The organism is Paenibacillus faecalis (assembly GCF_900289175.1).
Classification (GTDB): domain Bacteria; phylum Bacillota; class Bacilli; order Paenibacillales; family Paenibacillaceae; genus Paenibacillus_AQ; species Paenibacillus_AQ faecalis.
This window is the reverse complement of sequence record NZ_LT985747.1, coordinates 2,478,497-2,536,167: the sequence shown is the minus strand read 5'-3', so window position 1 is coordinate 2,536,167 and position 57,671 is coordinate 2,478,497. Positions and strand designations below refer to the sequence as shown.

Here is a 57,671-nt window from a genome sequence, read left to right as displayed (position 1 = left end):
GAATTAGCGGGCAGGGGGATAAGAGCAAAAGACCCATTTTATAAGGATATACCAGCAGCAGTGGAAGACATATTAGAAAATATAATGCCTTACATCAGAAATGAGAAATATGTGTTACTCGGACATAGCATGGGGAGCATACTTGCGTGTGAATTAGTGTACAAGCTGATGGATTTAAACAGTCCTTTGCCTGTCATGATGATTGTCTCAGGAAGAAATCCGCTCGGAAGTATTGATCATTCCAAAAAAATTCATGATGCACCTATCCATGAATTTACGGAGGAAATTTTGAAAATTGGCGGCACCAACCAAGATGTTTTTAAGATTGAAGAACTTAGCTCCTATTTTGTTCCTATTATGCGTGCTGATTATCGGATTGTTGAAAACTATAATTATACAGAAAAGGGGAAAAAATTACCGTGCAAAATGGCCGTGTTTTATGGTGATGATGATGAAAATACGGACGAAAATGAACTGGAACAATGGGCAGAGTATACTGAGAAATCATGCACATGGAGACGGTTTCCAGGCGGGCATTTTTTTATAAATGAGTCGGCTGAAGAGGTTGTTAAAGCAATAAAAGAGATGTTAGAAGAATAGGCGATCAATAACAAAATATCTCCTACTTGAGAAAGGATAGGTTAAAATGAGCCAAACTTCCACTATCCAAAAAAGTAATGTAACGGACATTATCGGATTAAATGAGCTTCAGAAAAGCATGCTTTATTACTACATTCAAGATTCCTCCAGTGATGCGTATTTAGAGCAAATTGTATTTCTTCTGCCGGAAAGTATAGATGAAGAGAGATGTGTACAAGCTTGGAAGGCTGTTGTCAATTCACATGTAGCTTTACGTTCCGTATTTCGGTGGGAGGGCTTAAAAGAGCCGGTACAAATTCTTCTAAAGGAAATGCCGGAACCTATATTTTTTGAGGATTTGTCCTATAAAACAATACCGGAGAATATAGAAAATTATATTTTTCAAAACGATAGGGAAAAGAAAATAGATATTACAAAAAATCCTTACCGCATTACTTTTTATAAAATCAATGAAAAAAATCAGTATGCCGTGTCATTAATTAGTAATCATATTCTTTTTGATGGTTGGAGCACCTCCATTCTGGTAAATCAATTTATTCAAAATTACAAAAAGCTTGCAAATGGAATTCCATTAGCTCCCGCGAATGAAGATGACAGCGCTTTTTTATGTAAAAGAAGAAGCTATGAGTCAGAAGCTTTGCGAGAATTTTGGAAACCTCATTTGGAAAATGGTGTACAACAGCCTTATATAGAAGAAGCGAGCATGGAGTGTACAAACAATGAAATGGCAAATGCTTACTATGATTTTCCTATACCGGATGATATTTGCCTGGAAAATGGAAATGAAGCAGCAGCTTATTATTTGGCATGGGGCATTTTCCTAAATAAATATCTGAATATACGTAATGTTATGTTCGGTACAACGGTATCAGGCCGTGTAGATGCTGAGCCAGGCGTAGAAAACGCTGTAGGTGTATTTATCAAAACGATACCGCTTGTAATTCCATTTGATCATGAAAAAACGGTGGACGAGCTTTTGGCAGAAGTACGAAAGTTTCTAACCCATCGTTCAGATTACGAAGAGATAACCTATTCGGACATTCGTGAATATGCTCAGGTCTATGATCGAGACAGTATCTATAATTCAATTGTAGTTATTGAGAATTATCCTATTGAGCAAGGCCTGCTTCAATATGATAGAGATATTTATATACAGAAATATTTTTTCAGAGAGATGTTACAATCCGAGCTCGTGCTGCAGGTTAATTTATTCGATAAGTCTATTCGGATAAATTATAATAAAAATAGATATTCAGACATATTTATACAAATGATGTCCGAAAATGTTTTACAAATATTATCTGAAATTACATATCGTCCAACATCACAATATTCTGATTTACAAATCGTTACTCAAAAACAAAAAGAGTCTTTATTAGGAAAAAACCAAGATGAGATATTTACGAAATCCCGCTCCATTCACGATTTATTGTTGCAAGCAGTAAATAAATATCCACAAAAGACAGCTCTTTATGATTCAAGGGAGTCGTTAACCTATACCGAATTTTATGAACGTATTCAACTTATGTCGGGTAATTTACAAAGAGTGATTGGTAAAAAACAAGCAACAGTAGCACTAATTATGAACCGAAGCGTTGATATGGTAATCAGTACATATGCTGTTCTATTTGCAGGCTATACTTATGTTCCTATTGAACCGGGATGCTCTGATAATCTAGTACATTATATTTTAAATGACTGTCAAGCGGACTGTGTCATTGTACAGGATAAAAACGATCATAGAATATCCAATGCAGCCGTTTATTCGATGCATGAGTTAGTTGAACCTGTATCAGCCTGTGTTGAAAGTAACATCATCAGTACACAGAATCAGGTTGCTTGCGTTATATATACGTCAAGTTCAAGAGAGGGACTTATTGGGGTTACTCTTTCACATCAGAGTATTATTAATTTACTGTATGAATTACAGCAAAACTGTACTGTACATGAAGATGATACTTATATGCTAAGAACTTCATACTCATGTGGTCTTTCGATTACAGAATTGTTTGGATGGGTTGTTGGTTGTGGGAAATTGTATGTCTCTTCCCTTGGTGAAGAGGCTGATTTCCGTGCCCTTAAAGAGATCATCCAGGAGAATCATATTACCCATATCAACTTTGTTTCTGATATGCTTTTGAATTTTTTACAAGAGGCGGATCGTCATTCAAGCGTCCTGAATAAAGTTAGATATGTAATGGTTTCGGGCGGAGTGGTCACTCCTCAATTGGCAGATCTGTATTATTCATATGTTGAACCATCTAATTTGGTAAGTTTCTATGGTTTTACAGAATCGACCATTTATGCAACATGTTATCCGGTACCCAAAACCGGCAGTGAAGCTGTCGTTATTGGAAAACCAATAAGGAATGTACAGGCTTATGTGTTGGATTCCAGTAAAAACTTGCTCCCGCCTGGGGCGAAGGGATATTTATATTTGGCTGGTGCTTGCCTGTCGCCAGAATATGTTACTAAATCAGAGCTTACAGTGGATAAATTCAGCAAGAGCAAATTTTCTGAGGAAATTTTATACGAGACAGGTGTGGTTTGCCGTTTGCTTAAAGATGGCAGTTTGGAACTTATAGATAATAAACAAGACGACTTGGAGTATTGGAAAGACAAATTATGCGATCATTCTTTTTATATTGATTTTCCTACTGATTTTCCAGCGCCTGCGAATTTTCGCTTCAACGAAAGTTCTGTAGATTTCGAAATAACTGGAAAACTGGCACAGGATATTCAGTTATTATGCTCCAACACAAGATATCGTATATCTCCAGCTACCATTCTTTTGACTGCATATTTTGTGATGCTCGATCATGTATGCAATCAAAATCATATCGTATTGTTTGCATCATCGTGTGAGGATGAGTTGTCAAGCTCAGGTCGTTCATTTACGTTAGGAAATTCTTTTCTTCCCGTTGGCGTAACTATTGACCATGCACAGTCGGTGATGAACTTGCTGACTCATGTACAGGAAACCTACTTAGAAGCGTGCCGGCATAATTCTATTTCTCTGGAGCAGATCGTCAACACACTTTATTCAGATTTGAACTTCGGTGATATGTCATATTCACAGGCCGTTTATACTTTTCACAAGTCATCGTCTACGGAGCCGACGACAGCGGAGCAGATTAAGTATCTCTTGAAATTAGATATTCGTGAACAAGGCAATATTTTTAATGGGAAATTCACTTTTTCTAAGGATGCATTTGAACAATTCACGATTCAACATCTTGTTCATTTTTATAAGAAAATATTAGGAATCATTTCAACGGAGACTGCTGTTTTTATTAAAGATATGGGTGCATTGCTACAGGAAGACAACAAGCTGAACGGGGAACAGGAGATTGTACGTTATCCATTTGACGAAATAAGCTTGACGGGTCTGTTAACGGAAGTTGTGCGGCAATATTCGGAACAAGCTGCAGTGATAGATGGACAGAGGGTGTTGACCTACAAGGAATTGGAACAAAAGTCGGATCAATTGGCGTTTGCGCTACAACAGCGCAACCCAGCAGAAAATGAAATTATCGGTATTTACTTGGAACGTTCATTAGAAAGCATGATTTCGTTCTGGGGAATTATCAAGGCTGGGAAAATCTATATGCCGCTGGACAAAAAAAGTCCGAAGGCTCGACTGCAGACGATGATAAATGATTCAGGCGCGAATGCTGTAATCATGTTAGAAGAGGATAAAGCTGATTTTAATGACATATCTGCAGATCTCATTTTCTTTGATACGGCTGTTTCTGATCATACACAGAACGAAATGAAGTTATCCGTGCAACGAAGCTTAGATGACTATGTTTACGTACTGTATACATCCGGGACAACAGGTATACCAAAAGGAGTTTTGTCTACCCAACGCGCTGTATTGAACCGGTTGCTCTGGATGTGGGATCAATATCCTTTCGAGCCCGGGGAGGTTTGCAGCCATAAAACAACACTTAATTTTGTAGATTCAATATGGGAGATTTTGGGCGGGTTACTAAAGGGGATTCCTACCGTCATTTTTTCCGATGATGAAGTGGAGAATCTTGAGGTCATGATTAGCAAAATGGAGCAGTATGCTGTAACTCGAATCACATTGATTCCTTCACTAATGAGTGTAATGCTTGAACACTGCAATCATTTGGAAGCTCGTCTGTCATCCTTAAAGTATTGTATGGCAAGCGGAGAACCGCTGCATGCTAACATAGCTAACGGTTTCCTGGAAAAGTTACCGCATGTGACTTTGCTCAATTTATACGGATCTTCAGAAGTTTCCGCAGATGTGTGCTGCTTTCCGGTAGTAGAGAAACAACATCGAGATATAGTACCTATCGGTAAACCAATATATAATACGGAAATTCACATTCTAAATAAAGATCTAAACCCTGTACCCCATGGTAGTTACGGAGAAATATTTATTGGTGGCTACAATTTAGCGTCAGGTTATGTAAATAATCCGGGATTAACGGCTGAAAAATTTATTCATTTTGAGAACGGGAAAATTTTATATTCATCAGGCGATATCGGGAGATATCTTCCTGCCGGTGATATCGAATACAAAGGAAGAAAGGACAGGCAGTTTAAAATTCGCGGCATTAGAATCGAACCGGGTGACATTGAAGCAGCCATTAGGCAGCATCCAAGTGTAAGACAAGCTGTAGTCTTGCTGCAAGATTCACAAATGAACGCCTATATAGCGGCGAATCCAAATGAAGAAGTCGACTACAATGCTTTTTTGCTAGAACGAATTCCGAGGTACATGTTACCGGATACCTATACAGTGATGGACAATTTCCCCACGCTTTCAAATGGGAAGATAGATATAACGAATCTAAAATTAAATGCATGTGAAGTAACCAAAATAGAAAGCAAGCCTGAAAACGACAAAGAAAAAAGGGTTTTGGAACTATGGAAAAAAGCTCTTAAAGTAAATTCGATCGGGGTTGAAGATGATTTCTTCTCTATCGGGGGAAATTCATTAAAGGCCGTCGTATTGCTGTTAATGATTAATAAAGAATTTAAAACGAATCTTAAAGTCGAAAGCTTGTTCCGAAACAGGACAGTAAGAGAACTGTGTTCGCTTATTGAAGAAAATAATCACTTCAACAATCATTTTATGATTAGTCCGGACAGGCCTTACTATGAGGTTTCTCCATCTCAACAAAGAATTTATGTATTAAGTCAGATTGAAAAAAATGGGCTGCTGTATAATTTGCTCTTAGCAATGGAATTGAAGGGCAAGCTGGATATTGCCAAGTTACAGTACTGTTTTGATGTATTAATAGAGCGGCATGAATCGCTGAGGACTACATTTTCATTCGTAGATTCCGAACTGGTCCAAAAGATTCATCCTTCCATTGATTTCAAAATCCAGTTTGAGGAAAGTAACGAAGAAAACTTGTCTGATCTTGTTCAGCAGTTTAATATGCCATTTGATTTTACATCTGCGCCTTTGATGAGAGCGAAAATCGTAAAATTGCAAGAAGAGAAGCATGTATTGATTTTGAACATCCATCATTTGATATGTGATGGAGTATCCTTACAATTATTGGCCTCCGAAATCACCACTTTGTACAATAATTGTGATTTGCCACCCAAGACTTATCATTATAAAGATTACGTTGCTTGGTTACATTCGTATTTAAAAAGCGAAGATTTACGAAGACAAAAAGAGTTTTGGATGGACCTTTACAAAAGTGGACTTCCTACTTTAGACCTGCCCACAGATTATCCACGCACAGCTAAACAAAGCTTTGAAGGAAGCGGATATTACGTTACGTTGCCTCAAAGTTCAAGTGACATTGAAGCCTTCACTAAAAAACACCACATGACGATGTTTATGTATCTTTTGTCGAGCTGTTATTTGCTTCTTCATAAGTTGACTTCTCAAACGGAAATTGTTATCGGTTTCCCGGTAGCGGGACGATTGCATCATGATACTCAGCAGATGATGGGAGTTTTTATTAACACGCTTGCCATGCCAAGCTACCCGTCCGGTGATAAGACGATCATAGAATTTATGAGAGAAGTCAAAGAGACATTTATACGTGTACTGGATAACCAGGCCTATCAGTTTGAGCAGCTTATCGTAGATTTAAATGTACCTAGAAATCTTAACAGAAATCCGCTTTTTGATGTTTTGATTAATATTCATAATCATGACGGAGAACAAGCGACTTTTAACGGACTGGAGACTAAAAATTTAAGCTATCCTACGCCAATTTCGCAATTCGATTTTTCCATTGATATTTATTATGGAAAAGAAAAGATCGACTTGGAGTTTAAATACTGCAACAAGCTTTTCAAAGAAGAAACAATTCAAAGATACGCCAAATATTTTATGCGGATTGTCGAATTTGCCTACAAGCATCCGGATCTTAAAATTTCCGAGGTCAAGTTGATGGATGAAAAAGAAGAGAAGCAGCTTCTGTTAGATAACAACAATACTCACAGGTTGATTAGGGAAGATGAGACATTTTTGCATATGTTTAGAAAGAAAGTAAAGGCAAATCCCGAAGCGGTTGCTGTCATTTTTGAAGATAACGAATACTCTTATCGATATTTGGATGAGGAATCTGACAAAATTGCTGGAAAATTGATTGCATCCGGGATTAAGAAAAAAGATTCCGTAGCCTTTATGATGCGACGCTCGCAAAAAATATTTACAACGATATTAGGCGTATTGAAGACAGGAGCATCCTATATTCCGCTTGATCCTGAGTATCCGTCCAATAGGATAAATTATATTCTTGAACATAGTGGGGTTAAGGTGTTGATCGGTCAAAGGGAGCTTATTGCTGGCTTATCATATGAGCATACGATTCTTGACATTGACAACGATTTTAATGAAAGGTATGAACCCATCCATGTTCAGCATCAGCCGGATGATTTAGCTTACATCATCTATACGTCGGGAAGTACAGGCAACCCTAAAGGGGTCATGATCGAAAATCTCGCACTTGATAATTTTATAGCAGGAATCACCGATCAAATTCTCTTTGATAAAACGAAAAACATGTTATGCCTGACTACGGTGTCTTTTGATATTTTTGCTCTTGAATGCTATATCCCTCTGGCCAAAGGAAGTGTCATCGTATTGGCTGGTGAAAAGGAACAAAGGGATATGGGACAGTTAAAGGCATTAATCCAACGGCATAAAGTGAATATGCTGCAAGCTACTCCTTCCAGGGTTCAATTGATGATCGAGGACGAGAACAGCCGCTCCATGCTTGATTCTATTTCTACAATGATGGTCGGCGGGGAAGCTCTTCCCATCAAGTTATTCAGTTTGCTCAAGGAGTATTATGATGGATCGCTTTACAATATGTATGGTCCAACAGAGACAACCGTGTGGTCTACGTTAAAAAGGCTGGATGATTCTCCATCTGTCACCATTGGCAAACCTATTGCGAATACTAGCATTTACGTGCTTACAAAAGATCTAAAACCAACTCCTGTTGGGATATCTGGAGATTTATATATTGGGGGCCTTGGACTGGCAAGAGGATATTTGAACAATAAAGAACTTACAGATAAAAGCTTCATCACAAATCCTTTTGATCCACAAAGCCGTATCTATAAAACAGGTGATGTTGTCAGTTGGAATGAACAAGGAGAGCTTGTATATATCCAGAGATCTGATTTTCAAATGAAGATGAACGGGTATCGAATCGAATTAGGCGACATTGAATTCAACATGATGAAGTACAAAGGGGTTAAAGCAGCCGTTGTAGATAAAAAAAGGAATGAAAAAGGGGACTATTTGTGCGGTTACTATGTCTCAGATGATGAAATAGATCCGCAAAATTTGCGCCTATATCTAAAAGAAAATTTACCATCTTACATGGTTCCCCAATATATCGTTCGCTTGGAGGAAATTCCTTTAACACCGAATAAAAAAGTCAACAGGCTCGCACTCCCTGAGCCACAGCATGAACTGGACCATAAAATGATTGACGTGAATTCCCTAAACGAGACAGAACAGATCGTTGCGAATATTTGGAATGAAATATTGGCGGCACCTGTTGGGCTAAACGATAATTTCTTTGATCATGGAGGGAATTCTCTGCTCTTAATGCGATTACACATGGAATTGAATCATAAGTTTCCGGATGTTATTGATATTACCGATTTGTTTGGATATTCGACCATCTCAACGATTTCTAATCTGATAGATGTCCGGATGAGCGCAAAGAATAAGCAATTCAAAGTGCGGAAAATAACTTTGCCTGGCGAGTTCTATAGTGACAACGCGAGTGTTAAGAAAAATTCAAAACTTTCAATTGAGCTGGAGAAAGATATTTTCCACAGGCTAGAAAACTATGCACAAAAAAATGGAGTAAACGAAAAAGCACTTGTTGCTTCCATTTACCTATACTCTCTTGCCGCCGCGGCAGATCTAGACGAAGTATTTGTCTACTCAGCAGATCAGGAAAGGGGTCATATTCAGGAGATTCATATTGACTTTCAGAGTAGTTCCATTGCTGGTATGGATGAGTTGGTAGAGACAGTTCATCAACAACTAGGTGAAAATCAAACTTCCTTCCCGATCTCCAACACACCACAATTGACGAACTACAGGTTTGAAGAAGGCAATAAAATTTCGATTTTATTGTGTCGCTCGGATGAGTACAACTCCATATTCTCTCATTTTGATCTGGTATGCATTTATTCGAGTAACGGCCATAAGCCGGAAGTTTCGATGGAATTTGATACAGCCTGCTTGAAAAAAGAAAAAGTAAGCAAACTACTGACCAATTTCGCTGAATATCTGGATTCCATATAAAAGGGAGGTTTGAACTGATGCGAAGATTGGCTTATGTATTCCCAGGTCAGGGCTCGCAATATGTCGGTATGGGTAAAAATTTAAGTCAACACTCCAAACGATTATTTGAAGAAGCCTCAGACATCTTGCATTTTGATCTGAAAAAGTTGTGTTTCGAAGGAGAAATGGAAACTTTAACTCGAACCGATCTATTGCAGCCTGCTATTTTTACGGTAAGTGTTGGCATGTTCCGCGACTGCATGGACCGTTTTGAATGTGAGCCCATCGTTCTTGCAGGCCACAGTCTCGGTGAATTTTCGGCTCTGTGCTGCGGGGGTGTTTTACAGTTTGGCGACGCTTTAAGTTTAGTAAAAATCAGAGGCGAGCTGATGCAAAGGTGTGCCGAGAGTGCAGATGGCGCAATGGCAGCCATCAGTGGGCTGGATAAAGCGGAAGTAGAGGAGGTGTGCGCAGACATTACAGGGTCGGAAGTCGTTGGTGTATCAGGTTATAATTCGAAAGCTCAGTACACTATATCAGGCCATCGAAAGGCGGTCCTGAAGGCCATGGAAATGTTAGATAAAAAGGGCGGTAGATCTGTTTTACTCAACGTGAATGCTGCTTTTCACAGTTCTTTAATGTCACCAATGACAGAAGATTTCAGATCCAGGCTGGAGTTGTGCCAGTTTCAAGAATCACGTTGGAAAGTTCTGAGCAATGTGACGGCTCAGCCGCATGATCATGTAAAAGAAAATATAATCAACCGGCTTGTAAGGCAAGTAGTCTCACCAGTTGATTGGGCTTCAACCATTGAATATATGATACGAAATGAGATATTTATGGCAGTCGAGGTTGGGCCTAAAAATGTATTAACCAAACTTTTTAAAGGTTACCCCCAAATGAAAGCATTCAGCTATGAAAATGAAGAGGAGATGACGAGACTGGGACAAGAGCTGGCAGTACCGGAGAACAGATTACTGTTCATAAGCCGTTGTTTGGCCGTAGCCATTTGTGTGAAAAATTCCAATTGGGACGAAACGGAATACAGGGAGAAAGTTGTTGAGCCTTACCAAAACGTTCAAAGAATGTATAACGAATTGTGTGAGAGCAAAGAGGAGCCGACCGTCGAGCAAATGAAGCAGGCTCTCGATATGTTAAAGACGGTGATCACAGCAAAACAGTATTCAGATGATTTAGGTAATGCACGCATTCAGGAAATTATTAAACAAACGGGTACGGAAGTACACTTTATTTCATAAATAGGGGAGTTAAAATATGTTGAGAATAATGCACAAATCAAAAATTCATAGAGCAAAGGTTACAGATGCCAATTTAAATTATAAGGGGTCCATTACCATCGATGAACAGTTGATGGAAGCGGCGAATATTCTTGAAAATGAAAGGGTCTCGATCGTGAATATTAATAACGGAGCCCGATTCGATACGTACGTAATAACAGGAGAAAGAGGAAAAGGTGATATTTGCTTAAACGGAGCAGCTGCCCGACTGGTTCAGCCTGATGATTTGATAATTATTATATCCTACGGTATGTATGATGACTCTGAGCTCGATGGATTTGAGGCGACAGTCGTACACGTTGATAGTAACAATAAAATTGTGTAGATCAACCGAATTGAAAAAAAGATTCCGTTTAGGAGGGGGATTTGTTGTTTGAATTTAAAAAGAAAGTTCAAATCAGTTCGGATAACGTGAAAGAAATACAATCAAATGGCATCGCGGTGATTGGAATCGCCGCGCAGATGCCAAATGCCAAGGATTACAGAGAATTCTGGGAAATATTAGATAACTCTGCCGGTTGTATTCGTCCATTTCCGGAGAATAGAAAAAAGGACATTGATGATATTCTTTCATATTTGGAACATGCTTGGATGGAAAAAGAATATACTCCAGGCGGTTATCTTGAGCAAATTGACCAATTTGATCATGAATTCTTCAAGCTGTCTGCCAAGGAAGCATCGCTTATGGACCCTAACCAGCGCCTGTTCCTGGAAACAGCTTGGAGCTCGCTTGAAGATGCTGGTTACTGCAATTCTAAAATTATGAATAGTAATACGGGGATTTATCTAGGGTACTCTGGTATTTCAGAGTACCAGAGGATCCTTGCTCAAATTCATCCGGACTTGTTAGTCATGTCGGAAGCAGGAAATATCAATTCGATTATCGCCAGCCGCATCGCTTATCTTCTTGATCTGAAAGGTCCAAGCATGCTTGTTGATACCGCATGTTCCTCTTCATTGGTCGCTGTGTCAATGGCAATGCAGGCTTTAAGAAATCAAAAATGCGATATGGCGATTGCCGGAAGTGTTAAAGTGTTGCTTGCTCCGGTGGAAAGGGACGAGAAGCTGGGCATAGAATCTTCTTCAGGTAAAACAAAGACCTTTGATGATTCATCTGATGGCACGGTCTTGGGAGAGGGAGCCATTTCTTTGGTACTGAAAACGGTAGACAAGGCTATCCAGGATGGCGACCATATTTATGCCGTCTTAAAAGGCTATGCCATCAACCAAGATGGAAGTTCTGTAGGTATAACGGCGCCTAATGTGCTTGCACAAGAGCAGTTATTAATAGATGCATGGTCTGATGCAATGATTTCCCCAGACACCATTACGTATATTGAAGCTCATGGCACCGGCACTAAACTTGGCGATCCGATAGAGGTAAAGGCAATCGCAAATGCATTTGGAAAATTCACGAACAACAAAGCTTTTTGTGCGGTAAGTTCTGCAAAATCGGTCGTGGGCCACTTGGATCATGCAGCAGGTATGGCTGGATTGTTAAGAGCTATCTATTCATTAAAATATGAGAAAATACCTGCATCGCTGCATTTCTTGCATCCAAATCAAAAAATAGATTTTGTACAATCAGCCGTGTATATCAATGATCAAGTGACTCGATGGGAACCGCATTGTGGAATCAGAAGATGCGGAGTCAGTTCCTTTGGCTTGAGTGGAACGAACTGTCATATTGTTCTAGAGCAAGCGCCGGAACTCACAGTAAAAAAAGACTCGCCTGATCAGAAACATATCTTCGCCGTGTCTGCCAAATCAGAGCGTGCATTATTGGACATGCTCAAACAAATGGAATCTTTTCTATTACACAATGAAAACAGTACATTAAGCGACATTTGTTATTCATTGAGCGTGAAACGAAACCACTACAACTATCGTCTCGCCATTATTGTGGATGATTTAACAAGTTTAATAGAAAAACTGAGCCTCATTATTAGAAATAAAGAGATGCTAAAAACATCTCGTGAACATTCCATGTTCTATGGTTCTTATCATATTGTCTCTGAGAACGAAGAAAGAAAAAAGGAAACCGATATCTCTGAATCCCAGCTTCAGGTTTATAACCGCAAGGCTAGCGATTACTTTGCGGAAGGACGGGAAGGAAAAGAAATATTGCCGGACCTTTGCAGCCTTTATTGTCAAGGAGCCAATATTCCGTGGGATAGGTTGTATCATAAGATGGATGTTCGTCATGTTCCACTGCCTGCATATCCATTCCAGAAGAAGCGCTGCTGGATGAAAGTGCCTGAAAGAAAAGCGAAAGAACCGATTTTCAAGCAGGATGGACAGGCAGCGCCATTACATCCATTTGTACATCGGATGCTGGCCGATTCTTTGGAGCAAGATATTTACAGCACGGTATTCCGTGTAGAAGATTATTGGGTACTTCGTGAGCATATGGTGTTGAATGATTATTTAATGCCAGGCACAGCGTATATAGAGATGGTAAATTACTGTTGCAACCAGTATTTTAATGGGGCCGGTCTGGAATTTAGAAATATTATTTTTATGAAGCCCTTTGTATTAAAAGAGAATGAAGAAAGAGAGATTCAGACCGTATTAAGAAAAAAAGATGGGTTTATTGAATTTGTTATCACCAGCAAAATACCTGTAGTTGAACAGTGGGAAATTCATTGTCAAGGAAGTGTGTATATCAACGAAGAAAATGCACTTCCATTTGATCGATTATCTATTCAGAACAGATGCGAAAAAATGAGTCAAGATCACCTTGACCGTTTCTCTTCAGAAGATATGAACGACAAGCTTCATTTTGGAGAAAGGTGGAGTTCGTTAATTACTTCGGTGGCAACAGGGAATAACGAAGTATTAGCAGAGTTATACTTACCGGATAAATTTGCAAATGATCTTAACGAATTTGCCTTACATCCTTCATTAATGGATATTGCGGTAAACGTAGTTACACAATCAACCGGATATGGATTATATCTGCCTATGTCTTATGGCTCATTGAAGGTGTATGGTCCTTTGCCACAAAAGCTTTACAGCCACATCCGGAGGAAATCCAATGACAATGAAGCAGAAGCTATTGTTTTTGATCTCACGATAGCTGACAGCCATAATAATGTTCTGCTGGAAGCGAGCAATTATACCATTAAACATGTGAATAAAGCTGCCTTAAGCCAAGAGCAAAATGATATGTACTACGCAATAACTTGGGATAAATACGATTCATTACAGGCACCATCTCAATCTCAAAAATTACAGGACCCTGTGATTGTGTTTTCCAAAGACATGCACGTTACTACCCCAGACTATCTTAAAGTCATTCATGTATCCCCCAACAATTTAGGAACTGATAGGCCTGAAGTGAGCTATAGCAATATCAGAACGCAGTCTGACTATGACACCTTATTTAACAATCTTAAGGACGATCAACCGGCTACGATTGTTCATATGCTTTCGATGAGTGACGATTTTACTAAAGATGTGGATCAAGAATTTAATCATGGAATGATCAGTGCTCGCAGAATGATAAAGGCCATTGTGAATAATGGGTACACTGCTCCCATATCTATCTATTTTGTAACCAAGAATGCATTTTGTGTATCAGGTAATGAGAAGAGCATTAATCCATATTCAGCAGCTTTGTGCGGTTATGGAAAGTCTATTGAAAAGGAGTATCCAAACCTCAAAGTGCGCTGTATTGATGTAGATGACGGATTTGATGTAGATGAGATTTGGGATACGATCCAGAGCTTTGAATGGCCTTATCAAATCGCAATAAGAGACTCGCAAAAGTATATCGAAAAGATAGACGTGTTGGAGATCGATCAGGCGGATACACAACAATTTCAGTGGAAAAAGGACGGGGCCTATATCATTACCGGTGGGACCGGTGGTATCGGCATGGCTATGACCCAATCTTTGCTGGATTTAGGCATTCACATCGCGCTGATCAGCCGGAGTGGGGAGACAGAGAGAAATACGGAGGCTCTTTCTCTGCTGAAAAAACAGGCTGAATCTAGCGGTGGCTCTCTTCAAGTATACATGGCCGATCTTACAGATAAAGCACAAATTACGGATGCGCTTCATGAAATTAGGGAGAGATTCAACCGGATACATGGGGTCATTCATTTAGCAGGAACAGCTGACAATGCCTATATTATGAACAAAGAAGATGAAGAAGCCAATAAGGTTCTAAAACCGAAGATGTTGGGGACATGGTTAATGGATCAATTAACACGACAAGATGATCTTCAATTTTTTATCTTGTCCTCTTCCATTTCAAGTATGTTAGGCGAGGCAGGGCAGGCAGATTATACGGCAGCAAATGTTTTTCAGGATTCATATTGTGATTATAGAAATGGTCAAGGACGAAACACGATATGCTTCAATTGGCCGGCCTGGAAGAATATCGGAATTGCATCCCGGTTCAATATCCAAGATGGAGTGTTTTACAGCCTTACAGATACGCAGGCAATGCAAGCTTTTTATCAAGTCATTGGAAGTGCTTATAAACGTGTAATTGTTGGGAAAATGAACATGCAGATCGTAAGCGCGAATTACGATTCCATTCCGTTGCGGCTGTCTGACAGGCTAATGAAAGGTATGCAACCCGCCGTAAAAAAAGATCATTTGAAGAGTAATCATAAAAAAGTGCTTGCGACCAATGAGAGTCAGATGACGACTCTTCAAAGGGTCAAGCATATATGGATGAATTTGTTTGAATTAGAAGAGATAGATATCAACATGAGCTTCAGTGATATGGGAGGAGATTCGATTATGGCGACGTACCTCCTAAAAGAAATCGATAAGGAATTTCCTGGACAGGTAGACATCGCAAGCATCTTCAATTACCCGACGGTTTCCAAATTGTCCGACTTTATCGAATCAAAACAAGTTAAGAAAGCACCGATCAGTAAGCCTGAGGAAAGCAAAGAAACAAGTGCTCCATCAGATGATGAATTAGACCTTCTTATACAAGGGCTTGCAGACGGATCAATATCAGTGAAAGAAGCCATTTATCGTAAAGTTTGAGCTTTAGGGAGGATGATCAGGCAATGGATTTACTGAAGCAATATCTTTTTTCTCAAATATCCGAAAAGAAGCTTTCGCCGGACCTGGCGAAGCAGCTGCTCATCGAATTAAATCATTACAGTAAAGTAAATTCAAAAAATGCAGATGTTGCAATCATTGGAATGGCAGGACGTTTTCCTCAAGCGAGAGATCTGGAAGAGTTTTGGAATAATTTGCTTGAACAAAAAAACTGTATTGATTTGCCTTCGCAGCAACGACGCAGTCCCTACATTGAACTTTACAAAAAAATCCTGGGAACAAATCAACTTAATGACACTCATTTTGAAGTCGGAGGATACCTGAACGATATTGATCTTTTTGATGCTAACTTTTTTGGGATACATGATTCAGAAGCGACATATATGGACCCTTGGCAAAGACAACTTTTAGAGGTGGCTTATCTAGCATTAGAGGATGCCGGGTATGGGGGGGAAGCCATATCAAAAACCAATACGAGTGTGATTATCGGAAGAGATATGGCTTGTGAATCCAGCTATTCCCGGACTGCGGCAGAACCTTCCCCTTTATTGCTAACAGGAACGTATGAATCTATCTTGGCCAGTCGTATTGCACATACATTGGACTTGACTGGTCCTAGTATGGTTATAGATACGGCTTGCTCTTCAAGCTTGGTTGCATTAAATCAAGCGTGTCTATTGATTCAGAGCGGGAAAAGTTCCATGGCTATTGTCGGTGGAATCAACTTGAAAGATAACATTGTTAAAATGAAGCATAATCCGATGAATAATATTTTGACACAGGACCAGGTAGTTCGTACCTTTGATAAGCAGGCAAGCGGAACATTATTGAGCGAGGGCATTGGTGTTCTTATTCTTAAATCATATGAAGAGGCAGTTAAAGATAAGGATATGATCTGGGGGGTTATCAAGGGAACAGAGGTAAACAATGATGGCAAAGTCAACCGCATATCCTCTCCTAATTCACAAGCACAAGAGAAAGTGATTATTCAGACCTATGAAAATGCTGGCATTTCGATGGAGGATATCGGTTATGTGGAAGCACACGGAACCGGAACCTTGTTGGGAGATCCCATTGAAGTGAGTGCAATTGATGCAGCCTTCAACTATTTTACACCAAGAAAACAGTTCTGTGCCCTGGGGACCGTAAAGACCAATATTGGGCATACGGTTGGCGCTTCCGGCATGGCTTCGATCATGAAGGCGGTACTCTCGTTACATCATAAAAAAATCCCGGCTAATATTAATTTTAATGAGGTAAATCCATATATCAGTTTTGAGCGGACTGCTCTCTATGTCAATGACAGAACAACGGATTGGGAGATAGAGGATGGAAAGTCCAGAATATGTGGAATAAATTCCTTTGGCTTTAGCGGCACCAATTGTCATGTTATTTTGCAAGAACCACCGGTTCATAGAAAAGCAAAAGACAGCCCAGCCAGAGCTCCTAAACCTCCCTATATTTTTACCGCTTCTGCTAAATCAATTACATCTTTGGAACAATTATTAATGGCTTATCAAGATGTACTTGGCAACCAACATGCAGATATCGCAGACTTATGCTATTCATCCTGTTCGACTCGGGGCCATTACAATTATCGAATTGCCATATTGGCTACGGAAGCATCCCAATTAGAGCAATGCGTTCGAAAAATATTGGAAAATAATATGTTAAGCGCTGATAAACAGATTATGGATGATGGCATATATATGAATGTGGAATCTCAACCTTCCGTGCTCTCATCTGATTATATTACCTCTGACAAATATATTGAGAACATGAATATGAATGAGCTCCAAGACATTGCCAAGCATTATATCCAGGGCGCAAATGTGGACTGGAATACGATATATGATTCTGAAAAACATCAAAAGATGAGATTGCCTCTCTATCCGTTAAATCGCCGTTCTTATTGGATGGATTACTCAGAAGTATCCGCGGAGAATTTTATAGGCACTGAGAAGTTGGAAGTTGAGAACACGGAAGATGAGAATAGTCTCGATGATTTGGCGATGTATCGCAATATGGATACAGAGTCTTTATTGACGGCAATTTGGTCCCGCGTGTTAAAGTGCCCTAAGATTCATAAGAAAGATAATTTTTATTTGATTGGAGGGGATTCCCTCCGTGCTATGAAAATCATTGATATGTTAAAGCAGACCATCGATTGCAGAGTTGATGTTACCGACTTATTGCAAAATCCTACGCTTGAAGAGTTTTTAACGGTTGTCAACGCTAAGATTAATCATAGCAGCAAAGAAAGAACTCGTATCCAAAAAGTTCCTGTGGATTCGCACGGCAACTATCTTGCATCATCCGTACAAAAAAGAATGTTTATCTTAAGTAAATATAATAAAGACAATACCAGCTATAATTTATCGAGCGCTATACGGATCAACGGGAAATTTGATATAAAAAAATGCAATCATGTCCTGAATCAATTAATCAATCGGCATGAAGCTCTCCGCACTTCCTTTTTCACCCGGGATGAGATTCTTTACTATCATGTAGACGAGCATTTAGATTTTCAGGTTCAGGAGAGAGTGTGCGGCGATGATCTACAAGCATTATTAGATGATTTTATTATGCCGTTTGACTTAGGCAAAGCTCCCTTAATGAGAGCCGCAGTGGCTAGTCGGAAAGACAATGAATTTATGCTTCTGCTTGATTTTCATCATATCATTGCTGACGCTACTTCTCTTGAAATTTTCACCAATGAATTTATACAGCTGTATCATGATCGACCTGTTGCGGATTTACCGTTGCAGTATAAAGATTTCAATGCATGGCAGTTGAATTACTTTCAAACCGAGGAGATTAAAGAGCAGCAAGCTTTTTGGCTTGAGCAATTGAAAGGTGAACTCCCTGTTTTGGATTTGCCTACGGAGAAAGCACGTCCTCCGATTCAGGATTTTACCGGAACTGCTTTAACTGTCCATGCAAGTGAAGCATTAACGCAGAAGATTCAGGAATTGGCCGGGAACCTCAAAATGTCTGTGTTTATGGTCCTTATCTCGGCGTACAATATTTTATTGCATCGATATACCGATCAGGAGGACATCATTATTGGCTCTCCGGTTCAGGGGAGAAAAAGAGCGGAATTCAAAAATATGATGGGGATGTTCGTGAATACGATTCTTCTTAGAAATTACCCTGCAGCAAGCAAAAACATAGAGGAGTTCTTACAGGAAGTAAAAGAAAATTGTTTGCTTGCATACAAAAATCAGGACTACCCCTTCGAAGAATTAATGAATAATTTGGACATTGTCCGTGATTACAGCAGAAATCCGATCTTTGATACCATGTTCAATTTCCTGGATTATAGCCAGCGTAAAATTGATTTGCAGGATATGGAGATTAGTTTTGTTGAATTTGATTCGAAAGTATCCAAATTTGATATTACGTTGGAAGTTGTTAAGCGAGAAAAAATTCTCTCGTTTCAGTTCGAGTATAGTACCCATTTGTTCAGCGATGAATTTATGAGGAATATGGCTAATAATTATTTGCATATTTTGGATGAAATTGTGAGCGACTCAAACCGCAGCATAGGTGAATTAGAGATCATCTCTCCGGATGAAAAGAAAAGGATACTTCATGATTTCAATGCATCTTCTCAATACACCCATCCTGGTGAACGATTGATTGACTGGTTTGAAAAAAATGTTTCGCAAATTCCTGAGAAAAAAGCGGTATTTGATAATAACGATTCGTATACGTTCAGTCAGCTTGGGGACATGGTTAACAAGCTATGCAAGATACTTGAAGAGAATGATATTCAAGACGGCCATGTTGTTGGAGTGTATATGGAACGCTCGGTATACTCTGTAGCTGCCATGTTAGCAATTTTAAAACACAATGCGGTATATCTTCCTTTAGACTCCAATTTGCCTTCGGAACGCATAAAACTGATCGTGGAAGATAGTAAAATGGCGTTTATATTAACCCATTCCCATTATTGGGATAAGGCTATTGCTCTCCAGTTACCTTGCTACAGTGCTGATGGCGATCATCTGCATCGAATATCAGGCGGATATACAGAGCCGGAACGGCTTTCAGGGATTCGTTATGTTATTTACACTTCAGGAAGTGAACAAAAGCCTAAAGGCGTAGCTGGACTAGAGAAAGGATTGGCAAACAGGCTGAATTGGATGTGGGACAAATATCCTTTTGCACAAGATGAAGTATGCTGTCATAAGACTCCCATCAATTTTGTTGATTCGATATGTGAGATATTAAGTCCGGTTTTGTACGGAGTGCCTTTGGTTATTATACCTGATCGTGTTTTGAACAGTCCTAATGAATTCATTAAGTTTTTATCCAAGTATGAAGTGACACGTATTACATTAATCCCTTCCCTGTTGAGTCTTATCCTTCAATCCAATTTGGAGTTGAATGTACTGCTTACCAAACTAAAGCTTTGGGTATCAAGCGGTGAAGCGCTCTCTATTGAACTAATTGACAAATTCCGAAGCCGGATTAAGGGGCATCAGTTGATTAACTTGTATGGTTCTTCCGAAGTTTCTGCAGATGTTACTTGTTTTGACACAGCAGATCTGGATAACAATGCTTCTAGAGTTCCTATTGGTAAGCCTATAGACAATACTCGGATATATGTATTTAATGACAAACAACAATTCGTTCCTATTGGCGTATGGGGGACCCTATATGTTGCAGGGGACGGGCTTGCCCAGGGCTACTTATATAATGAAGAACTGACAAATAAGAAGTTTATATCCTTAGATATTCCAGGCAGAGGAGCCGAGACTCTATTCAATACGGGTGATAGAGTACGATTTAACAAGGATGGCTATCTTGAATATTTGGGTAGAAATGATCACCAGGTGAAAATCAATGGCTGTAGGGTAGAGCTTGATGAAGTTGAATCTTCCATCCGAGATATTGTTGGAGACACGGAAGTATGCGTATGCAGTTATACCCATTCATCCAGCCATCAGCAGTTGCTTGCATTTATCAAAGGCGATGCGAATGACTACTCTATTTCACGCATTCGCAATCGATTGATGCAGAAGCTTCCACGGTATATGATTCCGACTGAATTTGTATTTTGCAAACAGTTCCTCTACTTGCTGAACGGTAAAATGGATAAGAGGAAAATGGTTGAACACTTTTTACGTCCCCAGCAAAGTACATCTGCAAATGAAACGGATCTAACAGAGATAGAAGAAATCGTGATTACGATTTGGCGTGAAGTGCTGAATAAAAATATTGAAATTACTTCGGACAATAGCATATTTGATCTTGGAGGAAATTCATTGCAAGCGATGCAGTTTAATATGGCTATCAATCAAAAGTTTTCTCTAGATATCGCTCTCAAAGATTTATTTACGGGTATGAGTATTCGGGAGATGGCGAGCTACATTGAAGATGAAATACTCAAGAAAAATGATGACGATGAGCTTGAGAGTCTGCTGAGAGAAATGGATGAGCTTGATGAGGAAAGTATTGAGAAGCTGCTTAATAGTTAATCCCAAGCAGAAAAAGCAAAACTAGATGGATAACTCCACAGCGAGTTACCGGGAGCGGTTCGAGCTGTGGGGTTGTTCAGACAAAATAATGTGGGGGAGAAACAAAATGAGCGATGAGACACTAAAAGTAAGGTTGGAACAACTATCTCCTGTGAAAAGAAAAATCTTATTGAGACAATTATTAGAAAAGAAAAGAACAACGGAATTAAACAATTCAGAGGACAGAATTGCAAAAAAGGAGAAGAGTTTAAAAAATGAAATCTCATTCGCGCAAGAAAGTATTTGGCTGCTTCAAGAAATCTTAAGTGAAGCGAATGTCACCACAATTTGTAACTCCTTTATTTGTTATGAATTATTGGAAGAGAATCTAGTTCGCAAGACCTTAGAAATCATGATCGATCGACATACTATGTTACGTACTGTCTTTGAATGGGGCGATGGGTACGTTAACAACCTTATAAAAGAGAACATCGGCTACCATTTTGACTACACGGATATTCGGGGTCTGTCATCGGAAGATAAATATAGTAAGGCTAAAGAAATCATAGACAGTGAGTTCAAAATACCTTTTGATTTGGCAAATGGGCCTTTATGGAAAATAAAAATAATTCAAATAGAAGACTTTGAGTTTGTGCTCAGCTTGTTCATGCACCATCTTATTTCAGACGGATGGTCTTATGAGATCTTTTTAAGAGAATTTATTCAAGTATACAATGCTCTCAAGACGGGCAACGATATGTCACTGCCAGCATTGGAGTTGGATTATGAAGATTATGCATACTGGGACCGAAATCAGAACTGGATACAAAACCAGGAAAAATTAACAAAATACTGGAATAGCTATTTAGAAAATAGCCCGTATGTCCTTCAACTTCAAACGGATAAGCCTTACCCTGCAAAACGGCGCTTTCATGGTGATTTTGCGCCAATCAAGATGGATGAGCTGTTGTCTGAAAAAGTAAGAACAAGAGCGGCAGAAATGAATGTGACCGTGTATTCTTTTCTGTTGGCTGTCTGGGCGATACTCCTTTATAAATATACAAACCAAAAAGATATATTGATTGCTACGCCTGTCTCAAACAGAGTGCAATGGGAACTTGATCATGTGATTGGTTGTTTTGTAGATATCCTGCCTATCCGCACCACGCTGTCAGATGATATGACTTTTGCCGAGCTGGTAGAACAGATATCAACGGATGTATATAATGTCATCGCTCATAAAATTCCTTTCAGCGAGTTGATTGATTCCCTGAACATTCCTTCGGATACACCAAGATCGCCACTGTGTCAGGTCATGTTTGTGTTCCATAAGGAATTAACATCAGTTCAGATGATGCAGCAACTACTTTATCCGTTTCATCACCATAATAAGGTATCAGAATTTGATTTAGCGTTAGAGCTTTACGATGATGAGATCATCGGAGGAGGCATTGAATTTAATAGTGATATTTTCTATAAAGATTCAGTGGTAAGAATGTCAATACATTTTTGCAATTTGGTAGCCAGCATTGTCGATAATCCAAAACAATTTTGCAGAGAAATTTATTATACCTAATCCAGTAGGGTTGCAGAGGTAGAGTCCCACTGGATGAAAAACAGGGAGAGATTTATGAGACATGCTATAGCTTTGATTTTAGTTTTTATCGTGACTTTTGGTAATACACCTCCCCTTTACGCAGATAACGGCAGTGTTATGAGCGAATCTGTATTGGAATTTGCTAAGGAAAGTCTGCAAAAAAACAATATCCCTGGAGCTTATGTTGCGGTTATTAGCGAAGATCAGGATGTACTTGGAGAAGGCTATGGCTATGCCGACCTTTCAAAAGAAGCCAAAGTTGACGAAAACACATTATTTGAAATAGGTTCAAATTCTAAAGCATTTACAGCGCTAGCTATTCTCGCACTGGAACAAGAAGGAAAGTTAAAGCTTGATGCTAAAGTGTCTCAGTACATTCCTTGGTTCTATGCTATGTATGAAGGAAAAAAAGAATCGTTAACCATCAAACAGTTGTTGCATCATACGACCGGGATACCTTTTCATACGATTGATCAAATACCAGTGGACAACAGTCCGGATGCGTTGGAACGAACAGTGCGTCATTTTGTAGGGGTTGAATTGGATCACCAGCCAGGGGAGCAGTTCCAATATAGTACAATCAATTATGATATTCTCGGACTTATTATTGAGGAAGTATCGGGAACCTCGTATGAAGCATACATGAAGGACCATATTTTTCAACCGCTTGGATTACATAACACGCAATTCTACAGCCACCTACAGAACGATAGTCAGGTTGCGAAGAGCTATAAAAGAGGATTCTTTCAGCCTATAGAATATACATCTCCGCAATATAGAGGCAATGCTCCGGCAGGATATATTATTTCGAACGGCCGTGATATGGGTAGATGGCTTAAGATTCAGCTTGGACTGGCGGAAGATATACCAGAAACATTCAAGGAATTGATTCAAAAATCCCATGAGGCTGATCGCACTGTCGGGCCAGCTTTAAACGGTTCTTCGTATGCTTTTGGTTGGAATGTTTACCAAGCAGAACTAGGGGAGTTAGCTCACTCAGGAGAGAATCCAACCTTTTCTTCCTATGTAGGATTATTACCGGGCGATCAATCCGGTGTTGTCATATTAGCTAACATAAATTCGGCTGCTATAAGCAATACAGGGGAAAATATGCTTAACTTAATAAGGGGGAAGGAGATAACAAGCAACGCTTCTGATCTTTATACAAGAGTTGATTTCGTTGCATCTTTAAGCATTTTCATCTTAGGATTATTATGCTTATATTTGACGTATCAAGTGTTATCTCTCATTTTCGAATTGATTCGCCACCAACGAAGCTATAAGCGCGTCACCACATCAACATTCGTTGGAATTGTATCCCTTATTTCATTTTCCATTGTTTTATCGATTGGCTTGTATCTGTTGCCGAATGTTCTTTTTAACGGAATGTCGTGGCCATTTGTTTTGGTTTGGGGACCGGTTACGATACTCATTGCTGTTTTCATTGCTTTAGCATCCATTTGGATATATACGTTGATGTTCATTTTGTCTTTATTATTTCCCAAAAAGGGCGATAATGCAATATTTTCCATGATCCTCATCAGTTTATTAAGCGGGTTTGGAAATGCTTTCATTATTTTTGTCGTAAACATATCCCTTTCCAGAGATTATTTCTCGCTTGGTCTCGTCGTTTATTTTGCTATCGGATTAATACTGTATGTGGTTGGACAGAAGTTTCTGCGAACGAGATTAATTCGGTTCACAAATGATACTTTATTTGTTAAAAAGAAAGAAATCACACATACGATTCTGAATTCGACTTACCAGAAAATTGAGAACTTTGGAAAAGAAAAAATCTACCCGGTTTTGAATAATGATACAGAAACGATTAGCGGTTCTATTAATATTGTAATCGGAGGATTAACGAGTTTCGTTACATTGATTTGTTGCTTTATATATCTGGGGTTCATCAATTTTTATGGCTTGCTGATCTCATTGGCGGTTATTATCATGACCGCGGGTTTATATTACTTTTTTGCTCGTCATGCACATCGGGTCTGGGAGCAGACCCGGGATATCCAGAACAAATTTTTCAAAATAATTGATCAACTTCTGGAAGGTTTTAAGGAGCTAAGTCTTCATCATAAAAAACGGGGCGATTTTCAAAAAGGGGCCGTAGATATTTACGATTCCTATCGAGTGAAACGATCGCAAGGAGATATTGCCTTCGCTAACGTCTTTGTCATCGGTGAATTGTTGTTCACTTTAGTTATAGGATGTGCAATCTTTATATTTCCGGTGCTGTTTCCTGATCTCAATAATGGGAGCATTAGTAATTATGTTTTCGTTTTTCTATACATGACCGGCCCGGTAAACGGATTATTGAATGCAGTTCCGGAATTTACCCGGATCCGGATCAGTCTGAATAGAATTAATGAATTGTTGCAAGGTTTGAGAAATTTAAAAGTCGATGTACCGTGTGGTGAGCAAATAAAGCGGGAAGTGAAAGAAATACAATTATCAAACATTTCTTACCAATATAATTATGAAGACGGTTTTCAATTTGGGGTTGGACCCTTAAGTTATACTTTCCGTGCCGGAGAAACAACATTTATTACTGGTGGAAATGGCAGCGGTAAGTCAACCTTGGGTAAGCTGCTTACCGGACTTTACGAACCTCATGAAGGTCAAATCCTGATTAATGGCGAAGCCGTAAACTCTAATGTTCTAGGAGAATATTACTCGGCCATATTTACGGATTTTTACCTTTTCGATCATTTGTATGGAATCGATACATATGGCAGGGAAGCTGAGATTCGGAAGTATTTGGAGATGATGCAGCTGCAAGATAAAGTAGAAATTACAGAGGATGGCCGCGTGAGCAATACGAATTTATCCACAGGACAAAGGAAGAGGTTAGCCTTATTGAATGTTTATTTGGATAACCGCCCGATTTGTTTTTTTGACGAATGGGCTGCCGATCAAGATCCTGAATTCCGGCACTTCTTCTACAATCGCCTATTGCCTGATATGAAAGCTAATGGAAAGTGTATCATCGCGATTACTCATGATGATGCTTATTTCGGCACAGCAGATAACATTATCAAATTAGAGCTGGGTAAGATTGTACAGGAAAACCCTGCTCTTGAATACGGGTTTGCCAAAATGTAATGGATGTAAAGAAGGGGTTGTCCAGAAAGTCAGTGAAAGCTGACTTCTGAACGCCCCGTTTTTGTTGAGTGTTAAAAATGTGCAAAAAAAACCGTATTTTCCTGTAAAATGAAAGTTACCACGGTTTCTTTTCCAGATGAACAACCATTTATCGACAGTAAAGGATTTACCCAAGTGCCTGTCCGAATGATTGCGGAGAAGTTTTGAAATCTGGATCTAATATCGCTATGGTTGGTTCGAAACAAGTGGTGATGGATACCAGCATGCGCATTGTGAACGGTCGCGCTTTCGTTCCTGTTCGATTTGTATCTGCCGCACAGTTCCCAATCGATGCACAACAATTCCGGAAAGCCGGTTTCAAAGAGCAACGTACTTGAAAATGAACTAAAAAATTGCTCTATATGATACTGGGGTGTCTTTGAGGTTTGCGACCTAAAGACACCCCATTTGTTTGTTATAGCATGTTCGAAGTCACTCTAAATTCAGTTTATTATCAACAATGTGATACTTCACATCTGCTGTATGGTTAATGAAAGCCTGGTCGTGGGATACAAAAATGATCGTTCCTTCATAAGCAACGATAAACCGCTCTAATGCCTCAATAGCTTGGATATCGAGAAAATTGGTCGGTTCGTCCAGTAGTAAAATGTTATACTGTCCCAAAAACAGTTGACAAAGCTGTAGGCGAATCACTTCTCCGCCACTTAACGACTTCACGTTTTTCATGAGATCAGTACCTTCAAACAGCATCGAATGCAGTACGCTTCGCAAGAAGCCGTCGTCATATTCCGATCGGCTTTTCAAAAACTGAAATACCGTTTCATCGCTTGGAAATTGATAGCTCATTTGTTGGAAATAGCCCATCTTTGCTTTCGGTGAAATAATCAAACCTGAACCACCATTCATGATATGGTGTAGTAGTGTGCTTTTACCGCTGCCATTGGGGCCTGTGATTGCAATGTTTTTACCTAACGGTATCTGGAAGCTTACTTCATCCAGCAATATCTTGTTTTCAACTTGAAGAGTCATCCGGTCAGCCATGATCGGAAATTTATTATGCAGTTCCAATGCTTTCGACTGGCGGAACACGATGTTCTTTTCTTTGGGCACGGCTTCAACTTCCTGAAGTTTTTCCATTCGCTGTTCGATCGCTTTTGCTGCACGATGTATTGCTTTTTGGCTTGTTGCTTTAGACTTGGTCTCAAACATTCGATTCGCTTTTGCCTTCGATTCTTCCGCTTGAGCGATTTTCTCAGCTTTCTTCATTTTTTGCTGAGCTGCTTTTTCAAGTCGGCTCTTTTCTTTTTTAAATTGCTCATGCGCCATATCCTGCTGTTCACGCTCTAGCTGTTTCTGTGCCATGTATTCGCTGTAATTGCCTGAATAAACACTTATCTTGCCTTCATGTATTTCCCATATCGTTGTAACAAGCTCATCCAGTACGGCGCGGTCATGACTGATTAATATAAGCGCACCGTAATAATACCGTAGTTCATCAAGTAGAAACGATATCCCTTCTTGATCAAGATGGGTTGTCGGCTCATCGATTAAAAGCGCTTCGTGATAATGGGTGAACATTTGTGCAAGCTTCAGCCTTGTCTGCTCTCCGCCGCTGAACTGCTCCGAATGCTGTGGGACAGCCAATTTACTGAGTAAAATCGCATCGGCGTCTGCTGCTGCAGGTGCCTCTATTTGTTCAAAATAACCGTGCTCGACGTAATGTTTTACCAATCCACTTGTCGGTTGAATTTTACCAGCAAGCAATTTAAGCAGTGTGCTTTTTCCTGAGCCATTTTTTCCGACGATTCCGATACGATCCCATTGATTTACCGCCAAACGTTCAACTTTTAAAATCTCTTTATCTAGATATGTCACTTCGACATTTTCCAACTCAAAACATATTTGTTCCATTTCGCTACCTCCCGAAATTTTTGAATCATTTCGTACCGATAGCTAGTGATATCGATACGAGCTTTTATTTCAAGCCCGTATCAATAGAAAAGCAGCATCATCATGATTAAATACCTCTCGATCATCGTTAAAAATAAAAAATCACAGACAGGTCTGTCCGTGATTCAGAGTAAGGGGAAAGCTACACACAAAAAAAAGAAAGGTCAACCGCTCTGCCTTTCTTCCGGGTACATTATTGTATTCCAATTGAAGAATATTAAAAAAGGACAGACTGATCCCGTTACTCTGCATACTAAACAGAGTCTTTGAACGTATTAAATTATCGGTTCAAAGTGACGGAAACGAAGTCTCATCGCATGTGTCATAGTTAACAATCATCCTTTTATCTAATATTACAAATATATTATAATGTTTCTTTTACTTGAGGTCAAAAACAAATAATCTTGATTCACGGAGCTTTTCATGTTGGGGTGCCTTGAAGGTTGATTCAACGTCTCGCATCAGATAATAATTGGATATATTCATGATATGAATGTGATCAAGTAGAAAAAGGGGAGAGTATAGTTGCCTTGGTCAATGGTTCATACTGCGATTGCCATAAGATTTTCCGGTTATAACCCTTCTAGTCATTTGTTGTTAGGCAGCATTTCGCCGGATGCGATACATATGAGAGGCTCAGTCACCAGGGAAGAGAAGGGTGTTACTCATTTTGTAAGGGAAGGCAAGCTTCCGACGATTGAGGTTATGGAAAACAAGTGTTTAAAGTATTTGAGATTGAATGAGGATAGAGAATGGAAGGATTTTATCCTAGGTTATTTCGCACATATTTATGCGGATTTAAGGTGGACGGATACAGTTTATGCAGAGTTTGAAAGGAACTACACAGGGGAGCCAAAAATGGGATCTTTCAGATGTGAAATATTCCAAATTCGCAAATTACATTATGTAAAAAAAGAAGGTGAAGGTACATATGGCGAACATTACCGAAATTGCGAAACGCTCAGGATTGTCTGTATCGACTGTATCCAGAGTGATAAACAATCATCCGTATGTATCTGAAGAGAAACGGGCTTAAGAGATGCCAGGGTTGATTTTGGATTGGCATTATGGGGCTGTAAAAATCATGAAAATATACCTACAAAATATAAATTTGAAAAGCCGCAAGATATTCTGGTGCTGCGTTCACAACATATTGAGGCGGCTTCCCTGGAATAGTTTAAATCAAAGCAAGATAAAGTCCCACCCTTTAGGCAGCCATTCCATTAGCCGGGGCGGGACTTTTCTATGTGCCTTTTAGTGCTAGGTTGTATTTTAATGCGTTTTTAGAGTCCCTTTGTACAGAAGCCGATCATTTAAAGGCTGAACCGGCCGGCTATTGTTAGGGAATATATCTTTAAATGCATCAATCTGTGTACGTGTAAGCTTTACGGGCTTATCGAATACATACCATGTAACTCCTTCTGTACAAGGCGGCGTTGTTAAAGATCCGTCATATGTGATAAATTTGCTTTTCTTATGGAAAAGCGAGTTAAGGGTGATTTTCTCGTCAGTTGTAACAGGCTCTTCTTGAGAAGCGGGCAAATTGTTAAAAATAAGGTCCAGGCTCTTGTTGGCCGAGCCTTCTTTTATAAACATACCGATGACTGCTAGATTTCCTTGTTCGTTTTGATGCACAAGATGAATCTCCATCTCCAAAAGTTTCCCATTATATGTATGCTCGCTTGGCGTATGGAAATGGAACTGCAACAGATTGTACTTCTCTCCATCGATGAGCGCATAGTTGCCTTCCGGTACATCGACCTGGATCGTATGCCCGTTGTTTACGATTGTCGGAACAAATGCTTCGTAATGAAATGTCATTTTCGAGTCTGTCTTCTTGCCTTGATTCATGAGCGGAACAGGTGATTGATTGAGACCAGTGGAGCACTTCGCATATTCAGGTGACAGATCGCCCCAATGCTCAGGTCCAGTTGCACCTTCATAACTCCATTCTGTTTTGCTTGAATCGGCTGCCATATAAGGGGTCCCAACAGTCAGGACAGATAGTGCAGCAGCAATCAGCAATGCTTTTCCCAATACCAACTTCAACTTCATAATAAAACCCTCCTTTTACATTTCTTTCTATATCATAAGTATACTAAAAAAACGAAACTGGTGATATATGAATAAAGGACTTAAATTTGTAAATTAAAACAATGAAAATAGTGCTTTGGTATCGTTAAGGGATCAGTAAATGTGAAAGGACCATGGAAGTGGTAAAAGGGGAAGAACCCGGTTGGATACCGGGTTCTGATCCATGCATAAGACAGGGGGTGTTTTAACGCGCCTCTTTTTTCTCGGATTTAGAAGTATGATTGCGCAAATGCAAATAAACCGTATGTTTCGTTATTTTCAACGCATTTGCTACGATGGTAACGGCATCTCTCATGTTAAATACTCCGCGATCTTGCAATAGGCCGATAATATGTTTGTTTCGATTCGCATACGAGATATCAGGGGAAGAATCAACGGTTTCGATCGTTCGCTCGATGGTCTCAAGAATCATATCTTCGACAGATGAGGCAAAATGCTCCTGCTGTTCACGTGCTTCGAGATCCGGTTGGGGCAAGAAGGTTTTCATAAATCCGGAAAACGAATCGTCCAAATTCATATTAATGCACAGCAATCCGATAATCTTCCCGGATTCACCACGTATCGCTATCGTGCTTGATTTCATAAGGCGGTTATTTTTGCTTTTGGTAAAATAACTAATCGCTTGTTTGGAGTTGGAACGTTTTATTTCATTCAGCATCTGCAAGGCCAAATTTGTAATCGGCGCTCCCAACTCTCTGCCTGTATGATGTCCGTTCGCAATTTTGATGACAGAATGCTGATAATCTTCCAGGCTATGGAGCACAATTTCACTAGCATCTCCCAAATAATCGGCCAAACCTTCCACGATGGAATCATAGGATTGCAATATCGCCCGATCACGTTCCGTAAACGCTGTATTCAACGCAATCCCTCCTTTTCTCTTAATTAATTCATTGATGTTATCTATAATATTTGATTCGATCAACTAAAGTTGATTAAATTAACTATTACTAATAGTTTAGTCCTAATAACGTAGATTATCAAACAGTAAATTCGTACAAACGAGCGATACCTAAGCTATTTTTGGGCAAAAACGGTTAAATTCCAATAATTTTGACGTATTTAAAACGGAAATCGCTTTCAAAAAATGATTGTATATTGCTATTTTACTTGATATAATCAAATTGAGTTAACTCAATCAAATATTTTTGATTAGTTTAATGTTTTTTGATTTCAAATGAAAGCGATTAACGATTGAAAAACCTCTACAAGGAGGAGTGCTAAATGGACATTTTAGTTGGCACTTTACTGCTCTTATTGACCTTATCTCTGTTTTCTCTCTTCAGTTTCAAAGCGCCGAATGGTATGAAAGCGATGGGCGCTTTGGCCAATGCGGCTGTTGCCAGCTTCTTGGTTGAAGCCTTTCAAAGTTATGTTGGCGGTGACTTGTTCGGCTTCGAACTTGCGAAGGAAGTTGGACTTGCTTCCGGCAGTATGGGTGGGGTGGCCGCCGCCGCGCTAGTATCGCTCGCCATGGGTGTATCTCCAGTCTATGCGATGCTGCTTGGTGTAGCCTGTGCAGGTACCGGCTTGCTACCCGGATTTATCGCCGGCTACCTTGTTTCGTTCTTGGTCAAGCTGATTGAGAAAAAGGTGCCGGAAGGACTGGACTTGATCGTCTGCATCATTGTGGCTGCACCGTTAGTCCGCTTTGTGGCTAATATAGCAACACCGATCGTTGATGCGACACTGCTGAATATTGGCGGAATCATTACAACAGCTGCCAATAACAGTCCTGTCTTAATGGGGATCGTGCTTGGAGGTGTCATTACCGTCGTTGCGACAGCACCGCTCAGTTCCATGGCGCTTACCGCTATGCTGGGGTTGACCGGGTTACCGATGGCCATTGGTGCGCTTTCGGTTTTCGGCTCCTCGTTCATGAACTTTGTTTTCTTCCACCGGATGAAGTTTGGGGACCGAAGAACAACAATTGCTGTTGCAATTGAGCCATTGACACAAGCGGATATTATTTCCGCTAACCCGATACCGGTTTATATGACCAATTTCTTGGGCGGAGCCATGGCCGGAGTCGTCGTTGCCTTATTCAATCTTACCAATAACGCTACCGGTACCGCGACACCGATCGCCGGATTTATGGTCATGTACGGTTTCAATGACCCTATGACCGTAACGATCGCCGCCGCCTTATGTGCACTTTGTGGCATTCTGGCTGGTTTCATCGGCTCGCTCATCTTCAAAAAATATAAAATCCGCACTGCTGCGGAAATCCGAGGAACCGCACCTGTTGCTGCCGGCGAAGCCGCTGCTTAATTATAAGTAAGGGGGGACGATCTCGTGCAATTTAAATCTGTTTTTGACATCATCGGACCGATTATGATCGGTCCGTCCAGTTCTCACACAGCGGGAGCAAACCGTATCGGGCGCGTGGCGCGCCAGCTGTTTGGACGCTTGCCTGACACCGTTAATGTCATTCTGTGTGGTTCATTTGCAAAAACGTATAAGGGACATGGTACTGACTTGGCGATCATCAGCGGTATCCTTGATTTCGATACGGCGGACGAGCGGATTCCGAACGTCCTGAACATTGCGGAAGAGATGGGACTGAAGGTGACGTTTGTGCAATCCGATGAAGATGTTAAACATCCAAACACGGTACGCCTCTTCTTGCGCGACGAGCAAGGTGCGTTGGAAGTTGTCGGCGTATCGATCGGCGGGGGGAGCATTGAAATTCACGAAGTAAATCAATTCAGACCAAAGCCGCCCGGTACGAAGCCATCTGTGCTCGTTCTGCATGAGGATAAGCATGGTGCAATAGCGAATGTTACGTCGCTGCTGGCGGAACGTCAAATCAATATCGGATATATGGAAGTGTCACGCTCAGGCAAAGGGCAATCCGCTTTAATGGCAATAGAGGTCGACGATCCTATCGACGATGAGCTGATTCGTCACTTATACGGGCTTCCATATATTACGGAAATATGGCAAGTGAATCATTATCAACAAACGAACCAAGAGGAGGCGAAGACATGTTCCATAGTGTAGCCGAGTTGATTCAGCTTGCGGAAGAGCGGAAAATGAAAATTTCCCGTTTAATGATCGAAAGAGAGATGGCACTGAAGCAAAAAACGGAAACTGAAATTATGCAGATGATGGATGCTAACTTGACCGTTATGGAGCAAGCGCTTGAGAAAGGGCTTAAAGGCGTGGTTTCCCGCTCGGGCTTAACCGGAGGCGATGCCGTTCTGCTGCAGCAATATATCGCCAGCGGAAATTCTCTGGCGGGTCCGTTAATACTCGATGCGGTCAGCAAGGCGGTCGCCACGAACGAGGTGAATGCGGCGATGGGCATTATATGTGCCACGCCGACAGCAGGCTCGGCAGGAGTGGTACCTGGAGCGTTGTTCGCCGTAAAGGAGAAGCTGAATCCGACGCGGGAGCAGATGCTGGAGTTTCTGTTTACGGCTGGCGCATTCGGCTTTGTTATCGCCAACAACGCCTTCATTTCAGGTGCTGCGGGCGGCTGTCAGGCGGAAGTTGGTTCCGCCACGGGGATGGCTGCGGCAGCCATTGTAGAAATGGCGGGCGGTACGCCGCGGCAATCGGCGGAAGCGATGTCGATCGCGCTGAAAAATATGCTCGGACTGGTATGCGATCCGGTGGCCGGTCTGGTGGAAGTTCCTTGTGTGAAGCGAAACGGTATTGGAACAGCCACAGCGATCGTCGCCGCTGATATGGCGTTAGCCGGCATCAAGAGCCGCATTCCGAGCGATGAAGTTATCAAGGCGATGTATGAAGTTGGTCTTGCCATGCCAAGTTCTTTACGCGAAACAGCGGAAGGCGGGCTGGCGGCAACACCGACCGGACGCAAATTAGAGCAAGAGGTGCTCGGTGACGGGTAATAGTGAGATGAGGGCTTGTGAGCAGCGCATTCATGTATGAATCGCAGCTTGCAGGCCTTCATCTCTTTTGTCGATGAATTTTGAACTTCCCCACCGAATGTTTAATATTCACTTTAATCACAAAATTTTCTTGGCCCTGAACATGCAGTTCATATAGAATTGATGTATAGGGATTTCGTTTAACAAAGGGAGCTGTAATATATATGGTTTATGGAATCATGATGTTGTATGCCATTATGGCCCTTCTAGCGAAGACTGTTCTGCTTATTATGATCCGGCTTTCGAAAACTGCAGAGTCATAAACGTTTCTGGTGAAGAATGGAGCTGCATAGATGAGAAAAATATTGTTGGTAGAAGATGACTTGAGCTTAATTGAAGGATTGAAGTTTGCCTTGTCCAAGCATGGGTTTGACGTAACGGTATCACGAACTTTGCAGGAAGCGAAGAAATGCTTTGATCAAGATGAGTATCATATGATATTGCTAGATTTAATGCTTCCCGACGGGAGTGGTTTTGAACTGTGCAGAGCCGTCAGACAGACTTCAAACGTTCCGATTATATTCCTCACGGCTTCCGATGAAGAGGCGAATGTGGTGATGGGGCTGGATTTGGGCGGGGATGATTATATGACCAAGCCCTTGAAATTAAATGAGCTTGTATCACGAATGAATGCGGCATGGAGGCGCTCGGGTGTTGCCAAAGAACAAGCTGCAGAGTTAAGTGCCAACGGGATTACGGTGAAGCTTCTGGAAGGCCGCGTGCTGAAAAATGGAATAGATTTGGAGCTAACAGCAGCCGAATACAGGCTGCTGTGTATGTTTATGCAAAATCCGAAAATCGTCTTATCCAAGGAGCAAATCATGCAAAAGCTGTGGGATGGGCGCGAAAGCTTTATTGATGATAATACGCTTGCCGTTTATATCAGCCGACTGCGCGACAAGATTGAAGATCATCCGAAGCAGCCATCTTTTTTAATCACGATCAGAGGGATGGGATATAAATGGAATATAGAATAAAGGAATTAGGCTAATGGGCTTATTCATGAACAAAGAAGCAAAAGTTTTTTTGATTCGCCTGTCGTTCGTCTTGCTGGCTGCTATGTTATTGACGCAAGCCAGCGTTTATATGAATTCGGTCCGGATGAAACAAGAGATGCTTGAGCATGATTATGAACTTGCGGGATATTTGATCGGCAGCTATCCACAGCTGGCTAAAGAGCTTCCCGCGGTATTTACATCGGCTAAATCGAATAGCGAGCTAGAGGCGGGTAAAGAACTGCTTGAAACAGCCGGGTACAAGAGCGATCTTCGGAGGCAAATGTTGCCTGCTGTAAATTCGTTGTATCAAAAGAACGCGATGATCCACTCTATTATTTCGGGTGTCATCATCGTTTTTATCTTCCTGATTACTATAAAATTTATGAAATCTCATTTCACCAAAATAGATCAATATCAGCAGAAGGTATATCAAATCATGAACGGAGATATTGAAATCAGATTGGATGACCAGGAAGAAGGAAGTTTGGGGAGATTAGCTTCTTCCATTAACACGATGACCTCTTCCCTTCATACACATATTAAAAAGGAGAAGCATAACCGGTTATTTCTCAAGGAAACGTTAACCAATGTGTCCCATCAGCTTAAAACTCCGTTGTCGGCAATGGTCATGTATAACGAGATTATGCAGGACGAGCCTATAGATAATGAAGTGATTGCGAACTTTCTAAGAAAAAGCGAGCGCGAGCTTGAACGAATGCAAACCTTGATCACCAATCTGTTAAAGCTGGCAAAATTGGATGCCGGCATTATTCAGCTGCACAAAATGAACTGCATCTTGAATGATGTGGTTAAGCAGGCCGTTGAAAGCTTTGAAACAAGAGTAACTCATGAACGGAAAGCTATTGAAATCACTGCGGATGAAACAATATCCTATCCGTGCGACAAAGAATGGCTGCTTGAGGCTGTCAGCAATTTGATCAAAAACGCGATAGAGCATACTTCGGCAGGGAGTACGATCCAGGTTCATCTTGAAAGAACGCCATTGATTGTGAAAATATCGGTTCGCGATGACGGGGAGGGGATTCACCCAGCCGATCTTCATTATATTTTCAAGCCTTTTTATCGCAGCCGATTTTCTCAGAACAAACAAGGTACTGGGATCGGATTAAGTCTGGCCAAAACGGTTGTTGAATTGCATGGAGGCTTCATTGCTGTCGAAAGCTTGCACGGGAAGGGTGCCGTTTTTCATGTGAATTTTCCTTGTCTTACAAAGTTGTAAGTTGGAATACATAACAGAGTAAGGTCTGGGAGTTATTCTTGGTTTGTACTTACACGAACCTTTAGAATAATGAAACCGGGGTGGAAAGATGGATATATTAAAAGCAATCAATCTAACAAAAATTTATGGAGAGGCAGAAACGAAGGTTGAAGCGGTCAAGAATGCTTCCTTCACGGTTTCCAAAGGTGAATTCATATCGATTGTTGGGCCATCAGGCTCGGGGAAGAGCACTTTGCTCAATCTGCTCGGTGCTTTGGATCATCCCACATCGGGAAAGGTGTATATCGATGGCCGGGATATTGTTACGATGAGAGAGAAAGAGCTTTCCGTATTTCGCAGGCGCAATATCGGGTTTGTGTTTCAGGCGTTTAATCTTGTTCCCGAATTGAATGTAGAGGAAAATATGATGCTTCCGCTACTGCTTGACTATAAAAAGCCTGACCGGGTTTATATGAACGAGCTGCTGGATATATTGGGACTTCGGGAGCGAAAGCATTATTTGCCTAATCAGCTGTCAGGAGGACAACAGCAGCGCGTAGCGATTGGACGGGCTCTTGCTACTAAACCAGCTCTTATTTTAGCGGATGAGCCAACAGGCAACCTGGACACTAAAAACAGCAGAGATGTTATCGATTTGCTGAAGCTGTCTGTTGAACGGTACAATCAGACGCTTATTATGATTACACATAATCCTAACTTTGCTTCTGTTGCGGACAGGGTGCTGAATGTGGAGGACGGCGTTGTTATGGAATTGGGAGGAACGGCGCAATGAAGAGCTATTTAGCGCTGGTCTCCAAGTATTTGACGACAAATAAGAAGAAAACAAGATTGGTTATTGCAAGCGTCGCCATCTCAGTTGCGCTTGTGACCGGTATTTTCTCAATGCTGGACATTTTCATGAAATCCGAGAAGATTAAGGTTATCGATGAATATGGAAACTATCATATGATGCTGATAAATCCAACTGACACGGAAATGAAAGCGATCAGCAGTCGCATTGATGTTCAAAATTTCGGAAGATGGATCGATCTGGGGAAGGGAACGACGAAGAACGGTATCGTATATGAATTTGGAGCTATTGACGAAGAGTTTGCGGACGATATAAATGTTCAAGTGGTTGAGGGCAGGTTTCCGCAGGAACCCAATGAGATTATACTTGAGCAATGGGCGGCAGAAGATATCTATCTGAACGCAAAAGTGAATGATACGGTCAAGCTCTCCCTTCCGGGTGGTGCTGAGCAAGAATGGGTAGTTAGTGGCCTTGCTAATGATTTAAGCCATGGAAAGGCAAAAGGTTCCCCGGTGGTGATGATGTCCATCGACCGTGCGTTGGCGGAGAAGAATGATTCATCCTACTATGCCTTCGTTGTGCAGTTTAAAGATCGGGTTAATATCAATAAAGCCAAACAGGACATTGTGAGCGATTTGAACATCGCCGACGACAGAATCAGCCTCAATACCCGCCTGCTTGCTGTGATCGGGCAGGGCATCAGCAGCCAAGCCCAGGGAACATATGCCACGGGGGCCATACTGTTTGGCATCGTACTCGTTGCGGGCGTAATTATGATTTACAACACGTTCAATATTTCGGTTATGGAAAGGGTCAAGCGGTTCGGGCTCTTACGATGCATTGGCGCTTCGCAGGCACAGGTCAAAAAGCTGGTCAGACGCGAGGGGCTGGCGATTACGCTGCGAGCCATTCCTATCGGAGTGCTGGCAGGCATTTTAATTACATTTGTTAGTTCTGCTATGGTGAAGTTTTCTAATGAAAAGCTGTTTGGACATTTACCCCTATTCTCGTTTAGCTGGATCGGAATAGGCGCGGGGATCGTCGTCGGTTTCCTGACGGTGTATATCGCTTCTTTTATACCGGCGCGCAAAGCGGCGAAGGTGTCGCCCGTAAATGCGGTTACGGGCAGCAATGAATTGAAGCTTGGCAAACGCAAAAAGCTCGGTCTGCTCACCAAACTGTTTCGTGCAGAATATGCTATGGGCATCAATAACGCGCTATTGAAAAAGAAAACACTTATGTTGATGGCAGCCTCGATTGCCGTAAGCATCATTCTATTTTTGGGCTTCCAGGTATTTATTGATGTCATGCACACTGGCTTGAAAACAACAAAGCCGTACACGCCGGACATTTCCCTTATATCGGAAGAGCAGGGGATGGACCAGGAACTGTATTCAGAACTGGCAGACGTGAACGGAGTCGACAAAGTGTACGGAAGGATGTTCGGCTATGCCGACGCTGCCTTCGATGCGGCAAGACTGGACGACAGCTACAAAGAAAAACATCAAATCGAGGTCAAGGACAACGGTTTGTTTGTACCGCCCGAAAGCTCCTGGCTTATCTCTTACGATGAGCACCAGCTGAAGTGGGCTAAAGAGGATTTGATTGACGGCGAGCTGTCCGAAGATGCATTGAACACAAATGATGGAGTCATAGCCGTCGCCATGCACTATGTTAAAGGCAAGCAGACGAAAACGGCTCAATTGCAAGTCGGTGACAAGATACATGTTTCAACAGCGGAAGGACCGCGAACGTTAACGGTAATGGGTATGCTGCGCGACGTGCCATTCAGCAACCCGAAGCCAAGTTTGACTACTTTCATTACGACAGAGCAGCTGTTCACCGAATTGGTTGGCCCAACCCATTATAAATCGATCGACATCCAATTGGCGGGCGGCAATCAGGAGCAGGCTGTCAATGAAATGAAAGGTATGATTAACCCGGATCATATCACCTTCCTTGATCAGCGGCAGCAAAATGCCGAGCTCGACCAAACCTTTTTCACCATGGCGGTTTTCGTATATGGATTTGTGGCGATCATCGCTTTGATCAGCATATTGAATATTATAAATACGATGAGCACCAGTGTTGTCTCAAAGACCAAGTATCTTGGCGTGATGCGGGCTGTCGGCATGGAAAGCAGGCAGCTGAACAGGATGGTGCTAATCGAGGCAAGCACCTATAGCCTGACCGGATGCCTCATCGGCATTACGCTTGGTCTGGTGCTGCAGTACTTACTGATTACGCAATTGTTGTCAACGTACTATATTATATGGGAGTTTCCGTTCGAACAGATTATTTTGATTGTTGTCCTCATTTTGCTTGTAACGCTTCTATCTGTCATCAGTCCTTTGAAGCGTGTGAAAAAGCAGGGGATTTCTGAAGTGATTAATTCGCTATAGATGATAGATGCTTTACAAAGTTTGACCCAGTTTAAGGCGAGCCTTAGGCTGGGTTTTTCATTTTTCGAAGATGCAGACTTCGGAAAGATCAAGAAATCAGACTTTAGTCTAGCTCTCATACTCTTCTAAGGACGGTTTTGGAAGTGATGGATTCTGAATACAATGAATGATATAGCATTTAAACAAGTTGGAGGATTTGAAAATGACTCATCAAAATAATATTTATGTTCTGTTAACGGATACGGGAACTAGATTCACGAGATTGATAAAGCGGTACACCCTGGCGCCGTATAATCATGCTTCGCTGGCTCTGGACAACGGTCTGAAGGAGGTTTACAGCTTTGGACGCAAATGTGCGACCAACCCTTGGTTCGCAGGGTTCGTGCAGGAAGATGTTTATGAAGGGGTATACCGTCATTTTCCGGCAACTCGATGCGTGGTGCTCAGACTAAATGTATCCGGGAAGCAGCGGGCAGAACTTAAACAATTACTCCAACATTACAAAAGAAATAAAGAGTGTTATAAATATAACCTCTTGGGGCTGCTTTTTCTCACGATGAAAATCAGCTTTGCACCTCAAAACGCTTATTTTTGTTCACAGTTTGTTGCAGAAGTATTAAGAAGGATAGATGTGAACCTATGGGACAAACCTTCAGCTTTGGTAACCCCGAATGATTTTCTTATTCACCCGATGTTCGAAATCATTTATGAAGGGCTGTTGTATGATTATCCGCTGCTCGGATCGTTCGCAGTTGAGAAGGATTGTGGGGGAGAGGATGAAGATTTAGAGAGAAGGGCTATACCCTGCTGATAGTTTATCGATTATATAAAATAAAGGCGGCTTCGTAAGGGGGGACCCGGGAAGTCGCCTTTTGGTTTAGAAATCGTGCTAATATTTGTTAGATGAATGATGCCTTAGACGCGTGAAGTGGCCTGTTCATAAATGTTTCGTACAGATTGAATAATCTTGCTGCGGGTTTCAGGGCCGACCGGATATCCATAGGCCAGCTCCAAAGCCCATAGTACAGCACCGGTAGCAGGCGGGACTTGCAAAAGAATAAAGTTGCAGTCATGCTCTGTTAATGACTCGACATAAGTTTTGTATTTTTCCAGCAGTAGAGGGCTTTCTGCCTTCACCCAAACAGAGCCAGCTAGAACGACATCCACTTCAGCATCGAAATCAAGATTGTGCATACAACCTGCAGTCGAATGAGCTAGCTGTTTGGCGGTATGCTCAATGATATCAATTGCAGCCTGATCTCCACTGTCTGCTGCTGCGAACATAATTTGCATCAACTTCGTATTCGGCAGGGTTCGCTTTAAGGAACCTTCCAGTGCATATTCAATAAAATGCTCCTTGCTAGGGATTTGAAGCAGCTCCATGACAGGTTCTGTCATGGATGTCTCAGGGCCCATACGATAAAAGGCGTCATAAATGGTGCGAAGCACCTTTCTTGCTAGAAAGAACCCCCCGGCTTCATCGCCTGACAATTCGCTGCCGACACCTCCGACCTGAAGACGACGACCGGTTGGCGAAATGCCGCCTGTTACTGTCCCCGATCCGTTGATGGAGCATATTCCAAACCCTTTTTCACTACCCGCCTTAATTCCAAGAAAAGAGTCATTGTCCATGGCGTAATGAGTAAAACCGATCTGTTCGATGACTTTATTCAACTGATGTTTCTGGGAGGGGACATCTGCTCCCGCCAGTCCAAAAGCGCCGGCTGCAATATGCTCCATCGATAATTGATTTCGATTCAATAGCTTTTGGATATTCTCATTCATAATCCGAAGCGAACTGGAGTAGCCGTCAGGAAACCGTTCGTGGCTGCAAGTTCCGGTGTTTATATGATCGATAAAATTTCCATCCAGATCAACCAAAAAGTAGTCAGTTTTACTGTTGCCGCCGTCTACGCCGATAATATAATTTTTGTCCATCATGGCATCTTTTCTTTCGTATAAAACTGCGGAAGGTATTCCTTGTGAGCTTCTTTCAGCTCTTGAAAACATTGTTTAGCAACGTCATAGTCTCCGACAAGCGGGTTCATGAGTAGTGCGCGCATGGCGGCATCCTCACTGCCGTACACCGCAGCATGTACCGTTTCGCGTTCGTAAGCTTTGACCATTCTCATGTAATCGATAATATGCTCGTTATTGAAACCAGGCACCGGGATCGGTTTTGCGCCATCTTTACCAATGACTGCACAAACTTCAATGGCATCCGTATCTTTCATGAAATCCAAGGCACCATTGTTCAGCAAGTTGACGACATGAACCTCCTGCTTATCGTTATAGATGGCATCAACTAAACTGATCGCTACTTCGGAGTAATTTGCCCCTCCACGGGAAGAGAGAAGCTCCGGCTTGCTGTGTAATTCAGAGTCCGAATAAATGTTCAGCAGCTCTTCCTCAATCTGTATGCACTTCTCGCCCCTTGTCATTTCACTTTCTTTGAGCAGTTTCAATTTCTTCTCCTTGAAATAGTAATATTCCAGGTAAGAAGAAGGGATAGCTCCCACCATCTGAACAAGCTCTTTACTGAATCCGCTGGATGGTATGTTCTTCATCGCTTCGCTGTTCAGCCCCATATCCAACGCCGATTTCAAGTAATCGGTTCCGTCCTGCTCTATCGCTGTAATCCAGCCTAGATGATTTAGTCCGACATAGGTGAATTTCGGGTGATCCAGCTTTAAAGTTTCGCGGATGCTCTTGAACATGTTAAACGGAACATTGCAGAGGCCCAGCATTTTTACTTCGGAGTGATTGAGCAGGGCTTCGGTTAAGATGCCTGCCGGGTTGGAAAAATTGATAAGCCAAGCATCGGGACAAAGCTCTTTCATCCGTTCAGCGATATGCAGCATGACAGGGATCGTCCGCATCGCCTTGAAAAATCCGCCGATCCCGCATGTTTCCTGGCCGATAAGGTTGTATTTCAGCGGTATGCTCTCATCGAGCACTCTGGCCGGGAGTTTCCCGACCCGGATTTGCGCAAGGACAAAGTCAGCATGGAGCAGCGCTTCATCCAGATTTTGCGTCATGATGACCCGGCATGACATATTCTCTGCTTGAATCATACGTTTGCAAAGCTTTCCTACCGTTTCCAGCTTCCTTGTGTCGATATCCATAAGTACAAGTTCTTCAATCGGTAATGCATCTTTTCGCTTGATCATACCTTCTATCAATTCTGGCGTGTATGTACTACCAGAACCGATAATTGCAATTTTTAATTTTTGACTCATTGACCGATCCCGCCCTTCGAGCATTGTTTAAACGGTTCGTGATATGCTCATATTTGCTGCTATTATAACATTGCGTGTGAAAGCGCTGCAATATAAAATATAATAATATTTCAAAATGATATTTTTATTACGAAAAAAAATTTCGGAAATGGGATTGTAATTTTATCATGATGCTTATATATTGATCTTGTATTTTGTTTTCATTGAGCTTATGATGATATTGATTTTTCATTTGTAAACGGGTAAAATTTCAAGTTTCATAGAATAATAGAATAAGTAGGGAACCCATATGTCAATTAACGATAATATTTTGATCAAAATTCGGGATATGAAAGACAGCTTGACGCCTGTGGAGAAAATGCTTGCAGAATATATACTGGAAAACTTCGAGGAAATCCCTCATCTTTCGATTAAAAGTCTCGCACAATTAACGAAAACAAGCGATGCATCCGTACTTCGATTTTGTAAAACGTTGGGGTATACCGGGTATCGCAGCTTCATCGTCAGCATCTCGGCATCGATCGGTTCGATGGATGAAGAGCAGAAGCATCAATATACCGATATTCAGCCCGGTGATGATCTGAACACGATCATTTCGAATATTTCGCGGAACAACATTAAATCTATCGAAGATACGATGAGTGTCATTAATAAAGACGCAATAGACCGTGCGGTAAAAGTACTTCGAGAATGCAAGCGTATTGTGTTTTTCGGTATTGGCGCTTCCGGTTTGGTTTGTGTTGATGCTGAACAGAAATTCACCCGAATTAATAAAATGTGCCATGCTTACACGGATGGGCATAGTCAGCTTACCGCTGCAACGCTGCTTGAAAAGACCGATGTCGCGATTTTTATATCCAATTCCGGAGATACTGTAGATATTCTGGATTCGCTTGAAATCGCCAAGAAGACGGGTGCTTGCATTATTGCCATTACGAAGTATAACAAGAGTGATTTAGCCCAGAAGGCTGACATAGTATTGAGTATCTCAACGCCTGAATTAACGATACGAAGCGGTGCTATGGGATCGCGGATTGCTATGCTTACGGTAATCGATATTTTATTTGCCGGTGTGGCAAGCGCCGAATACAGAAATGTTAAGAAATATTTGACGAAGACCCATAATATAATTTTAAGCAAGCATCGTAAATAAAGTGGAAAATAATCGTAAAATTTTATTTCGTCATGAAAAACGCTTTTCGTCCGGAAGCCGGATCGTAAAGGCGTTTTTTCTTGTGTGTGGATTAAAATTAAAAACCAATGTTATATTTTATTATAAAATTTTATTTCAAAAAACTGTTGACCTGAATGAAATTTATCGATAAGATGCAATTAAGAAATGCAGAAATTTAAATAACTGGATAGGGGGATGGCCATGGATGATTATCTGGCGGGTTTGACCACAGAAGAGATCAATGAGAAGACCCTGATGATTGATGAATGTACAACCGAACAAATGCTACGTCTAATGAATGAACAGGATTCCAAGGTTCCGGACGCCGTGGCGGCAGAAATACCGCAAATTATGAAAGCGGTTGATATTTTACACCAGGTGCTTAAGAATGGCGGAAGGATGTTTTACATAGGGGCTGGAACATCCGGAAGACTAGGTGTACTTGATGCTTCGGAATGTCCCCCTACTTTTGGTACTGACCCTCTGCTTGTGCAGGGACATATCGCTGGTGGCGATATCGCTCTGAGACTGGCAGTTGAAGGTTATGAAGATAATGCAGAGGAGGGGATCGCACTTATTGAACGATGCGGCGTAACGGACAGGGATGCAGTTATTGGAATTACAGCCAGTGGTAGTGCGCAGTTTGTTATTGCTGGATTAAAGAAAGCAAGAGAGATTGGCGCCGTAACCATCGGACTTGTAAACAACAAGAACTCAAAGATCGAGCCCGTATGTGATGTATGCATTGCTCCAGTCGTTGGACCTGAAGTTATTATGGGCTCCACCCGATTGAAAGCGGGTACAGCACAGAAGCTGGTTCTCAATATGCTGTCAACCTGTACGATGGTAAAGCTTGGCAAGACCTATAACAATCTGATGGTTGATCTAAAGGCAAGCAATATCAAATTGTACGACCGCTCTATCCGAATCATAAAGGCAGCTACGGGGGTAGACGACAAGACAGCTATTTCTTATTTGGAAAGCGCTTCCATGAGCAGTAAACTGGCTATTATGATGATTAAAAGCGGCCTGGATGCAGAAAAAGCAGAGAAAGCGCTGAACGAAAGTGACGGCAGTCTGAAAAAAGCATTTGCACAATTACAAAAGTGATGTGAAAAAGGAAGGTATATTCTTAGGGGAGGTTTGTGAGTAATGAAAAAGAAAATGCGTTTATTAGCACCCATTCTTGCTATAACGTTGGCATTATCCGCTTGTGGTGGTGGAGGCGATGGTAAAGATGCTCAAGGCTCTGGAACAACAGGTGAAGGCGCTGAAGCGAAAGATACAATCACTGCTCTTCTCCCACCGGTATCTCCTAATTTTCAGGATAGCTTTGCTCAATTGGAAAAAGACTTTAATGCCCTGTATCCAAACCTGACACTGAAAATCGAGCCTGCCAGCTGGGAAGATATGACGCAAAAGCTGGATACTCAGGTGAACGCGGGCAGCCCTCCGGATATTGCATTTATCGGCTCCGGCGGTCTTTCCAAATACGCTGAACAAGGCATGCTGATGGACATCACGGATGTAGCAACAACAGAAATGGTAGAGGATTTCGATGAGGCTCCACTGGAATACATGAAGCTTGACGACAAGCTTTACGGGTTCCCTGGATATATGGAAGTTCATGCCATAGGCGGCAACAAGGAGTTCTTGGAGGAAGCCGGGATTGATTATAAGAAAGTCCAGAAAGAGGGATGGACTTATGAAGAGTTCCGTGAACAGATCAAGAAAGGCGTTGTAAAAGAAGGCGATGAAACCAGTCGTTATGGGTTCGTGTTTGCAACTGCCGGTGTTGCTTCCAAAGACTATTTGAACATTCTGATCAAAAATGCGGGCATGCCGCACGCCTTTGATGAAAACATGAAGTATGCTTATACGCACAAAAACTTCCTGGAAGTGCTCAAAGCCATTCGTGAAATGATCGATGATGGTTCCATGCCGAAAGAGCTTAGCTCGATCGATGCGGGTAAACGTTGGAATATGTTCTTGACGGGTCAAACGATGATTACCGGTAAGGGACTTGCCACGTTTGAGAACTCGGCTAAGCTGAATAACGAGAAAATCAAGGCGAATGACGGAAGTGCAGTGCAAGGCAGTATTCCTGTAGAATATATCGTTCTCCCGGTTCCTACCTTCTTGGGTGAAAAGCAACAGGCAAGCGTTGCCGTTGACGGTTATGTCGCTTTCCGCGGCAAGAAAGAGCCAACACCTGAGCATAAAGAGAATGTTGTAAAGGCAGCTTATTTCTTGGCTTCGGGTAAAGTTGCAGCAACGACGAACAACGATCTGTTTGCAGCGCACATTACTGAGAGTGGAAGAGAAGCGGCCAAGGATATGCCGATCGATAGAAACCCGGATAACGTAGCAGCCGTAGAAACATTGCTCTCACAAGCTACACCTGCGCGTCCTGATATACCGACCGATTTGGCGGCAAAAGCCATTAAACTGGAAGATGAAGTGATTATTCCAAAACTGCAGGCATTGCTTGCTGGAGAAACCACACCTGAGGAAATGTACGAAGCTGTCAAATCAGCAGCGGTTCAAGCTTTTGGTGAAGATGGAATTGTAAAATAATAATAGACAAAACCGGATAGCCGCTTGCGTAAAAGCAGCGGCTGTCCGGTATAAATCTTAGAAACGTTGACGGGTAAAGCCGTTATGCTTGTTTGAACCGTGGAGGGAAAGGAGCTTTGCATAATGTCTACGACTCAAATCGCCAAACCCATGAAAAGACGCAGAATTAAAGGCGACAGTGGATATGGTTACGCTTTTATCGCGGTTGCACTTGTCGTGTTTGCGATGTTTACCGCATATCCCGTCGTCAGTGCGTTCATCATCAGTTTTCAGAAATATAAACCACTAGGTTCCGAATTTATCGGATTCGAGAACTATATAGCTACTTTTAATGACAGTCTATTTTGGAAGTCCATTTATAACACGGTTCTATATACGGTGCTCACGGTGCCTGTAGGTCTCATTATATCCTTTACCGTAGCTATTTTGATCCTTCCGTTAAGAAAGAAAACGCAAAACATATTCAAGGCTGTTTATTATCTCCCGGCGGTAGCATCCGGTGTCGCTCTTTCCGTTGTTTGGCTATGGATTTTTGATCCGATGCCATCGGGTATATTGAACAAACTGCTTGGATTATTCGGGGTTGAAAACAACAACTGGCTGGGCTCCAGCTCCACTGCCATGTTCTCCCTCGTGTTGATGTCATGGCTATCCAGCCATGGTACGAGTATTATCATTTACTTAGCAGCTTTACTTGGTATAGATGAAAGCTTTTATGAAGCAGCGGAACTGGACGGTGCTTCTTTCATGCAAAAGCTGTGGTACATCGTCATTCCGTGCCTGAAACCTACCACGCTATTTTTGCTCGTAACAGGCGTCATCGGCTCTTTCCAGGTATTCCAGAATGCGTACTTGATGACAGGCGGCGGTCCGGATAATGCAACAACGATGGTCGGTTTGCTCATCTTTAATAACGCTTTTAAATACTTTGAATTCGGTAAGGCAGCAGCGCAATCTCTCGTTCTTGCCTTCATCATTGCATCGATTTCATTCATTCAATTTAAATTCCTGGGCAAAGAAGTGGAATATTAAGGAGAGGAGCGAGCCGATATGGCGTTATATAACACTCATGCAGGCAGACCTGTGCGAAGGAAAGCCCGCAATGCGGTGATCATGGTACTTCTGATCGTGTTTGCGTTAGCAACGTTGTTTCCTATTTATTTCATGTTCATTTCTTCCTTTGGCGATCCGGTAGAGGCGGGGGCAATGAACTACTCTCTCTTTCCTACCAAAATATCATTGGAATCCTACAAGTTCTTTTTCGATTATAGTGAACACTCAGCTCGCTGGTTGCTTAACTCGTTGATTGTTGCTGTCTCAGTTACCGTCTCCAACGTGTTTTTTGCCAGCCTTGCAGGCTATGCATTTTCAAAAATCCGGTTTAGAGGCAGATCAGTTTTATTCGCCATCTTGCTGGTTTCCATGATGATTCCTTATCAAGTAACTCAAGTACCTCTTTACATCTTGATTGTGAACGTTTTCCAGATTCAGAATACGTATACCGCGATGATTGTTCCTGGGCTTGTAACCGTATTCAACATATTTTTAGCGAAGCAATTTATGAGCAGCATCCCTTCAGAAGTTTTGGAATGTGCCAAGATTGAAGGATGCAACCAATTTCAAATTTATTTCAAAATTATTATACCATTATCCAAAACGGTGCTTGCCGTCATGGCCATTCTCACTTTTATGGATAGCTGGAACACATTCTTTTGGCCGTTCCTTGTAACAAACACGATGGATATGCAGACCATTCAGGTAGGACTTAAAAACTTTAGATTCGCCAATACAACGTATTTTGCGCCAATGATGGCAGGTGCTACAATTTCGGCACTTCCGATGTTTATTCTTTTCTTCAGCTTGCAAAAGTACTTCCTTGAGGGTGTAACGGTAGGTGCGGTGAAAGGCTAATCGAAAAATAGTGAATCGAGATAATATGGTACAACAAAAATGAATATTGAGGGCCATTGTTTAAAAGGGCAGAGCTTAACGTCAATTCTTTCGTGGCTCATAATGATATAGATTGACCTTGCGGAAGGAATCTGCCAGATAAAGAGGTGTGGGCACAGCATGATAAAATCCTGGAATGATGAATTTACACAAGCTGTGATTGCTTTGTGGAATGTAGAAGCGGTGAAAGACGGATATAAGGAGATGACGGAACAAAGCTTTAAGCATATTTTTCTGTCCAGTCCATATTTTGATGCCGAAAATACGTTTGTGTGGCTGGATCGGAATCAGGTAAAGGGCTTTGCCTGCGGATGCACCGGAGACGATCTGCCGCTTGGCGATGTCGCCGGTTATATTACCTGTATCGTGCTGTCGGATGACGTTCGGACAGACGATGTTTACAAGCAAATGCTGAATGCTGTGGAAGGTCGGTTTAAACAGCTGGGTAAAAAGCAGGCGGAAATACTGTTTTTCAACCCGATGATGCTGCCGTGGTATATACCGGGTACAGCAAAGAACGAGCATAACAACGCTCCGGGTGTTCCGGTCGATAGCTCGCTGCATGTATTTCTTTTATCTCAAGGGTATATCGAGCGAGCCAGAGAATGTGCCATGTATTTGGACCTGGACGAGTTCATCTTTCCGGAGCATAGCAAATCCAAGGAAGAAAAGGCGGCTGAGTCTGGCTATCGTGTCGAACGTTTTGACCCGGATCAACATTATGGTGTAGCAGAAATGCTGCAAGGATTTGATAATCCTTTATGGCAAAAGGAGATTGCACAGTCGACAGCGAATGGCGTACCGGTGGTAGTTGCTGCGCATCACGGCAAGGTTGTTGGTTTTGCAGGGCCGGTCATCAGGCAGGATAACGGTCGCGGCTACTTTTCAGGTATCGGCGTTCATCCAGATCATGAAGGATATGGACTGGGCAGCATTCTATTTTATAAACTTTGCGAAGCGTTCAAAAACATCGGTACCGAGTACATGTCTCTTTATACAGGCAGTACAAATCCGGCGATACGGATATATGAAAAAGCAGGCTTTCAAACCGTAAAACAATTTTCAGTCATGCGAAGGGAGTTTTAACGATGGGTGAAGAAAAAATAACAGTGCTCGCGATTGGTGGACATGTCGGTGATGCAGAACTTACAGCGGGCGGTGTTTTGGCACATCATTCCCTTAAAGGAGATCATATCGTAACACTTGCATTGACGGCCGGAGAGCGCGGCGTTCCTGCAGGTCAGGATATGGCCGAATACCGGGAGCAGAAAGTTCGGGAAGCGCACGCTTTTGCAGACATGCTGGGCGGAGAAGCGATCGTATTTGATACCCCGGATGGGGAGCTCAAAGACGATGATGAGAATCGATGGGCCGTATGTGATGTCATTCGCCGCGTACGTCCGAGCGTCATTATTACCCACTGGAAAAACAGCATGCATAAGGATCATATGACGACACATCGCATTGTCAATGACGCCCGTTTCTATGCCGGACTTCCTTCGTTTGAGCGTGAGCTTCCCGCATTTTTTGCATCGAGATTGTACTATGCGGAAAACTGGGAGGATGCGGTTGACTACAAGCCGTATGTGTATGTAGATTTTTCTAAGGAAGCTTTTGATTTATGGGTGAAGGCCGTGTCACAGCATTGGTTCGTGACGGGAAGCAAGTCGTTTCCATATTTGGAGTACTATAAGCATTTGGCACGGGTTCGCGGGATTGAAGCGAGAAAAGAATATGCTGAAACCTTCATGATACCGGAAGAAAACAAGCGTATATTGAAAAATGAACTTTAAAAGATAGCTCCAAAATGACTGTGACAATGAATTTGTTATGGTCATTTTTTGCAAATTAAACATGAACGGGGGAAGCGGTGTTGATCCGAAACGGGATAGATCGTATTCATGAGGAAGCACATCTGTTTCAAGGAAAAAGACTGGGGTTGATTACAGCACCTACCGGCTTAAACCAACAATTTGTTTCTACCATTCAAATCATGCATGAACATTTTCACCTGACAGCGATGTTCTCTCCCGAGCATGGTGTTCGCGGGGATCAGCCTGCAGGGGCGATGGTGGAAACCTATATCGATCCGATGACAGGTGTCCCGGTACACAGCTTGTATCGAAAAGATTCCAAGCGGCTGACGAAAGAGATGCTGGATGAGGTAGATATGGTCGTTTACGATATCCAGGACGTTGGCACACGGTACTATACGTTTATTTATACGATGCTGTATGCGATGGAGGATTGTGCAAAAGCCGGAAAGGAGTTTGTTGTACTGGACCGGCTTAATCCGCTGGATGGCTTGAGTGTAGAAGGCAATATTTTGAAAGACGGATATCAATCGTTTATTGGAGGCTATCCGCTCACCGTTCGTTATGGTTTGACGGCTGGTGAGATTGCGAGGATGGCGAATGAGCAGATGAACTGGAACGGAAAACTGCACGTGGTGCAATGCGATGGATGGGAACGGAGTATGCTATTCCCGGATACCGGTCGGCCGTGGATTATGCCTTCCATGGGGATTCCGCGTTTTGACTCGGCACTCCTTTATCCGGGAACCTGTTTATTCGAAGGTACGAATTTGTCGGAAGGAAGAGGAACGACCGCTCCATTTGAAATGATCGGTGCTCCGTTCATTCATGCAGAGAAGCTGGCGGATGAGATGAACAGCAAGAAGCTTCCGGGTGTGATGTTTCGTCCGGCTTATTTCCAGCCTACATTTTCTAAATTTCAAGGTGAGCTATGTCACGGCGTACAGCTTCATATTACTGATTATCGCAGTTTTAAGCCGCTGGAAACCGGTGTCCAACTCATGTATACAATCAAGCACAATTACGAACAATTTTCATTCCTGCCGCCACTCAAGGAGGGTTCAAGACCATTTATTGATCTGCTTGGCGGAGATAACGTATATCGCAATGATAATGTCGATGTTCCGGCACTTCTCGAGAAATTCCGTGAAGAAAGCTTTGAATTTGCACAGATGAAGACAGAGTACCATCTGTATTGAAGGAGTTAGATACGAACTTTAAGGCTCGTGTCTTGGCCAACGATCAAATAACTTCTGCAAGCGCTCTGGCCTACATCATCACAGGACATGAACGGCATCATGTAAACATTATTAAGGAGCGCTACTTGGAGCAGTAGGCCAAGTCGTATGACGTTAGGCGTATACAAAGACAGTAGAAGATCAGGAGCTAAGCTAGAGCAGACATGATGAAACCAAAAAAGGGCCTTCCTTAAGATTCACATCCACATGAAGGCCCCTTTTACTGCTAAAAATTCATATAAATAAACTCTGCGGTTTCACCTGAGAAAAATAAAATGCCTAATACTACAGCCATAATGATCAAAGCACCGGTAACCGTCACTGCACTGAGAAGCATTGCACGGGCAATACGCTTGCCCAGCGTAATGATCTGAGGTTGCTCCTGTTCTTTACTAAGCTTCTGTAATTCCAAGTGTTTTCAGCCTTTCGTATAGAATTTCGCCGAACATTTTACTTCCTTTATCTATCAAGTGTGAAGGGTCATGATAGTATTTGTGTGGAATAAGACTGGACTCTTCTCTATTAAATTCGATGAACGGATAGCCGCGGGACTCTATTAAATCCTGATAGGCGCCCATAACCGTATTATAGTCATTCCAATTCAGCATGTCGTGTTCCGTAATGAATTCTTTATCCAGCGGGGCTGTGAAAAAGATTGCTTTTTTCTTATGTTGATCCAACAGGTCCAATGTTTTTTCCATCATGAACAGTCCGAAACTGTTGTCTTTGTCAAAAGGCTGCTCCCACTTGTAAAGGGCAGTAAAGTGTTTCACGATCGCCTCTTGTTGATGTTCTTTAAGTTTATCATAGGGACTGAACAAGGGAGTGTAGGTCAGTTCAATCCCTTGTTTCTTGTCTCGTATTTTTTGAATTTCCCGGCGTATTTTCTCAGTAGATGATCGGGTCTTCAAGAAGTGGTAGCTGATCACATCCCGATCATGATATAGCGTCCATTCATTTAAAAGGTCAGTTGTGATCAAGTCGTGAACCGCGCTTGGCACTGAGTTTTTATTTTTTCTGGAAAATCCATCGACCCAATCTTTTGGTATGTTTTGATCCAGTTTGCTCAAGATTGTAGGATAGACCGTAACGTCTGGATTGTTATCGGTGATGGGCAGTATGCCATAATTGATTTCATACACAACAACATCTACTTCATCTATCATGGACGAGATCATAGCGTACGTTTCTACCAGTCGTCCACCAGACAATCCGAGATTCAATACACGCTTGTCATGAAGATGCTGCTGTAAAATGCCAGAGGGTGTATTCCACCCATCCTTTACGGTTGTTCCAAAAACGGTGGAAGATCCGAACATGCCGATGGTTGGCTTGTCGCTCTTAGGCTGTTCTTTCAAATATTCCACCCACAATGGTGTATATACTATGGCATCAAAAGCAGGTACCCGCAGGTTTTCTTCTGCATGGGATACAACATCTTCTTGCACTTTATCAACGATTCTTTCAGCCCACACTGTAATGCCGATCAATCCTGCTATTGCTAATAGAACCATGTATATAATCAGCTTCTTTAAAGGAAGCTTTTTTAACATCGCTTATTCCTCACTCTCTGTGCCTTAAGTTAGCCCAAACAGTCTTAACACCAATTTCCAGCCATCTGCAACCGGGAGAATAAAAAATGCCCGGCTAAGCGTTACTCCGAAAAACGTAATTCCAATGGCCAGCAGCGTAGTACCCGGTTTTAACCAGCGGGGTACAGGTTTGAGTTTCGTCTTGATTTGTTTTACATAGAATCGATGAACACACAACATCAGGCCGTGAAATAAGCCCCACACGACAAAATTCCACGCAGCCCCGTGCCACAACCCGGAAACTGCCATCGTACACATCAGGTTTACATATATTCGGTATGTTGGTACACGGCTACCGCCCAATGGAAAATAAACATATCGGGTTAACCAGTAGCCAAGCGAAATATGCCAGCGGTTCCAGAACTCTGCGATGCTGCGTGCCAGATATGGAAACCGGAAGTTTTCAGGCAAGACGATACCGAACAGACGTGCAGTACCTATGGCGATGTCTGAATAGCCTGAGAAATCAAAGTAAATTACAAAAGTATAGGCGATTAACGCGATCCATAGCGTCTCTGTATCTGAGCTTGCAATCCCTGCTTGAGAGTAGACAGGCTCAGCCAATAGATCAATTGTCCCAGCAAGCACCATTTTTTTAAAAAGCCCGATTCCAATTCGTGTAACCCCAATTAGAGCATGGTCAAGTTGAAAACGTGCTGTTAACTGAGGGTAAAATACCTGAAATTGCTTGATCGGTCCCGCCACCATCGTTGGAAAGAAGAAGAGAAACGACAGGAAACTCGCTGGTTTGTGCTCAGGCAGGCTCCCACGTTTTCTTTCAACAATATAGTGAATTAACTCAAAGGTGAAATAGGATATACCGAGCGGTAGAACAATTTGCTCTGCTGTAGGCAAAAAGGGCTGATGTAAAAATCCTAACAGATCATTGAGCGTTGTGATGAACATATTGCTGTATTTAAAGTATCCGAGAACGAGAACGACCCCGATGACAGCTGCTGGATACATCCAGTGTTTCTTTTTTTTAATAGATATATGGATCAGTACGAAAGCCGCAATCGCTTCGAGCAGCAGTAAAAACACATAAGAACCGGCATAGTAAGAGTAGAACGTGATCCCGGACGCAACAAGCACCAAGGGCCTGAAACGATGGGGGATGATGTAGTATGTGACAACAGCCACAAAAACAAAGAGCCAGTAAAGCCAGTCTGTATATATCATAAGATTTGAAAACCACCATTCGAACCTAGAGCTCTATTATTTTGCGAAAAATTAATAATATCATGAAATAAGACAATAAAATATAAGGAAGGTCATGGTAATGCACCCAGATTTGAACGCTGGATTTGAATGTACCCTGCCTGGATGATACCAATCTCATACATTGCGGTTGAAGGTTAGTAACAAGAAAAAACGCAGCATCTTCCTTTAGAGGATGATGAGCGTTTTTCACAGAGAGGGTAGAATCGCATTCATCAGCGTTTTATTTTATTCGTTTGCCAAGAAGTATAAGCAACCAGATGAATCCAATACCCAGAATCGCGTGACCTAGCCCGGCAATATGCGGTAGGAAGCTGATGTCCTGCCCATTGATTTGCAGCATCCCTCGGGTAGTCATGGCTCCGATGGTTATAATGATTCCGATGTTATATACAATATACCAGGCGCTGAACGATTTCGTTTCATGAACCTGAAACAGCTTGCCAAGGATCAATACGATAAGAAAGAAAAAGAATCCCAACATGAATATATGGGTATGAAGTGCAACCAGAACGGTTGAGCCTGTAAAATCACTATACTTTGTGATCTCACGATAGAAAATGCCTGCAATCAGACCAAGGACTGCGTAAATAAAGGCTGTGTAGTAAAGCTTTTTCATCATCATGCTCCTTTAATCAATGATCATATGTATATTGAAAGTGTACCATGGTAATTAAGGAGCAATGATGAACGATGTGAACGAAATGTTACAATGAGAGGATATAACTGGTAACCAGAAAAGTGGTTGATCAGGGTTTATGATAAATGGATGTTTTGTTTTGATCGCCGGTTTGATAGACTTGTTCGATAAAATTTAAACCAAAGTATAACGTTTTATACAGAAAGGAGAACAAAATGAAACCATTCATTGTCTTAGCACACCATGAGCCGCAATCGTTTTGCGGTGCGCTTAAGGATGCGGCCATTGATTCATTTAGAAGCCAGGGTTACGAGGCGGAGGTATCCGACCTTTACCAAATGGGGTTTAAGCCTGTTGCTGACTGGAACGATTTTAGTTCCCCACGTAATCCCGATTATTTAAAATATGGTGCTGAACAACGGCACGCTTATGAAAATGGCAGCTTGGCACCGGATATCGTATTGGAGCAGAAAAAGCTGTCTGAGTCGGACCTCGTTCTATTTATTTTTCCAATGTGGTGGCATTCTGTCCCGGCTATTATGAAGGGGTGGTTCGACCGCGTGCTTACGCCGGGCTTTGCATACGGAAGAAATCAAACCTTTGCGAACGGACCGCTGAAAGGGAAGCGGGCCATGCTTGTGCTCACTACTGGAGCGGAAAAAGAGCGATATGAGATCGAAGAAGATCTAGGCATATTGGAGCACCATTTACATGCCATCGAGCATGGAACGCTGCGTTATTGCGGGATGGATATTTTGCCTTATTATGCAGCTTGGCAGCCTGCACATGTTTCGCCAGAGCAGCGTGAGCAGTATTTAAAAACGTTTCGGGAGCGTTTATTGGCTGTGATCAAGAAATATGGATGAAAATTAATCATTGACCCCGGACTAAGGTATAGTGTTTATAATACCTTCGAGGAGGGGAATTATGGATGGTTTAACGATAAGCCAAGTGGCAATCAGGTCCAACGTTCATATTGAAACCATAAGATATTATGAAAGACGGGGACTCATATCGAAGCCTCCCCGAAGCGAATCCGGTTACCGGATGTTTTCGCATGAAGCCGTTGAAGACATTCAATTTATTAAGCGTGCACAGGAAATCGGATTTACCCTTGAAGAGATTAGGGAGCTGTTAACCATTTACAGGAATGAGGATTACTTTCCAACACACAAGATGCTTCAATTGGCTCTTGCAAAAGTTGAAGAAGTCGGAAAGAAGATCAGCCAGCTGGAGCAGTTTAAAGCTGTTTTGGAGTCCGTAACAATACGTCCGACATTCATGCTTCCATCTTCAAAGTCGCAATGCCCAATCATGAAAAGATGCTTGGAAGGGGATGTTGAAGCATGAGTGCAAAAATTGAGGTGTTTACGGATGGTAGTCCATATAGTGAATCTGTTGTAGAACAGGTAAATGAGCTATCTTGTTCCAAATGTGAGATTACTGTATACCACTTAAATGAACCAGATGCTTCTGGCAATTGTAAGGATAAGGTCAGAACGTATGCAATAACTTCGATTCCAGCCGTTGTGTTAAATGGAAAGCTGGTTGAAATCGAGAAATTGAAGAAAGTAAAATGAGCCTAAATGGTCATGGTCAGTTGAGATTGAATATTTATCGTTTTCCGACAGAAGACTCCCACTTCAAGGAATATGTAGAGCGTATCCCAATGAATAAGAGGGAGATGAATGTCAGTTAAGCGTAAGCCTAAAAGTTGTCCCTTTTTTACGCTATGATATAATCAGTCTTATACAAAAAAAGGCTGATTATATCCATGAAATTACATAGTAATAACCATTCAGTGTTCTTGATGTACTACCACCTTGTATTCGTTGTTAAATACCGTAGAAAAGTCTTTGACGACGAAATGTCTGACTATGCAAAAGATATGTTTATAAAATTAGGCAAGAAATACAACATATCATTAGTTCAATGGAATCATGATTTTGACCATATTCACATTCTATTCAAAGCACATCCAAACACTGAATTATCAAAATTCATTAATGCTTACAAGAGTGCAAGTTCACGAATGATTAAAAAAGACTTTCCACAAGCAAGAAAAAAATTATGGAAAGAAATGTTTTGGTCAAGAAGTTTTTGTCTACTAACTACGGGTGGTTCTCCCATCAACATAGTTAAAAAGTATATCGAAAATCAAGGACTAAAGTGAGGTGAAAAGCAATGTTGGTCAACAAAGCATACAAATTCCGTATCTACCCAAACAAAGAACAAGAAATCTTAATCGCAAAGACTATTGGCTGTTCTCGTTTCGTATTTAATCACTTTTTAGCACGTTGGAACGATACATATAAGGAAACAGGCAAAGGATTAACTTACAATTCATGTTCTGCCGAATTAACGCAGTTAAAAAAAGAATTAGCATGGTTGAAAGAAGTCGATAGCATTGCTATCCAATCCTCACTTAAAAACCTTGCCGATTCGTATTCACGATTTTTCAAGAAACAGAATAAAGCACCACGATTCAAGTCTAAAAAGAATAAAGTACAAACCTACACAACAAAGCACACGAACGGCAATATGACGATTGTAGGAAACAAAATCAAGTTACCTAAACTTGGATTAGTCAAGTTTGCAAAAAGTCGTGAGGTTGAAGGTCGTATTCTTAACGCTACAATCAGACGAAATCCAAGTGGTAAATACTTTGTATCGATTCTTGCTGAAACAGAAGTGCAACCATTCGAAAAAACAGGTTCTTCTGTCGGTATTGACGTTGGTCTTAAAGATATTGCGATTCTTTCGACAGGGCAAATATTTGGCAACCCTAAATGGTTTCGCACATTAGAAGAAAAACGAGTAAAAGAACAACGTATTCTGTCTAGACGACAGGAATTAGCATTAAAACGAAAATGTAAACTAGATGAAGCAAAGAACTATCAAAAGCAAAAACGTAAAGTAGCGCGTATTCACGAAAAAATAGCTAATGCAAGAACAGACTATTTGCAAAAAATCACTACAGAAATCATCAAAAACCACGA

At 41.6% G+C, this 57,671-nt stretch carries 39 protein-coding genes and 1 pseudogene (2 of these 40 running past the window's edge); 31 read left to right on the top strand and 9 right to left on the bottom strand.

Going from position 1 to position 57,671, the window contains the following annotated elements; genetic code table 11:
• The 9 genes from C8268_RS12010 to C8268_RS23540 form a co-directional block, all read left to right on the top strand.
• On the top strand, nucleotides 1–600 hold the 3' portion of the coding sequence (locus tag C8268_RS12010; RefSeq protein WP_106767876.1) for a thioesterase II family protein. 105 nt of this gene lie to the left of the window's left edge; the window shows 600 of its 705 coding nt (coding positions 106–705); its start codon lies off the left edge, out of view; it ends in the stop codon at nucleotides 598–600.
• Between the two features lie 46 nt (nucleotides 601–646).
• Nucleotides 647–9,379 carry a non-ribosomal peptide synthetase gene (locus C8268_RS12005; RefSeq protein ID WP_106767875.1) on the top strand — a complete coding sequence of 2,911 codons (8,733 nt, stop codon included), beginning with the start codon at nucleotides 647–649 and terminating at the stop codon, nucleotides 9,377–9,379.
• 17 nt (nucleotides 9,380–9,396) lie between these two features.
• Nucleotides 9,397–10,617: an ACP S-malonyltransferase gene (fabD, locus tag C8268_RS12000; protein WP_106767874.1), complete on the top strand. Its 1,221-nt coding sequence runs from the start codon at nucleotides 9,397–9,399 to the stop codon at nucleotides 10,615–10,617.
• 16 nt (nucleotides 10,618–10,633) lie between these two features.
• Nucleotides 10,634–10,981, top strand: a complete 348-nt coding sequence (gene panD, locus C8268_RS11995; RefSeq protein ID WP_106767873.1) for an aspartate 1-decarboxylase — start codon at nucleotides 10,634–10,636, stop codon at nucleotides 10,979–10,981.
• Between the two features lie 44 nt (nucleotides 10,982–11,025).
• Nucleotides 11,026–15,666: a type I polyketide synthase gene (locus tag C8268_RS11990; RefSeq protein WP_106767872.1), complete on the top strand. Its 4,641-nt coding sequence runs from the start codon at nucleotides 11,026–11,028 to the stop codon at nucleotides 15,664–15,666.
• Nucleotides 15,667–15,689: 23 nt separating this feature from the next.
• Nucleotides 15,690–21,170 carry a non-ribosomal peptide synthetase gene (locus C8268_RS11985; RefSeq protein ID WP_106767871.1) on the top strand — a complete coding sequence of 1,827 codons (5,481 nt, stop codon included), beginning with the start codon at nucleotides 15,690–15,692 and terminating at the stop codon, nucleotides 21,168–21,170.
• A 106-nt stretch (nucleotides 21,171–21,276) separates the two neighbouring features.
• Nucleotides 21,277–22,725, top strand: a complete 1,449-nt coding sequence (locus C8268_RS11980; RefSeq protein WP_158702731.1) for a condensation domain-containing protein — start codon at nucleotides 21,277–21,279, stop codon at nucleotides 22,723–22,725.
• A gap of 54 nt (nucleotides 22,726–22,779) precedes the next feature.
• Nucleotides 22,780–25,857: a cyclic peptide export ABC transporter gene (locus C8268_RS11975; RefSeq protein ID WP_158702730.1), complete on the top strand. Its 3,078-nt coding sequence runs from the start codon at nucleotides 22,780–22,782 to the stop codon at nucleotides 25,855–25,857.
• 203 nt (nucleotides 25,858–26,060) lie between these two features.
• Nucleotides 26,061–26,234: a stalk domain-containing protein gene (locus tag C8268_RS23540; RefSeq protein ID WP_106767868.1), complete on the top strand. Its 174-nt coding sequence runs from the start codon at nucleotides 26,061–26,063 to the stop codon at nucleotides 26,232–26,234.
• A 94-nt stretch (nucleotides 26,235–26,328) separates the two neighbouring features.
• Here the strand turns inward: C8268_RS23540 and C8268_RS11965 are convergent, their stop codons facing one another.
• Nucleotides 26,329–27,768, bottom strand: a complete 1,440-nt coding sequence (locus C8268_RS11965) for an Msr family ABC-F type ribosomal protection protein (RefSeq protein WP_106767867.1) — start codon at nucleotides 27,766–27,768, stop codon at nucleotides 26,329–26,331.
• Nucleotides 27,769–28,738: 970 nt separating this feature from the next.
• Here C8268_RS11965 and C8268_RS11955 point away from each other — a divergent pair.
• A pseudogene (locus C8268_RS11955) lies at nucleotides 28,739–28,840 on the top strand (LacI family DNA-binding transcriptional regulator); the annotation flags it as partial.
• Nucleotides 28,841–29,079: 239 nt separating this feature from the next.
• Here C8268_RS11955 and C8268_RS11950 read toward each other — a convergent pair.
• Together C8268_RS11950 and C8268_RS11945 are read right to left on the bottom strand one after the other, a co-directional pair.
• On the bottom strand, nucleotides 29,080–29,862 hold the full coding sequence (locus tag C8268_RS11950) for a carbonic anhydrase (RefSeq protein WP_106767865.1): 783 nt from the start codon (nucleotides 29,860–29,862) through the stop codon (nucleotides 29,080–29,082).
• 223 nt (nucleotides 29,863–30,085) lie between these two features.
• On the bottom strand, nucleotides 30,086–30,763 hold the full coding sequence (locus C8268_RS11945; RefSeq protein WP_106767864.1) for a helix-turn-helix transcriptional regulator: 678 nt from the start codon (nucleotides 30,761–30,763) through the stop codon (nucleotides 30,086–30,088).
• Nucleotides 30,764–31,125: 362 nt separating this feature from the next.
• On the opposite strand from C8268_RS11945, the gene C8268_RS11940 reads away from it, so the two are divergent.
• The 8 genes from C8268_RS11940 to C8268_RS11905 all read left to right on the top strand — a co-directional run bounded on the left by C8268_RS11940 (nucleotide 31,126) and on the right by C8268_RS11905 (nucleotide 40,041).
• Nucleotides 31,126–32,172 (top strand): PTS sugar transporter subunit IIC, encoded by a 1,047-nt coding sequence (locus C8268_RS11940; protein WP_106767863.1) that lies wholly within the window; start codon nucleotides 31,126–31,128, stop codon nucleotides 32,170–32,172.
• 24 nt (nucleotides 32,173–32,196) lie between these two features.
• On the top strand, nucleotides 32,197–32,904 hold the full coding sequence (gene sdaAB / locus C8268_RS11935; protein ID WP_106767862.1) for an L-serine ammonia-lyase, iron-sulfur-dependent subunit beta: 708 nt from the start codon (nucleotides 32,197–32,199) through the stop codon (nucleotides 32,902–32,904).
• A complete protein-coding gene (gene sdaAA, locus C8268_RS11930) occupies nucleotides 32,889–33,761 on the top strand; it encodes an L-serine ammonia-lyase, iron-sulfur-dependent, subunit alpha (protein WP_106767861.1) in 873 nt (290 codons plus the stop codon). The genes sdaAB and sdaAA overlap by 16 nt, the downstream gene beginning before the upstream one ends.
• 332 nt (nucleotides 33,762–34,093) lie before the next feature.
• Entirely contained in the window at nucleotides 34,094–34,777 is a 684-nt protein-coding gene (locus tag C8268_RS11925) for a response regulator transcription factor (protein WP_106767860.1), read from the top strand.
• A gap of 25 nt (nucleotides 34,778–34,802) precedes the next feature.
• The gene (locus tag C8268_RS11920; RefSeq protein WP_158702729.1) at nucleotides 34,803–36,038 is read left to right on the top strand and encodes a HAMP domain-containing sensor histidine kinase; all 1,236 of its coding nucleotides are present in this window, start codon (nucleotides 34,803–34,805) and stop codon (nucleotides 36,036–36,038) included.
• An 88-nt stretch (nucleotides 36,039–36,126) separates the two neighbouring features.
• A complete protein-coding gene (locus C8268_RS11915; protein WP_106767858.1) occupies nucleotides 36,127–36,810 on the top strand; it encodes an ABC transporter ATP-binding protein in 684 nt (227 codons plus the stop codon).
• Nucleotides 36,807–39,230 (top strand): ABC transporter permease, encoded by a 2,424-nt coding sequence (locus tag C8268_RS11910; protein WP_106767857.1) that lies wholly within the window; start codon nucleotides 36,807–36,809, stop codon nucleotides 39,228–39,230. Before C8268_RS11915 ends, C8268_RS11910 begins: the two co-directional genes overlap by 4 nt.
• Before the next feature lie 202 nt (nucleotides 39,231–39,432).
• Nucleotides 39,433–40,041 (top strand): hypothetical protein, encoded by a 609-nt coding sequence (locus C8268_RS11905; RefSeq protein ID WP_234032777.1) that lies wholly within the window; start codon nucleotides 39,433–39,435, stop codon nucleotides 40,039–40,041.
• Between the two features lie 104 nt (nucleotides 40,042–40,145).
• Here the strand turns inward: C8268_RS11905 and C8268_RS11900 are convergent, their stop codons facing one another.
• Nucleotides 40,146–41,171 carry an N-acetylglucosamine kinase gene (locus C8268_RS11900; RefSeq protein WP_234032775.1) on the bottom strand — a complete coding sequence of 342 codons (1,026 nt, stop codon included), beginning with the start codon at nucleotides 41,169–41,171 and terminating at the stop codon, nucleotides 40,146–40,148.
• A complete protein-coding gene (locus C8268_RS11895; protein WP_106767856.1) occupies nucleotides 41,168–42,469 on the bottom strand; it encodes a 6-phospho-beta-glucosidase in 1,302 nt (433 codons plus the stop codon). The genes C8268_RS11900 and C8268_RS11895 overlap by 4 nt, the downstream gene beginning before the upstream one ends.
• Before the next feature lie 289 nt (nucleotides 42,470–42,758).
• Here C8268_RS11895 and C8268_RS11890 point away from each other — a divergent pair, with 289 nt between their 5' ends.
• The 8 genes from C8268_RS11890 to C8268_RS11855 all read left to right on the top strand — a co-directional run bounded on the left by C8268_RS11890 (nucleotide 42,759) and on the right by C8268_RS11855 (nucleotide 51,183).
• Nucleotides 42,759–43,622, top strand: coding sequence for a MurR/RpiR family transcriptional regulator (locus C8268_RS11890; RefSeq protein ID WP_106767855.1), 864 nt, complete (start codon nucleotides 42,759–42,761; stop codon nucleotides 43,620–43,622).
• A 222-nt stretch (nucleotides 43,623–43,844) separates the two neighbouring features.
• Nucleotides 43,845–44,753 (top strand): N-acetylmuramic acid 6-phosphate etherase, encoded by a 909-nt coding sequence (gene murQ / locus C8268_RS11885; RefSeq protein WP_106767854.1) that lies wholly within the window; start codon nucleotides 43,845–43,847, stop codon nucleotides 44,751–44,753.
• Nucleotides 44,754–44,795: 42 nt separating this feature from the next.
• The gene (locus C8268_RS11880; protein WP_106767853.1) at nucleotides 44,796–46,220 is read left to right on the top strand and encodes an ABC transporter substrate-binding protein; all 1,425 of its coding nucleotides are present in this window, start codon (nucleotides 44,796–44,798) and stop codon (nucleotides 46,218–46,220) included.
• A 123-nt stretch (nucleotides 46,221–46,343) separates the two neighbouring features.
• On the top strand, nucleotides 46,344–47,252 hold the full coding sequence (locus tag C8268_RS11875; protein ID WP_106767852.1) for a carbohydrate ABC transporter permease: 909 nt from the start codon (nucleotides 46,344–46,346) through the stop codon (nucleotides 47,250–47,252).
• A gap of 18 nt (nucleotides 47,253–47,270) precedes the next feature.
• The gene (locus tag C8268_RS11870; RefSeq protein ID WP_106767851.1) at nucleotides 47,271–48,131 is read left to right on the top strand and encodes a carbohydrate ABC transporter permease; all 861 of its coding nucleotides are present in this window, start codon (nucleotides 47,271–47,273) and stop codon (nucleotides 48,129–48,131) included.
• 159 nt (nucleotides 48,132–48,290) lie between these two features.
• Entirely contained in the window at nucleotides 48,291–49,256 is a 966-nt protein-coding gene (locus C8268_RS11865; protein ID WP_106767850.1) for a GNAT family N-acetyltransferase, read from the top strand.
• Nucleotides 49,257–49,258: 2 nt separating this feature from the next.
• Entirely contained in the window at nucleotides 49,259–49,963 is a 705-nt protein-coding gene (locus tag C8268_RS11860) for a PIG-L deacetylase family protein (RefSeq protein WP_106767849.1), read from the top strand.
• 80 nt (nucleotides 49,964–50,043) lie between these two features.
• A complete protein-coding gene (locus C8268_RS11855) occupies nucleotides 50,044–51,183 on the top strand; it encodes an exo-beta-N-acetylmuramidase NamZ family protein (RefSeq protein ID WP_106767848.1) in 1,140 nt (379 codons plus the stop codon).
• Between the two features lie 265 nt (nucleotides 51,184–51,448).
• Here the strand turns inward: C8268_RS11855 and C8268_RS11850 are convergent, their stop codons facing one another.
• The 4 genes from C8268_RS11850 to C8268_RS11835 all read right to left on the bottom strand — a co-directional run bounded on the left by C8268_RS11850 (nucleotide 51,449) and on the right by C8268_RS11835 (nucleotide 54,651).
• Complete coding sequence (locus C8268_RS11850; RefSeq protein WP_106767847.1) at nucleotides 51,449–51,634, bottom strand: hypothetical protein; 186 nt, start codon at nucleotides 51,632–51,634, stop codon at nucleotides 51,449–51,451.
• Entirely contained in the window at nucleotides 51,615–52,775 is a 1,161-nt protein-coding gene (locus C8268_RS11845; RefSeq protein ID WP_106767846.1) for a hypothetical protein, read from the bottom strand. Before C8268_RS11845 ends, C8268_RS11850 begins: the two co-directional genes overlap by 20 nt.
• Before the next feature lie 24 nt (nucleotides 52,776–52,799).
• On the bottom strand, nucleotides 52,800–53,993 hold the full coding sequence (locus C8268_RS11840) for an MBOAT family O-acyltransferase (RefSeq protein ID WP_106767845.1): 1,194 nt from the start codon (nucleotides 53,991–53,993) through the stop codon (nucleotides 52,800–52,802).
• A gap of 262 nt (nucleotides 53,994–54,255) precedes the next feature.
• Nucleotides 54,256–54,651: a DUF2871 domain-containing protein gene (locus C8268_RS11835; RefSeq protein WP_106767844.1), complete on the bottom strand. Its 396-nt coding sequence runs from the start codon at nucleotides 54,649–54,651 to the stop codon at nucleotides 54,256–54,258.
• A 236-nt stretch (nucleotides 54,652–54,887) separates the two neighbouring features.
• Here C8268_RS11835 and C8268_RS11830 point away from each other — a divergent pair, with 236 nt between their 5' ends.
• The 5 genes from C8268_RS11830 to tnpB all read left to right on the top strand — a co-directional run.
• Nucleotides 54,888–55,538 carry an NAD(P)H-dependent oxidoreductase gene (locus C8268_RS11830; protein ID WP_106767843.1) on the top strand — a complete coding sequence of 217 codons (651 nt, stop codon included), beginning with the start codon at nucleotides 54,888–54,890 and terminating at the stop codon, nucleotides 55,536–55,538.
• A gap of 61 nt (nucleotides 55,539–55,599) precedes the next feature.
• Nucleotides 55,600–56,022, top strand: coding sequence for a MerR family transcriptional regulator (locus C8268_RS11825; RefSeq protein WP_106767842.1), 423 nt, complete (start codon nucleotides 55,600–55,602; stop codon nucleotides 56,020–56,022).
• Nucleotides 56,019–56,252, top strand: coding sequence for a glutaredoxin (locus C8268_RS11820; protein ID WP_106767841.1), 234 nt, complete (start codon nucleotides 56,019–56,021; stop codon nucleotides 56,250–56,252). Before C8268_RS11825 ends, C8268_RS11820 begins: the two co-directional genes overlap by 4 nt.
• 194 nt (nucleotides 56,253–56,446) lie before the next feature.
• Complete coding sequence (tnpA, locus tag C8268_RS11815; RefSeq protein ID WP_106767840.1) at nucleotides 56,447–56,845, top strand: IS200/IS605 family transposase; 399 nt, start codon at nucleotides 56,447–56,449, stop codon at nucleotides 56,843–56,845.
• Between the two features lie 11 nt (nucleotides 56,846–56,856).
• A protein-coding gene (gene tnpB / locus C8268_RS11810; protein ID WP_234032771.1) for an IS200/IS605 family element RNA-guided endonuclease TnpB crosses the window boundary here: on the top strand, nucleotides 56,857–57,671 show its 5' portion. Its footprint extends 415 nt past the window's final position; the window shows 815 of its 1,230 coding nt (coding positions 1–815); its start codon is at nucleotides 56,857–56,859; its stop codon lies off the right edge, out of view.

Bases quoted from the DNA above. Each gene is read 5' to 3' on its own strand.
- C8268_RS12005 (WP_106767875.1), top strand. From the start codon at position 647: ATGAGCCAAACTTCCACTATCCAAAAAAGTAATGTAACGGACATTATC.
- fabD (WP_106767874.1), top strand. From the start codon at position 9,397: ATGCGAAGATTGGCTTATGTATTCCCAGGTCAGGGCTCGCAATATGTC.
- panD (WP_106767873.1), top strand. From the start codon at position 10,634: ATGTTGAGAATAATGCACAAATCAAAAATTCATAGAGCAAAGGTTACA.
- C8268_RS11985 (WP_106767871.1), top strand. From the start codon at position 15,690: ATGGATTTACTGAAGCAATATCTTTTTTCTCAAATATCCGAAAAGAAG.
- C8268_RS11980 (WP_158702731.1), top strand. From the start codon at position 21,277: ATGAGCGATGAGACACTAAAAGTAAGGTTGGAACAACTATCTCCTGTG.
- C8268_RS11975 (WP_158702730.1), top strand. From the start codon at position 22,780: ATGAGACATGCTATAGCTTTGATTTTAGTTTTTATCGTGACTTTTGGT.
- C8268_RS11965 (WP_106767867.1), bottom strand. From the start codon at position 27,768: ATGGAACAAATATGTTTTGAGTTGGAAAATGTCGAAGTGACATATCTA.
- C8268_RS11950 (WP_106767865.1), bottom strand. From the start codon at position 29,862: ATGAAGTTGAAGTTGGTATTGGGAAAAGCATTGCTGATTGCTGCTGCA.
- C8268_RS11940 (WP_106767863.1), top strand. From the start codon at position 31,126: ATGGACATTTTAGTTGGCACTTTACTGCTCTTATTGACCTTATCTCTG.
- sdaAA (WP_106767861.1), top strand. From the start codon at position 32,889: ATGTTCCATAGTGTAGCCGAGTTGATTCAGCTTGCGGAAGAGCGGAAA.
- C8268_RS11925 (WP_106767860.1), top strand. From the start codon at position 34,094: ATGAGAAAAATATTGTTGGTAGAAGATGACTTGAGCTTAATTGAAGGA.
- C8268_RS11920 (WP_158702729.1), top strand. From the start codon at position 34,803: ATGAACAAAGAAGCAAAAGTTTTTTTGATTCGCCTGTCGTTCGTCTTG.
- C8268_RS11915 (WP_106767858.1), top strand. From the start codon at position 36,127: ATGGATATATTAAAAGCAATCAATCTAACAAAAATTTATGGAGAGGCA.
- C8268_RS11910 (WP_106767857.1), top strand. From the start codon at position 36,807: ATGAAGAGCTATTTAGCGCTGGTCTCCAAGTATTTGACGACAAATAAG.
- C8268_RS11905 (WP_234032777.1), top strand. From the start codon at position 39,433: ATGACTCATCAAAATAATATTTATGTTCTGTTAACGGATACGGGAACT.
- C8268_RS11900 (WP_234032775.1), bottom strand. From the start codon at position 41,171: ATGATGGACAAAAATTATATTATCGGCGTAGACGGCGGCAACAGTAAA.
- C8268_RS11895 (WP_106767856.1), bottom strand. From the start codon at position 42,469: ATGAGTCAAAAATTAAAAATTGCAATTATCGGTTCTGGTAGTACATAC.
- C8268_RS11890 (WP_106767855.1), top strand. From the start codon at position 42,759: ATGTCAATTAACGATAATATTTTGATCAAAATTCGGGATATGAAAGAC.
- murQ (WP_106767854.1), top strand. From the start codon at position 43,845: ATGGATGATTATCTGGCGGGTTTGACCACAGAAGAGATCAATGAGAAG.
- C8268_RS11880 (WP_106767853.1), top strand. From the start codon at position 44,796: ATGAAAAAGAAAATGCGTTTATTAGCACCCATTCTTGCTATAACGTTG.
- C8268_RS11875 (WP_106767852.1), top strand. From the start codon at position 46,344: ATGTCTACGACTCAAATCGCCAAACCCATGAAAAGACGCAGAATTAAA.
- C8268_RS11870 (WP_106767851.1), top strand. From the start codon at position 47,271: ATGGCGTTATATAACACTCATGCAGGCAGACCTGTGCGAAGGAAAGCC.
- C8268_RS11865 (WP_106767850.1), top strand. From the start codon at position 48,291: ATGATAAAATCCTGGAATGATGAATTTACACAAGCTGTGATTGCTTTG.
- C8268_RS11860 (WP_106767849.1), top strand. From the start codon at position 49,259: ATGGGTGAAGAAAAAATAACAGTGCTCGCGATTGGTGGACATGTCGGT.
- C8268_RS11845 (WP_106767846.1), bottom strand. From the start codon at position 52,775: ATGTTAAAAAAGCTTCCTTTAAAGAAGCTGATTATATACATGGTTCTA.
- C8268_RS11840 (WP_106767845.1), bottom strand. From the start codon at position 53,993: ATGATATATACAGACTGGCTTTACTGGCTCTTTGTTTTTGTGGCTGTT.
- C8268_RS11835 (WP_106767844.1), bottom strand. From the start codon at position 54,651: ATGAAAAAGCTTTACTACACAGCCTTTATTTACGCAGTCCTTGGTCTG.
- C8268_RS11830 (WP_106767843.1), top strand. From the start codon at position 54,888: ATGAAACCATTCATTGTCTTAGCACACCATGAGCCGCAATCGTTTTGC.
- C8268_RS11825 (WP_106767842.1), top strand. From the start codon at position 55,600: ATGGATGGTTTAACGATAAGCCAAGTGGCAATCAGGTCCAACGTTCAT.
- C8268_RS11820 (WP_106767841.1), top strand. From the start codon at position 56,019: ATGAGTGCAAAAATTGAGGTGTTTACGGATGGTAGTCCATATAGTGAA.
- tnpA (WP_106767840.1), top strand. From the start codon at position 56,447: ATGAAATTACATAGTAATAACCATTCAGTGTTCTTGATGTACTACCAC.